At 66.1% G+C, this 55,263-nt stretch carries 61 protein-coding genes and 1 pseudogene (2 of these 62 running past the window's edge); 35 read left to right on the top strand and 27 right to left on the bottom strand.

Annotation, left to right across the window (positions count from 1 at the left end):
- Positions 1–779: the 3' portion of a DUF808 domain-containing protein gene (locus tag C8271_RS10660; RefSeq protein ID WP_106507267.1), read on the top strand. It extends 244 nt beyond the left edge of the window; 779 of the gene's 1,023 nt are visible here — the last part of the coding sequence; its start codon lies beyond the left edge, outside the window; the stop codon is at positions 777–779.
- 43 nt (positions 780–822) lie between these two features.
- Here the strand turns inward: C8271_RS10660 and C8271_RS10665 are convergent, their stop codons facing one another.
- Both C8271_RS10665 and C8271_RS10670 read right to left on the bottom strand, forming a co-directional pair.
- Positions 823–1,473: an NAD(P)H-binding protein gene (locus C8271_RS10665; protein ID WP_106507268.1), complete on the bottom strand. Its 651-nt coding sequence runs from the start codon at positions 1,471–1,473 to the stop codon at positions 823–825.
- A gap of 150 nt (positions 1,474–1,623) precedes the next feature.
- Positions 1,624–4,815: a GH92 family glycosyl hydrolase gene (locus C8271_RS10670; RefSeq protein ID WP_106507269.1), complete on the bottom strand. Its 3,192-nt coding sequence runs from the start codon at positions 4,813–4,815 to the stop codon at positions 1,624–1,626.
- A 134-nt stretch (positions 4,816–4,949) separates the two neighbouring features.
- On the opposite strand from C8271_RS10670, the gene C8271_RS10675 reads away from it, so the two are divergent.
- From C8271_RS10675 to C8271_RS10690, 5 genes are all read left to right on the top strand, one after another.
- Entirely contained in the window at positions 4,950–5,450 is a 501-nt protein-coding gene (locus C8271_RS10675; protein WP_138774557.1) for a hypothetical protein, read from the top strand.
- Between the two features lie 221 nt (positions 5,451–5,671).
- Positions 5,672–5,818 carry a hypothetical protein gene (locus C8271_RS13875; protein WP_170957865.1) on the top strand — a complete coding sequence of 49 codons (147 nt, stop codon included), beginning with the start codon at positions 5,672–5,674 and terminating at the stop codon, positions 5,816–5,818.
- A complete protein-coding gene (locus tag C8271_RS10680; RefSeq protein WP_106507271.1) occupies positions 5,815–7,155 on the top strand; it encodes a YeiH family protein in 1,341 nt (446 codons plus the stop codon). Before C8271_RS13875 ends, C8271_RS10680 begins: the two co-directional genes overlap by 4 nt.
- Before the next feature lie 154 nt (positions 7,156–7,309).
- On the top strand, positions 7,310–8,194 hold the full coding sequence (locus C8271_RS10685) for a dihydrodipicolinate synthase family protein (protein WP_106507272.1): 885 nt from the start codon (positions 7,310–7,312) through the stop codon (positions 8,192–8,194).
- Between the two features lie 185 nt (positions 8,195–8,379).
- Positions 8,380–8,706 carry a putative quinol monooxygenase gene (locus tag C8271_RS10690; RefSeq protein ID WP_106507273.1) on the top strand — a complete coding sequence of 109 codons (327 nt, stop codon included), beginning with the start codon at positions 8,380–8,382 and terminating at the stop codon, positions 8,704–8,706.
- Positions 8,707–8,763: 57 nt separating this feature from the next.
- Here C8271_RS10690 and C8271_RS10695 read toward each other — a convergent pair whose 3' ends face one another.
- A complete protein-coding gene (locus tag C8271_RS10695) occupies positions 8,764–9,729 on the bottom strand; it encodes a helix-turn-helix domain-containing protein (protein ID WP_106507274.1) in 966 nt (321 codons plus the stop codon).
- Here C8271_RS10695 and C8271_RS10700 point away from each other — a divergent pair.
- Positions 9,718–10,281, top strand: a complete 564-nt coding sequence (locus C8271_RS10700; protein ID WP_170957866.1) for a TIGR03086 family metal-binding protein — start codon at positions 9,718–9,720, stop codon at positions 10,279–10,281. The genes C8271_RS10695 and C8271_RS10700 overlap by 12 nt on opposite strands.
- A 34-nt stretch (positions 10,282–10,315) precedes the next feature.
- Here the strand turns inward: C8271_RS10700 and C8271_RS10705 are convergent, their stop codons facing one another.
- Positions 10,316–10,786 carry a P-loop nucleotide/nucleoside kinase family protein gene (locus C8271_RS10705; protein ID WP_106507275.1) on the bottom strand — a complete coding sequence of 157 codons (471 nt, stop codon included), beginning with the start codon at positions 10,784–10,786 and terminating at the stop codon, positions 10,316–10,318.
- An 85-nt stretch (positions 10,787–10,871) separates the two neighbouring features.
- On the opposite strand from C8271_RS10705, the gene C8271_RS10710 reads away from it, so the two are divergent.
- Both C8271_RS10710 and C8271_RS10715 read left to right on the top strand, forming a co-directional pair.
- Positions 10,872–11,630, top strand: coding sequence for a helix-turn-helix transcriptional regulator (locus C8271_RS10710; protein WP_106507276.1), 759 nt, complete (start codon positions 10,872–10,874; stop codon positions 11,628–11,630).
- A 151-nt stretch (positions 11,631–11,781) separates the two neighbouring features.
- A complete protein-coding gene (locus C8271_RS10715) occupies positions 11,782–12,597 on the top strand; it encodes a VOC family protein (RefSeq protein WP_106507277.1) in 816 nt (271 codons plus the stop codon).
- A 78-nt stretch (positions 12,598–12,675) separates the two neighbouring features.
- Here C8271_RS10715 and fmdA read toward each other — a convergent pair whose 3' ends face one another.
- The gene (gene fmdA, locus C8271_RS10720) at positions 12,676–13,938 is read right to left on the bottom strand and encodes a formamidase (protein WP_106507278.1); all 1,263 of its coding nucleotides are present in this window, start codon (positions 13,936–13,938) and stop codon (positions 12,676–12,678) included.
- A gap of 40 nt (positions 13,939–13,978) precedes the next feature.
- The gene (locus C8271_RS10725; protein ID WP_212591341.1) at positions 13,979–14,269 is read right to left on the bottom strand and encodes an FmdB family zinc ribbon protein; all 291 of its coding nucleotides are present in this window, start codon (positions 14,267–14,269) and stop codon (positions 13,979–13,981) included.
- Between the two features lie 199 nt (positions 14,270–14,468).
- On the opposite strand from C8271_RS10725, the gene C8271_RS10730 reads away from it, so the two are divergent.
- The 7 genes from C8271_RS10730 (at position 14,469) to C8271_RS10755 (ending at position 20,488) form a co-directional block, all read left to right on the top strand.
- Complete coding sequence (locus C8271_RS10730) at positions 14,469–14,762, top strand: hypothetical protein (RefSeq protein WP_138774559.1); 294 nt, start codon at positions 14,469–14,471, stop codon at positions 14,760–14,762.
- A gap of 176 nt (positions 14,763–14,938) precedes the next feature.
- The gene (locus C8271_RS10735; RefSeq protein ID WP_106507281.1) at positions 14,939–16,417 is read left to right on the top strand and encodes a mannitol dehydrogenase family protein; all 1,479 of its coding nucleotides are present in this window, start codon (positions 14,939–14,941) and stop codon (positions 16,415–16,417) included.
- Positions 16,418–16,497: 80 nt separating this feature from the next.
- A complete protein-coding gene (locus tag C8271_RS10740; RefSeq protein ID WP_106507282.1) occupies positions 16,498–17,586 on the top strand; it encodes an L-idonate 5-dehydrogenase in 1,089 nt (362 codons plus the stop codon).
- Positions 17,587–17,758: 172 nt separating this feature from the next.
- Complete coding sequence (locus C8271_RS10745) at positions 17,759–19,147, top strand: GntP family permease (protein WP_106507283.1); 1,389 nt, start codon at positions 17,759–17,761, stop codon at positions 19,145–19,147.
- 78 nt (positions 19,148–19,225) lie between these two features.
- Complete coding sequence (locus tag C8271_RS13715) at positions 19,226–19,465, top strand: hypothetical protein (RefSeq protein ID WP_138774560.1); 240 nt, start codon at positions 19,226–19,228, stop codon at positions 19,463–19,465.
- Between the two features lie 3 nt (positions 19,466–19,468).
- Positions 19,469–19,879, top strand: a complete 411-nt coding sequence (locus C8271_RS10750; protein WP_106507284.1) for a TOBE domain-containing protein — start codon at positions 19,469–19,471, stop codon at positions 19,877–19,879.
- 30 nt (positions 19,880–19,909) lie between these two features.
- Entirely contained in the window at positions 19,910–20,488 is a 579-nt protein-coding gene (locus tag C8271_RS10755) for a 1-acyl-sn-glycerol-3-phosphate acyltransferase (protein WP_106507285.1), read from the top strand.
- Between the two features lie 8 nt (positions 20,489–20,496).
- On the opposite strand, the gene C8271_RS10760 is transcribed toward C8271_RS10755, so the two are convergent.
- Positions 20,497–21,057, bottom strand: a complete 561-nt coding sequence (locus tag C8271_RS10760) for a P-loop NTPase family protein (RefSeq protein WP_106507286.1) — start codon at positions 21,055–21,057, stop codon at positions 20,497–20,499.
- Between the two features lie 3 nt (positions 21,058–21,060).
- Positions 21,061–21,573 carry a phosphoribosyltransferase gene (locus C8271_RS10765; protein WP_106507287.1) on the bottom strand — a complete coding sequence of 171 codons (513 nt, stop codon included), beginning with the start codon at positions 21,571–21,573 and terminating at the stop codon, positions 21,061–21,063.
- A gap of 238 nt (positions 21,574–21,811) precedes the next feature.
- On the opposite strand from C8271_RS10765, the gene C8271_RS10770 reads away from it, so the two are divergent.
- On the top strand, positions 21,812–22,603 hold the full coding sequence (locus C8271_RS10770) for a hypothetical protein (protein ID WP_245921103.1): 792 nt from the start codon (positions 21,812–21,814) through the stop codon (positions 22,601–22,603).
- A gap of 137 nt (positions 22,604–22,740) precedes the next feature.
- Here C8271_RS10770 and C8271_RS10775 read toward each other — a convergent pair whose 3' ends face one another.
- A complete protein-coding gene (locus tag C8271_RS10775) occupies positions 22,741–23,337 on the bottom strand; it encodes a mismatch-specific DNA-glycosylase (protein WP_106507288.1) in 597 nt (198 codons plus the stop codon).
- Between the two features lie 121 nt (positions 23,338–23,458).
- Here C8271_RS10775 and kdpF point away from each other — a divergent pair, with 121 nt between their 5' ends.
- From kdpF to C8271_RS10810, 7 genes are read left to right on the top strand one after another with little or no spacing between them, the layout of a single operon-like run.
- Positions 23,459–23,545 (top strand): K(+)-transporting ATPase subunit F, encoded by an 87-nt coding sequence (gene kdpF / locus C8271_RS14515; RefSeq protein ID WP_106507289.1) that lies wholly within the window; start codon positions 23,459–23,461, stop codon positions 23,543–23,545.
- 7 nt (positions 23,546–23,552) lie between these two features.
- Positions 23,553–25,196 (top strand): potassium-transporting ATPase subunit KdpA, encoded by a 1,644-nt coding sequence (gene kdpA, locus C8271_RS10785; RefSeq protein WP_106507290.1) that lies wholly within the window; start codon positions 23,553–23,555, stop codon positions 25,194–25,196.
- A complete protein-coding gene (kdpB, locus tag C8271_RS10790; RefSeq protein ID WP_106507291.1) occupies positions 25,193–27,241 on the top strand; it encodes a potassium-transporting ATPase subunit KdpB in 2,049 nt (682 codons plus the stop codon). Before kdpA ends, kdpB begins: the two co-directional genes overlap by 4 nt.
- 2 nt (positions 27,242–27,243) lie before the next feature.
- On the top strand, positions 27,244–27,813 hold the full coding sequence (kdpC, locus tag C8271_RS10795; RefSeq protein ID WP_106507292.1) for a potassium-transporting ATPase subunit KdpC: 570 nt from the start codon (positions 27,244–27,246) through the stop codon (positions 27,811–27,813).
- A 27-nt stretch (positions 27,814–27,840) separates the two neighbouring features.
- Positions 27,841–30,366 carry an ATP-binding protein gene (locus C8271_RS10800; RefSeq protein WP_106507293.1) on the top strand — a complete coding sequence of 842 codons (2,526 nt, stop codon included), beginning with the start codon at positions 27,841–27,843 and terminating at the stop codon, positions 30,364–30,366.
- Entirely contained in the window at positions 30,363–31,100 is a 738-nt protein-coding gene (locus C8271_RS10805; RefSeq protein WP_106507294.1) for a response regulator, read from the top strand. Before C8271_RS10800 ends, C8271_RS10805 begins: the two co-directional genes overlap by 4 nt.
- Positions 31,101–31,151: 51 nt before the next feature.
- Positions 31,152–31,799, top strand: a complete 648-nt coding sequence (locus C8271_RS10810) for a hypothetical protein (protein WP_106507295.1) — start codon at positions 31,152–31,154, stop codon at positions 31,797–31,799.
- A 315-nt stretch (positions 31,800–32,114) separates the two neighbouring features.
- On the opposite strand, the gene C8271_RS10815 is transcribed toward C8271_RS10810, so the two are convergent.
- The 3 genes from C8271_RS10815 to C8271_RS14195 all read right to left on the bottom strand — a co-directional run bounded on the left by C8271_RS10815 (position 32,115) and on the right by C8271_RS14195 (position 33,781).
- Positions 32,115–32,417, bottom strand: coding sequence for a HigA family addiction module antitoxin (locus C8271_RS10815; RefSeq protein WP_106507296.1), 303 nt, complete (start codon positions 32,415–32,417; stop codon positions 32,115–32,117).
- Entirely contained in the window at positions 32,404–32,685 is a 282-nt protein-coding gene (locus C8271_RS10820) for a type II toxin-antitoxin system RelE/ParE family toxin (protein WP_055089482.1), read from the bottom strand. Before C8271_RS10820 ends, C8271_RS10815 begins: the two co-directional genes overlap by 14 nt.
- Positions 32,686–32,806: 121 nt before the next feature.
- Complete coding sequence (locus C8271_RS14195) at positions 32,807–33,781, bottom strand: GNAT family N-acetyltransferase (protein WP_245921104.1); 975 nt, start codon at positions 33,779–33,781, stop codon at positions 32,807–32,809.
- Between the two features lie 512 nt (positions 33,782–34,293).
- Here C8271_RS14195 and C8271_RS10830 point away from each other — a divergent pair.
- Positions 34,294–34,836 carry a DUF488 domain-containing protein gene (locus C8271_RS10830; RefSeq protein WP_106507297.1) on the top strand — a complete coding sequence of 181 codons (543 nt, stop codon included), beginning with the start codon at positions 34,294–34,296 and terminating at the stop codon, positions 34,834–34,836.
- A 438-nt stretch (positions 34,837–35,274) separates the two neighbouring features.
- Positions 35,275–35,403 (top strand): monooxygenase, encoded by a 129-nt coding sequence (locus tag C8271_RS14200; protein ID WP_245921105.1) that lies wholly within the window; start codon positions 35,275–35,277, stop codon positions 35,401–35,403.
- A 93-nt stretch (positions 35,404–35,496) separates the two neighbouring features.
- On the opposite strand, the gene C8271_RS10840 is transcribed toward C8271_RS14200, so the two are convergent.
- Positions 35,497–37,020 (bottom strand): SulP family inorganic anion transporter, encoded by a 1,524-nt coding sequence (locus C8271_RS10840; protein ID WP_106507298.1) that lies wholly within the window; start codon positions 37,018–37,020, stop codon positions 35,497–35,499.
- A 197-nt stretch (positions 37,021–37,217) separates the two neighbouring features.
- Here C8271_RS10840 and C8271_RS10845 point away from each other — a divergent pair, with 197 nt between their 5' ends.
- The 5 genes from C8271_RS10845 to C8271_RS10875 all read left to right on the top strand — a co-directional run bounded on the left by C8271_RS10845 (position 37,218) and on the right by C8271_RS10875 (position 42,433).
- Positions 37,218–37,601, top strand: a complete 384-nt coding sequence (locus C8271_RS10845) for a MerR family transcriptional regulator (protein ID WP_016664134.1) — start codon at positions 37,218–37,220, stop codon at positions 37,599–37,601.
- Between the two features lie 242 nt (positions 37,602–37,843).
- Positions 37,844–38,350 carry a flavin-dependent oxidoreductase gene (locus tag C8271_RS10850; protein WP_245921106.1) on the top strand — a complete coding sequence of 169 codons (507 nt, stop codon included), beginning with the start codon at positions 37,844–37,846 and terminating at the stop codon, positions 38,348–38,350.
- A 27-nt stretch (positions 38,351–38,377) separates the two neighbouring features.
- Entirely contained in the window at positions 38,378–38,737 is a 360-nt protein-coding gene (gene cmtR / locus C8271_RS10855; protein WP_106507299.1) for a Cd(II)/Pb(II)-sensing metalloregulatory transcriptional regulator CmtR, read from the top strand.
- Positions 38,734–40,626: a heavy metal translocating P-type ATPase gene (locus C8271_RS10860; protein WP_106507300.1), complete on the top strand. Its 1,893-nt coding sequence runs from the start codon at positions 38,734–38,736 to the stop codon at positions 40,624–40,626. Before cmtR ends, C8271_RS10860 begins: the two co-directional genes overlap by 4 nt.
- A 1,411-nt stretch (positions 40,627–42,037) precedes the next feature.
- Positions 42,038–42,433 carry a VOC family protein gene (locus C8271_RS10875; protein ID WP_106507303.1) on the top strand — a complete coding sequence of 132 codons (396 nt, stop codon included), beginning with the start codon at positions 42,038–42,040 and terminating at the stop codon, positions 42,431–42,433.
- A gap of 103 nt (positions 42,434–42,536) precedes the next feature.
- Here C8271_RS10875 and C8271_RS10880 read toward each other — a convergent pair whose 3' ends face one another.
- From C8271_RS10880 to ychF, 10 genes and pseudogenes are all read right to left on the bottom strand, one after another.
- Positions 42,537–43,100 carry a GNAT family N-acetyltransferase gene (locus tag C8271_RS10880; protein ID WP_342751947.1) on the bottom strand — a complete coding sequence of 188 codons (564 nt, stop codon included), beginning with the start codon at positions 43,098–43,100 and terminating at the stop codon, positions 42,537–42,539.
- A complete protein-coding gene (locus C8271_RS10885; RefSeq protein WP_106507305.1) occupies positions 43,082–43,507 on the bottom strand; it encodes a type II toxin-antitoxin system VapC family toxin in 426 nt (141 codons plus the stop codon). Before C8271_RS10885 ends, C8271_RS10880 begins: the two co-directional genes overlap by 19 nt.
- Positions 43,504–43,737 carry a FitA-like ribbon-helix-helix domain-containing protein gene (locus C8271_RS10890; RefSeq protein ID WP_106507306.1) on the bottom strand — a complete coding sequence of 78 codons (234 nt, stop codon included), beginning with the start codon at positions 43,735–43,737 and terminating at the stop codon, positions 43,504–43,506. The genes C8271_RS10885 and C8271_RS10890 overlap by 4 nt, the downstream gene beginning before the upstream one ends.
- Positions 43,706–44,107, bottom strand: a complete 402-nt coding sequence (locus C8271_RS13720; protein ID WP_138774561.1) for a hypothetical protein — start codon at positions 44,105–44,107, stop codon at positions 43,706–43,708. Before C8271_RS13720 ends, C8271_RS10890 begins: the two co-directional genes overlap by 32 nt.
- A gap of 373 nt (positions 44,108–44,480) precedes the next feature.
- Positions 44,481–44,744 carry an alpha/beta fold hydrolase gene (locus C8271_RS14205; protein ID WP_245921107.1) on the bottom strand — a complete coding sequence of 88 codons (264 nt, stop codon included), beginning with the start codon at positions 44,742–44,744 and terminating at the stop codon, positions 44,481–44,483.
- 14 nt (positions 44,745–44,758) lie between these two features.
- Complete coding sequence (locus tag C8271_RS14210; protein ID WP_245921108.1) at positions 44,759–45,115, bottom strand: alpha/beta fold hydrolase; 357 nt, start codon at positions 45,113–45,115, stop codon at positions 44,759–44,761.
- A gap of 150 nt (positions 45,116–45,265) precedes the next feature.
- Positions 45,266–45,565, bottom strand: a pseudogene (locus C8271_RS10905) (HigA family addiction module antitoxin).
- Positions 45,566–45,613: 48 nt separating this feature from the next.
- The gene (locus C8271_RS10910; RefSeq protein WP_106507308.1) at positions 45,614–45,952 is read right to left on the bottom strand and encodes a HepT-like ribonuclease domain-containing protein; all 339 of its coding nucleotides are present in this window, start codon (positions 45,950–45,952) and stop codon (positions 45,614–45,616) included.
- Positions 45,936–46,244, bottom strand: a complete 309-nt coding sequence (locus tag C8271_RS10915; RefSeq protein ID WP_106507309.1) for a nucleotidyltransferase family protein — start codon at positions 46,242–46,244, stop codon at positions 45,936–45,938. Before C8271_RS10915 ends, C8271_RS10910 begins: the two co-directional genes overlap by 17 nt.
- A 58-nt stretch (positions 46,245–46,302) precedes the next feature.
- Complete coding sequence (ychF, locus tag C8271_RS10920; RefSeq protein WP_106507310.1) at positions 46,303–47,388, bottom strand: redox-regulated ATPase YchF; 1,086 nt, start codon at positions 47,386–47,388, stop codon at positions 46,303–46,305.
- 105 nt (positions 47,389–47,493) lie between these two features.
- On the opposite strand from ychF, the gene C8271_RS10925 reads away from it, so the two are divergent.
- A complete protein-coding gene (locus tag C8271_RS10925) occupies positions 47,494–48,681 on the top strand; it encodes a DNA recombination protein RmuC (RefSeq protein ID WP_106507311.1) in 1,188 nt (395 codons plus the stop codon).
- A 48-nt stretch (positions 48,682–48,729) separates the two neighbouring features.
- Here C8271_RS10925 and C8271_RS10930 read toward each other — a convergent pair whose 3' ends face one another.
- A complete protein-coding gene (locus C8271_RS10930; RefSeq protein WP_245921109.1) occupies positions 48,730–50,730 on the bottom strand; it encodes a VWA domain-containing protein in 2,001 nt (666 codons plus the stop codon).
- A gap of 272 nt (positions 50,731–51,002) precedes the next feature.
- Complete coding sequence (locus C8271_RS10935) at positions 51,003–52,013, bottom strand: 4-hydroxy-3-methylbut-2-enyl diphosphate reductase (protein ID WP_106507312.1); 1,011 nt, start codon at positions 52,011–52,013, stop codon at positions 51,003–51,005.
- Positions 52,014–52,235: 222 nt separating this feature from the next.
- Here C8271_RS10935 and xseA point away from each other — a divergent pair, with 222 nt between their 5' ends.
- Together xseA and C8271_RS10945 are read left to right on the top strand one after the other, a co-directional pair.
- Positions 52,236–53,606: an exodeoxyribonuclease VII large subunit gene (gene xseA / locus C8271_RS10940; RefSeq protein WP_106507313.1), complete on the top strand. Its 1,371-nt coding sequence runs from the start codon at positions 52,236–52,238 to the stop codon at positions 53,604–53,606.
- Positions 53,603–53,884 carry an exodeoxyribonuclease VII small subunit gene (locus C8271_RS10945; RefSeq protein ID WP_106507314.1) on the top strand — a complete coding sequence of 94 codons (282 nt, stop codon included), beginning with the start codon at positions 53,603–53,605 and terminating at the stop codon, positions 53,882–53,884. The genes xseA and C8271_RS10945 overlap by 4 nt, the downstream gene beginning before the upstream one ends.
- A gap of 7 nt (positions 53,885–53,891) precedes the next feature.
- Here C8271_RS10945 and C8271_RS10950 read toward each other — a convergent pair whose 3' ends face one another.
- On the bottom strand, positions 53,892–54,314 hold the full coding sequence (locus C8271_RS10950) for a hypothetical protein (protein WP_138774562.1): 423 nt from the start codon (positions 54,312–54,314) through the stop codon (positions 53,892–53,894).
- 147 nt (positions 54,315–54,461) lie between these two features.
- A complete protein-coding gene (locus C8271_RS13980; RefSeq protein ID WP_245921110.1) occupies positions 54,462–55,046 on the bottom strand; it encodes a DUF4245 family protein in 585 nt (194 codons plus the stop codon).
- 57 nt (positions 55,047–55,103) lie between these two features.
- On the opposite strand from C8271_RS13980, the gene C8271_RS13985 reads away from it, so the two are divergent.
- Positions 55,104–55,263, top strand: the 5' portion of a protein-coding gene (locus C8271_RS13985) for a carbohydrate kinase family protein (RefSeq protein ID WP_106507316.1). Its footprint extends 752 nt past the window's final position; 160 of the gene's 912 nt are visible here — the first part of the coding sequence; the start codon lies at positions 55,104–55,106; its stop codon lies off the right edge, out of view.

The following is a 55,263-nucleotide window of genomic DNA, read 5'->3' on the forward strand; positions in this document are numbered from 1 at the left end:
TCGCGCTGCTGCTCTCGCAGTTCGCTCCGTTCCTGCTACCGCCGATCCTCATGCTCGGTGGCCTGTATCTGTGTTTCGAGGGCGCCGAGAAGGTGTGGGAGCTGGTGCACGGTGGTGAGAAGGCCACCCCTGCCGCGGCGAAGGGCGCCGATGCCGAGGGCACGGTGGTCAAGGGCGCTGTGCGCACCGACCTGATCCTGTCGGCGGAGATCATGGTGATCTCCCTCAATGAGGTGGCCGACCAGCCGATTCTGACCCGCGCACTGATCCTTGTGATCGTCGCGATCGCTATCACGTTGCTCGTGTACGGCGTGGTGGGGGTGCTGGTGAAGATGGACGACATCGGCCTCGCCATGTCAAAGGACGAGTCCGAGGCGAAGCAGCGCTTCGGAAAGGCCCTCGTGGGCGCCATGCCCACCGTCATGACGATCATCAGCTACGTGGGCATGGTCGCGATGATCTGGGTGGGCGGCCACATCATCCTGGTGGGCACCCATGACCTGGGGCTCGCTCAGCCATACGGCGCCGTGCACACGATGGAAGCCGCCGCAGCGGGCATTAACGGGATCGGTGGCGTGCTCGCGTGGCTCGTGAACACGTTCTTCTCGTTCCTGCTGGGACTTGCCGTCGGCGCTGTGGTCCTCATGGTCGTGCACATGCTGCCGTTCGGGAAGCATGGCGACCCCGACGCGGAGCAGGCGCCCGCCAGCGATGGGACGGATCCGTCGACCGCCGGCCAGAAGCCGCAGGCCGTGCGGTACGAGGACGCTTCAGCCTGAGCCGCGCGACGGCCGAGCGGTGAACCGGGGGGCCGGGCGGGGCTCAGTCGGCGAGCGCGGCGAAGACCTCTGTGATGTCCTCATCGCCGTCGTTCGCACGTACCTCAACACGGCTGAGGTGCTCCTGCTCCACCGCGGCCGCGATCATCCGCGCCACGTTGCCGCGAGAGATCTGACCGGCCTGATCCGCACGCGTGTCGATCCTCCCGGTGGGGTCCTCCAGGGTCAGGGCACTGGGCATGAGAATCACCCAGTCCAGCAGGCTCTCCCGCAGGTGGGCGTCGGCAGCAGCCTTCGCCTCCGCGTAGGCGTAGAAGCCGTCGGCGGGATCGATGCCGTGACCGGGGCCGGCTCCGAAGTAGCTGACCATGATGTAGCGGCGCACGCCACAGCGCTGCGCGGCATCCATGGACGCGACGGCGGCGCGATGATCCACCGTGGCGGTGCGCTCGGGGTTCCCTCCCCCGGCGCCGGCGGACCACACCACCAGGTCGCTGCCCTGAAGAAGAGCATCCCAGCTATCCGCATCAAGTGTCTCGATGTCTTGTAGCACGGGCTCGGCGCCCGCCGCCTGCACGTCCTTGGCGTGCTCCGGGTTGCGGATCACGGCACGGACGTCATGCCCGGCGGCGACCAGAAGCGGGTGAGTCAGCAGGGCGACCTTGCCGTGGCCGCCGATCAGGGTGATGTTCATGGGTCCTCCATGACGCCGGCCTGGGCCGGGCGGTTGTGGGCGGGCATGGCGCCGACGCAGCCGGACTGAGCCGAGCGCTCGCGGTCGAAGTCGAGCGGCCGCGGTCAGAGCCGGGCAGGTGCGGGCAGAGTCAGTCGGTATCGAGCATGCTCACCCCAGCAGTTCCACTTGGGCAAGGCGCAGCGGCCCCTGAGCGGTGACGATCACCAGACGATGGTGGGCGTACGCACGCTCGGCATGGACAGCAAACGGACGGGTCTGGCGCCGCCACAGGAAGGTCTGCGCGACACGTTCATCGAGCACCTGCCAGCCGGCCTGCCCCGACGGGTCGTCGGTACCCTCAAGCCTCCAGGCGATCGGGTCGCCGCCTTCGGTTTCAGCGGAGGTGAGGGTGTAGAACCGTACCGGCTGCGGCTGCGTGAGCGCGGGCAGGTCGATCACCGCAGCGGCCTGTTCGAGCTGGGCCTCAGTGCGTGCATCGTCATCCAGCAGCGGGTCGGAGGCATCGCGCGGCAGCAGGTCCTGCAGCGGACGCGGATGCTCTCCGGTGGCGGTGAGCGAAGGCGGCACCGTGCCCCAACCGCTCGGCTCGGCGGCGAGCGTGAACTCCACCCGACCGTGCAGGTCGGCGTGCTCCACCCAGGCACCCTCGCGGGCCTCACCGTTCACGGTGAGCGCCGTGACGTACGGGTGATCGGGCGCCTGGTCGCGGGCGATCACCTCGAAAGGCTGGCCGCCGAGCGGCCGCACCTGCGCGGCGGCGAACAGTGGCGCCACCACGTGGTAGCGGGGCGTGCCCAGCTGCAGCGGGTACAGGCCGAGCGCGGTGAGCAGCCACCAGGCGCTCATCTCGCCGTTGTCCTCATCGCCCGGGTAGCCCTGGCCGATCTGCTCGCCGACGAACAGGCGGCGATGTACCTCGCGCACGATCTCCATGGCCCGGTGCGGGGCGCCGGCGTGGTGGAACAGGAACGGGATGTGGTGCGAGGGCTGGTTCGACATGCCGAACTGGCCCATGCGCACGGCTCGCGCTTCGTCCATTTCGTGGATCACGTGACCGTAGGTGCCCTTGCGGTCGGCCCGCTCCGGGGTGGCGAAGAACTCTTCGAGCTTGGCGAGCAGGCTTTCGCGTCCGCCGTAGAGAGCGGCAAGCCCCTCGCCGTCGTGCGGCACGTGGAAGGCGAAGTTCCAGCCGTCGGTCTCGGTGAAGTCACCACCCCAGGAGAGCGGATCGAACTGTTCGGGGCTTTTCGCGAAGGCACCGTCGTTGCGGCGCCCCTGGAAGAAACCGATCGCGGGGTCGAACAGCAGCGCGTAGTTCAGGCTGCGGGCACGCAGGTAGGCGGCTTCCTCGCGCAACTGCGTGCGTTCGTCGTCGCTGAGCTGCACGGTGTCATCGGCGGCGATCAGCTCCGCCTGGGCGGCGAGGCCCTGGTCGTTGATGTGCGCCTCGAGCGCCCAGGAGACTGATTCGTCGGTATCGGTGTCGACGTAGCCGGTGAAAACGGCGCGCTCATTGCCCTTGCGACCGACTTCGCGGCGTGGCGGTGCGACCGTCGCATTGCGCAGACCCGAGCGGTATGCCGCCACAGGATCCGGCAGGGCGATGCCCTTGACCTGTAGGTCCGCGAAGGAGATGTCGGAGGAGGTGCCGGTCATGCAGTCGGCGTAGCCCGGGGAGGACCAGCGCGGGATCCAGCCGCCCTCACGGAAGTGCTGCACGAAGCCGTCGGCCAGACGGGCAGCGAGCTGCGGATACAGCAGCGCGTAAGCGGGCCATGCGGTGCGGTAGGTGTCCCAGAAGCCGTTGTTCACGAACAGCTCACCCGGCACGATCTGCGCGTCGGTGCGGGTGGCCGTCACCTCGCCGCGGCGCGGCAGCACGGGGCTGGCGTGCATGTATCGGGGCTGCTCCGCAGTGCCGGTGTTCTCGTGATGGGAGTTCGGGTACAGGTTCAGCCGGTACAGATTGCCGTAGAGCGTGCGGCGCTGGGGCGGCGTCGCATCCGGCACGGTGATGACGCTCAGCCGCTCGCTCCAGGCACGGTGGGCGGCATCGCGAACCTGCTCGAGGGTGCGGTCCTGCAGCTCCTGGTGGAAGGTGCGGCGAGCCTGGTCAATGCCCAGGAAGCTCGTGGCCAGGTGCACGGTGGCGCGGCGTGTGCCTTCCGGGAAGGTGAGCACCGCTCCGCCGGGCGTGGCTCCGCGAGCGGAGCCCACGGCGACAGGCGCCGGCTCGACGCGGCCGAGCACGAACATGCGCGAGGAGCCTTCGAGCCGCGCGTCGCTGCCCATGGAGGAGTCGACCCAGCCGCGCAGCTCACCGTCGAGCACGGCGCCGGCGGCGTCGATCCGGGAGTTCTCATCGACGCCTTCGATCAGCAGATGCTCCCCGCCAGAGTCCGCAGCGAAGTCCACCTGCAGCACGAGACCGTGGTCGGTGGGGGCCACCTCGACAGCGGTGCCGTCGAGGAAGACGCACCGGTACTGGTCGGGGCGGGCGGTCTCCTGGTCGTGGTCGAAGGCACGTGAACGCTCCTGCGGGTCCGCGCTGGGCTGCGCGCCGGTCAGCGGCATGAGCATCAGCTGGTTGCGGTCACCCATCCACGGGCTCGGCTGGTGGGAGATGCCGATGCCCTGCAGGCGAGGCCGATTCTGTTCGCCATTCGTGCGGTGGTACTCATACAGCCAGCGGCGGGTGCGTGCATTCGTGGCCGGGGTGATGAAGCAGAAGCCGTTGGGCCAGGCGGTGGCTGGGATGTTGTTGCCACGGGAGAAGTCTCCCGAGGAGTGCGTGCCGCGGCGCGTGTCCACCCAGGCCACGGGATCATCGACCGGCGGGTCGGCAGGCAGGGGGCCGACGTAGGGGCCGTCAATCCACCCGGTCAGCTCGCTGGGCACCTCCGGCGGCTCCGCCACGACGAGCACGTCGGTGATCGTGCGACCGACGGCGGCGTCGAGAGCGACCTGCACGTCGTTCCACTGATCGGGGAACAGCGCCTTGCCCTCGAGCTGGCCACGCGCGGTGGCCGTCATGCCGTACTGGTCTGTGGGCCGCAGCTCGCTGAGGCGGCTGCCGTCGTCGAAGACGAGGTCGAGGGCGACGGCCATGGCACCCCAGGTCTGCTCGGCGTCAAGCACAGGATGGATGTACCAGCGCAGAACGTCACCGCTGGCGACCACCGTCCTGCGCACCTCCGGCACATCGGGCAGAGCGGGCAGGGTCTCCTCCGCAATCTGACCGGCGCGGCAGGTGTACTGCACGGCCTCAACGGCGCGGAAACCCGCGCCATTGCTGCTTGTGGGGGTATCGATAGGACCGTTCTGGGAGCGGAGCATCATCGGACCAATCTATCGGGCCAGGGCCGCTATGGGGAGGCAAACCCCTGGTGGATGCCCGGATGCGTGACCGGACTGTTGCAGGGATAATCGGTCACGGCGCACGCCGCCGCACATCACTGCAGAAGGGGGACCCGATGGCGTTCGCGAATCCGGCTGTGACCCCGGGGGAGGCTCGACAGGGCACGCCGAAGCGGCCCACATGGCACTGGCTGGTGATCGGTGGTCTGCTCGCGGCCGCTGCATTCCTGGTGCTCGTGGTGGGCGCTGTTGTGCTGATCATGATCCTGGCGCGCGGTAACCCGCAGGACACTCTCGATAATTTCTACGAGTCGATGCGCACCGGGGACTGCGAACTGTTCATGGAGTCCACCAGCGAGACGTTTCGAGACTCGACCGGCCTGACCAGCTGCGAGGTCTTCGAGGAGAACCTGGCGGGCATAGACATCGACTATGACGTCAACGAACGCGTGAACCGCAGCGGGTACGCAGTCTTCGGCGTCACGGAGCACTACCAGCACCCTGAGCTCGGCCCCGTGGACGTCGATATGGAGTTCTACATCGCGCGGCGGGACGGTGGCTGGCAGATGGATGGTGTGTTGGAAGCCAGTGAGGACTCGATCACCTCGGGTGACTGATCGACGGTCGCGGTACCGCGCGGCGTGGCCACACGTCGGTTTCCCGCGGCGACGGCTCCACGGGGCCTACGGTCAGCCGCCATCCGGCATCGGCCAGATGTCCTGCTGGTGAACTCCTGTGCCGCGAGGGCTTCTGGTGCGCGAACGGATCCTCGGCTGATTTAGCGTGAATGGATCGGCTCCACGGCGTCGAACCGCCCCACGAGTGAAGGCAGTGATCCATGAGCGTGCAGCAGAAGTCTCGTCCGGAATCACCGGACGACCACAAGCGGTTCTCTCTGTCCGAAGACTGGGCGGCCACTGTGGTGGGGCTCATCCTGCTGGCACTGTGCCTGACAGGTCTGATCACCCCGGGAATGATCCCGTGAGCGCGCGCCCGGAGAGCCGCGCACCCGATACCGCGGACGAGCAGCAGTCCGCGAGCGAGCAGCCGCGCGGCGATGGATCGTCGGCCGCTGCCGGCCCGTCGGTCGGGGCCGCCTCGGGACCTGATGCTCCCCCGGCGGCCGACGCTGCGAGCACCTCAATTGGGTGGACCATCGCGGGCCTGGTGATCGTGGTCGCTCTGGCGGGCCTGGTGCAGTTTCTGACGGGCTGGGTTCCGCAGGTGAGTGCCGGGACGGGGCTCGGCGATATCGCCGACGCCATCGAGTACCCCGTCTACGCGATCGCGCTCGGTTTCCTGGGCAATGCTGTGCTGTCCCTGAGCGGTGTGCGCAAGCGGATGACAGCGGCTTTCCGCACCGAGTTCTTCATCAAGATCGGCCTCGTGCTGCTGGGCGCCTCGATCAACCTGGCGGTGATCGTCCGGGCTGCCGGCCCTGCTGTGCTGCAAGCGATCCTGCTGATCACCGCCGTGTTCGCGTTCACCTGGTGGTTCGCTGGACGGCTGGGGCTGGACGACAGACTGCGGGCGCTGCTGGCCTCTTCCCTGTCGATCTGCGGCGTGTCCGCTGCGGTGGCGGCCGCCGGCGCGGTGCAGGCGAAGAAGGAGCAGCTGGCCTTCACCGCGACGCTCGTGGTGGTCTTTGCCGTGCCGTCCATCTTCCTGCTGCCGTGGCTGGCGGACCTGATGGGGCTGCCCGATGCGGTCACCGGCGCGTGGATCGGCGGCAATATCGACACCACGGCCGCTGTGACCGCGGCGGGTGCTGTCGCAGGTGAGCAGCCGCTGCAGATCGCCTCGATCGTGAAGGTCACGCAGAACGCCCTGCTCGGCGTGGTGGCGGTGCTGCTCACGCTCTACTTCGCCTACCGGCATGCCGCGCAGGCAGACGGCACAGTCGACCGGGCAGCTGGTGACTCTCTCGACGGTTCGGTGACGGGGTCTGCGGCCGATTCTGCAGCGCCGACGGCTAAGGCGGCGACCGTCTCGAAACCATCGGTGTTCGACCCGGCGTCTTTGAAGATGCTGTGGGATCGCTTCCCGAAGTTCGTGCTGGGCTTCCTGGTCGCCTCTGTCGCGGTAACGGTGCTGGCGCAGTGGATACCGCAGGCTCGGCTCGAGCCGGCGTTGGATGCAGCGAAGTCTCTGCAGGGGTGGGCGTTGACCCTGGCGTTCGTCTCGATCGGCCTGGAGTTCAATGTGGCCTCCGCGAAGGATGCGGGCTGGAAGCCAGTTCTGGTGTTCGTTGTGGCCACCCTGGTCAACCTCGTGGTCGGGCTCGGCCTCGCCCTGTTGCTGTTCTCGAGCTTCCAGTTCTGATCACCTGCGGGTGACCACGCCCCGCTTGAATCCCCAGGGCGACCGCGTCCCAAGCGGAACATCCCTCCCCACATCTCAGCCAAACCTCCGATGTATCCTCGTACTTCCGGGTGTTGCTGCTGCAATACCCGCATTCGAGGCGAGGAGTGCTCCTATGTTCCGTGGTGTGTATTGCCCGAGCATCACCCTGTTCACTGAGGACGGGCGCATCGATCACGCATCGACGAGTGCCCATCTCGACCGCATAGTGAGTGCCGGCGTGCAGGGAGTGCTGGTGCTGGGCAGCATCGGCGAGTTCTTCACCCTCACTCCGCAGGAGAAAACGGAGATCACCCGTACTGCCGTGCAGGCCGTCGGCGGACATGCCCAGGTGCTCGTGGGCACCGCCGATACGGATCTGCGACAGGTGAAGGCCCTGAACCAGATGGCCGCCCAGGAGGGTGCGGATGCTGTCGTGGTGGTCTCTCCGTACTACTTCGGTCCGAGCCATGCCCAGGCACGACGGTTCTTCGGTGCTGTTGCCGAGGATTCGCCGCTGCCCGTCATGCTCTACAACTTCCCCGCGCGCACCGGCAGCGACCTCTCCCCCGAGCTTGTCCGGGATCTCGCCGCCACACATCCCGGCATCGTCGGCATCAAGGACACGGTGGACTGCCTCAGCCATACCCGGAAGGTGATCAGCGCGGTGCATCCGGTGCGGCCGGAGTTCTCGGTGCTCTCCGGGTTCGACGAGTATTACGTGGGCAACCGTGTGGCGGGCGGCCAGGGGGTGCTGTCGGGCCTGACGAATGTGGTGCCTGAGGTTTTCGTGGCGATGGATCGCGCCTGGGAGAGCGGCGACCATGCCACAGCACTCGAACAGGCCACGCGGATCTCTCGCCTCATGGCGCTGTACGACGTGGGCGATCTGTTCATCGGGGCCGTGAAGCAGGCCGCGCAGCTGCGCGGCACACCCGGCTCCGCCACGATGCGTGCGAGCGATATCCGGCTCGAGCCGGAGCACGTCGCGAGAATCGAGGAGCTGCTGGCCACCCTGTGACCGAGGCTCGTGCCGCGTCGTGGATCAACCCCACGGCCCCGGTGGCGCGCTGCCATCATGCACCGTGAGACGAGGCGCTGCGCTGGCACGTTTCGCGTTCCGAGAACAGCGGGTGCGCGGCAGCGTTCACACCAGACATGCTGAGGTTCGCGCGCCCGCGCATAGACCACCCTGAGGAGGCACCCATGATTCTGATCAATGTGAAGTTCCCGGTGAAGCCTGAGTTCGCGGATCGGTGGCCGGAAATCTCGCGTCCGTTCACCGACGCCTCCCGCGCCGAGGACGGCAACCTGTGGTTCGAGTGGTCGCGTTCCGTCGAGGACCCAAACACCTACGTCCTGATCGAAGCATTCACCGACGAGGGCGCAGAGCCGCACGTGAACTCCGAGCATTTCACGCGGATGCAGGAGGAGTTCCCGCAGTATCTCGCCGCTACCCCGCAGATCGTCTCCCGCCAGGTCGAGGGCGACGAGGGTTGGGGGCCGATGGGCGAGGTCGCTGTCGAAGGCTGAGCCGCGCACGTCAGGAACGCCGACGGGGTCGACCACCGTCGGGCGGTCGGTCCCGTCTCACGTCGGCGGCGGTCTCACCGAGCCGTTCGACGCCGCCGGGCGCGGGGCTGTCTGACGGGCCGCATACTCCCGCGGGGAGACGCCGAGCGCGTCCTTCACCGCGCGAGACAGATGCGCCTGGTCGGCATAGCCGAGGTCCGCAGCCACCTGCGCCCAGCGCACGCCGCATCCGGTGCGGGCCCGCTCGATCGCGGCGAGCAGGCGGAACCGGCGCAGGATCCACGATGGACCGGCGCCCACGGCACCGGGGACGAGCCGCTGCAGTGTGCGGGAGCTGACTCCGACAGCTCGAGCCCACTGCTCGACGGTGCGGATCCGCGGATCCTCCTCGGCACGGCGCGCCCACGACGCCACTTCGCGCGCGTCGCGCACGGCACGCGCTGGGCGGCAAGCGAGTGCGTCCGCGGCAGCGGTCATCAGCTCGTGGATCGCCTGCTCGATGGGGATGGCGTGGATGTCCTCCGCGTTCAGTCCGATGCCGAACTGCTCGGGCGGGAGCTCGCGGCCCGCAGGCTGCAGGTCGCGCACGTCGTCGACCCAGGCGGCGAACCCGCCGATGGTGGAGCGAAGGGCGACGTTGCGGCCACTGGCGGACAGCACCCGACGTGTGAGCGTGCGGGTCATACCGGTGACATAAGCGCGCACCGGGAACGGACCGGGCCCAGGATCAGCTCCCTCCGGTGGTGCGGTCCCCACCGAGACGTTGACGGCCGGGAAGGGCAGCACGTCCTGCGCGAGCTGTGCTCCGCCGGGCAGTGCCCACTCGACATGCCAGCCATGGGCGATGAGCCCGTCGAGGGACTCGACCGGCGGGTGCTTGGCGAAGGAGACGGCGCGAAGCATCGCGGTGGGGTCGATGAGGGCGCGGGTGTCCGGAAGCAGCGCCGTCGTGGGCGGAACCTGTCGCGAATCTTCAAGAGAATCGACGTCACAGCCCCGAGACTGGAGGTCATGAGCATTCATGATGATCTACACCCCGTCCTGTCCGAGCTCGCTGATGTTCTGGATCGTATCGATCCCGCCGACGATGCACGCCCGACCCCGTGCGATGCGTTCGACGTCGCTGCGCTTCGGGCTCATGTGCTGCAGTGGCTGACGTCGTTCGCCACTGGACTGGCGCACCCCACCGGTCAGTGCCCCGTCACGGGGGTCGACGTGGAGGGCCGCGGCGGCGATCAGGTCCGCCTGCTCGCCGAGCGGATCGAGGGGACTCGCGCTCATCTGCCCGAGCAGCTCGTCATCGGCGGCGAGGGACTGCCGGTGGACCTCGCGCTGGGGATGATCCTAGGCGAGTACCTGGTGCACGGCTGGGATCTGTCCGCCGCCACGGAACAGGCATGGACACCCGATGAGGCTGCGTGCGCGCGCACGGCGGACCTCTACCGCCGGATGCTCACCGACGAGGCTTCGCGCGGCTCGAGCTTCGGTCCAGCTCTGGACGTCCGCCCGGAGGCGTCCGAGCTCGAGAAGCTGCTCGGCGTCACGGGGCGGGATCCGAGCTGGACCCGCTGCTGATCAGCGCCTTCCCCAGCCTGTTGTGCGGTCGAGGTCAGGGCCTGAGTGTCTCGACGCCGCCCTCGTCGGCGCCCGGCCGCTCGAAGGAGGCGAGCCACCGGTCGAGCTGCGCCGGGTCGACGTGCACGCGGTGCGGGCCAGGTCCCGCGGCGTTACGTTCAGCGAGCCGACGGTGCAGCTCCGCGGCGGGAACATCGAAGAACAGCACACGCACCTCGGCGCCGGCGTCACGGGCGAGAGCGCGGTACTCGTCGCGGCGGGAGCGTGAGGGCAGGGCGTAGTCGAGCACGACGTTGCGCCCGGCCGCGACAGCTTCCCGCAGGCGGCGTTTATGCGCGATCTTCAGGTCACGCTGCAGCGTGGCGGGCAGCGGCTGCTCACGGTGGCCAACGTCCCAGGCATCCTGGTCAAGGGAGAGCCACAGCCAGCCCTGCTCGGCGAGGCGCGCGGCGAAGGTGGACTTCCCCGAACAGGTCAGCCCGCACAGCAGCAGGACCTGAGCCATCGCTGCTCCTTCCCGTCGGCTCCATGCCGACCTGGCACGCGGCGTCGGGGTTCCCGGGCCGCGGCCCGATGTGTAGAGTCCAAGCGTGGCACAGCCGACGTCTGCTGGGGCGGACGCCCGTTGGGCGTCCGCACTGGAGCTTGCGCGCAGCGCGCCTCAGGAGCTGTCCGTCGCGGACCTCGCCGACGAGGTCGGATACAGCCCCTTCCACTTCACGCGCCTGTTCACGCAGCGGACGGGTATCGGGCCGGGCCAGTACCTGATCGCCCAGCGCATCGACGCTGCCAAGCGCCTGCTGCTCACCGAGGATCTGCCGGTCATCGATGTGGCCACGGCGGTCGGCTTCGAGTCGGTCTCGAGCTTCTCGCGGCGCTTCAAGCAGACCGTCGGCGTCACACCCGGTGCGCTCCGGCAGCTCGCCGACAGGGTCGCCGACCATCCGCCCCAGCCGTTCGCACTGCTGCCACCGAGTCCGGACGTCGTGCGCGTGCACCTCGACGTCCCCGAGGAGGCCTGCCGACGCGGCGATCCCTCGCTGTGGGTCGGCTGGTATCCGGTGCCGGCCCCGATCGGTCTGCCCCGCGGTGGGATCCTGGCCCGGTCGATACCGTCGGTGGACCTGCCGCTCAGCCCCGGCGCCCCGTTCCTGCTGGCCTTCGCGGTCCGTGCCGAGGCGGATGTGCTCGACCAGCTCACACCGACCGCTCCCCTGGTCGCCGCCCATCCGGCCCCCTTGACCGCCTCTGCAGAGGTGACGCTAACGCTGCGTGTGGCCGACTCGACCGGGGTACCGATGCTGTCGGCACTACCGAGCCTGTGCCGCTCCGTCGGCGAGCCGGGCTGATCCCTTCGCGCACCCCTCGTTGGCCTGCTCCTCCCTGAGGACAGCAGGATCGGACATCCCTCCAGTCACACCCCAGCCGTAGCGTTCTCATCACCACGGGCATCCGCCCACCGATCATGCCGGGCGCCCGCCCGGTGCCTGAGGAGGACCCATGTCTCGCCCCGTCGGAAGCAGCTGCTGGATCGACTGCAACACCAACAACCCTGACAAGACCATCCCTTTCTACGAGGGCCTGTTCGGCTGGACCTTCACCGACACCGGTGAGGACTTCGCGAGCTACCGGATCATCCGCAACCAGGGCGCCGTCGTCGGCGGCTTCATGGACGTGTCCGGCTTGACCTGCCCGGAGGGCGATCCCCTGCCGGCCATGTGGGACGTGTACCTCGCGGTCGAGGATGCCGATGCTCGCGCGAAGCTCGCCGTCGAGAACGGCGGCCAGCTCCTCATGGGCCCAGACGATGCCGGCACTGCAGGACGCTTCGCGATCGTCCTGGACGCCGCCGGATCGAACGTCTCAATGTGGCAGGCCGGCGAGACCGAGGGCTACGAGTTCACCGGTCAGCCCGGATCCCCCGTCTGGTTCGAGTTGATGACGCACCACTACGACAAGGCCGCTGAGTTCTACACGGCAGTGTTCGAGGCGAACCTCGTGCCGATGGGAGACGACCTGCAGGAGGACTGCGAGGCCGTCCGCTACTCCACCAACGGGGCCAGCGATCAGGCCACCTGGGGTCTGGGCGATGCGACCGGCATGATGCCGCAGGAGGCCACCGGCTGGAGGGTCTACTTCAGTGTCGCCTCCAGTGAGGAGGCAATCGCGAAGGTCCCCGCGCTCGGTGGCACGGTGCTCGACGGCCCCCAGCCCTCACCCTTCGGCACCATCGCCACGGTGGCCGACCCCGACGGCGCGACCTTCCAGATCTGCGCCATGAGCGAGTCCGTGCACGAACCTGCCCTGGGTTCCTGAGCCACGGCCGACGGCACGAGGCCCGGGCCTGCTGCGCGGCAGGTCCGGGCCTCGTGGTACGGCGAGGTGCGTTGCCGATCAGGCCGACGGATCCGCGGCACGCGGAGCGCCGATACCGGGGTCGATCTTCTGCGGCCCGGATGCCGATGGCCGGATATCGATGTCGAAGATCGCTGTCGGCAGATACACCGTGGCGCAGGAGTTCGGGATGTCCACGACGCCGGAGAAGCGGCCCTCGATCGGTGCGGCACCCAGCAGCAGGAACGCCTGCTCCGGGCTGTAGCCGAACTTCGTGAGGTAGTCGATGGCGTGCAGGCAGGCCCGCTGGTACGCCAGCTGGGAGTCGAGGTAGCGCTGCTCGCCGTCCAGGGTTACCGAGGTGCCGGAGAAGGACAGCCACTCCGAGTACTGCGGCGCGACGTTGCCCGGCATGAAGATGGCGTTCTCGGTGACACCGTAGGTGTCCATGCCGCCCTTGATGATGTCGAGCCGCAGGTCGATGTAGCCGCCCATCTCAATGCCACCACAGAAGGTGATCTCTCCATCGCCCTGCGAGAAGTGCAGATCGCCCACGGAGAAGTTCGCGCCCGGCACGAACACCGGGTAGAAGACGCGGGTGCCCTTGGTGAGGTTCTTGATGTCCTGGTTACCGCCGTTCTCGCGCGGCGGCGCGGTGCGAGCACCCTCGGCCGCCACCCGGTCGTAGTCCTCACCGGTGAGCGAGCCGAGCACAGCGTCCTTCGGCTCGGGCGGAAGAGCCAGCGGAGGCAGACGGTCCGGATCAGTGGCGATCAGCGCCGCCTCGCGGGTGTTCCAGGTGTTCAGCAGCTCTTGCGACGGGGCGGTGCCCATCAGGCCCGGGTGCACGATGCCGGTGAAGGAGACCCCGGGGATGTGGCGCGAGGTCGCAGTCTGGCCGGTGAAGTCCCACACGGCCTTGTAGGCGTCCGGGAACTGGTCCACCAGGAAGGAGCCACCGTTGCTCTTGGCGAAGATGCCGGTGTATCCCCAGCCCTGGCCAGCAAGCGGACCGGAATCCTCCTGGGGGATCGGGCCGACGTCGAGGATGTCCACGACGAGCAGGTCACCGGGCTGGGCGCCTTCCACAGCGAACGGGCCGGAGAGCGCGTGCACCTTGCTCACCGGGGCGTTGAGGATGTCCTCTGCGCTGTCGTCGTTCTTGATGGCGCCGTCGAACCATTCGCGGCAGTCCGCACGGAAGGACTCGCCGGGCTTGACGGTCTCCACGGGCGGCACATCGGGGTGCCACCGGTTGTGGCCGGTCTTCTCTTGATCGGTGAAGGGCTTGCCGGAGTCCAGCGGGAACAGGTTGCGTGGCATGTCTGATCCTTTCGGGGGCGTACTGGTTCTCCCCCGCGCCTCATTCGGGGCGCGGAAGCTTCTGGTGCAGCGGGTTGCGACTGACCTTCCGTGGGGACGCTGCGGAACGGGCCGGGGGCAGCGAGGAGACAACCTCGGGTTCGTGCGCGCTGCGCTCGGTGGATTCGATGAGCCGTTTCGCGGGAGACGAGCCGTGCAGGACGGCGCCGGTGATGCGCCGGGGCGATGCTGCGTCGCATCGGGGGCAGGTGATGTGCTCGGGCACGTCACTCATCGGAAAGCTGCGCTCCACCGGGCCGCACTGGGCGCACCGGAACTCGTACAGCGGCACGGAACCTCCTTGCGTCCGGGCTCGGGGCGCAGCCCGTGACACGGCACACACTACGCCCACGGAGGTGTGCTGTCCCACGAACTGTGGATAGTCCATGGCTGACGGTGCGGCGGCGGGCTACACGGAGCGCTTCCCCTGTGCGGAACCCGTTGCCGGTTGCTGAGCCTCACCGGTGCTGTGCTTGCTACCATCCGCCCTCATGGAGCGCATCATCATGAGCTGGGACTACACCGAGTGGCCTGTGTTCAGCAGCCCGGCTGGCACCGACCCCTACCCTGATGTCCGCTCACGCATCAGCCCAGACTTGGCCTCAGACCTCGGGCGGTGGGCAACGGACATGTGTGTCGCATACGCCGATGAAACGGGGCTCACGCAACCGCCGACGTCAACAGCGGATGCGCTGGACGAAAGATTCGCCGACCTGGTGGATCGGCTACGCGGCGAGGGCGTCCGCGTCGAACGGGGCGAGTGCTGGTGGCGCGAGCATAATTGAGCTGGCATCTTGCGGCGTGTAATCGCGTGGCCGACCCATCCCCGTCGTGCACGGATCCCTCCCCCACGCCAGACCGCATTCTCACCGGCGGACACAGCTGCGGGGCCGTCGCACTTAGACAGGCGAGCCCTTCACGGGCCCGCCGCACTGCCCTCAGGAGGAGCACCGTGACTCGCATGACCCGCCAAACCGTGGATGCCAGCACCCGGGTAGGTGCCGGTGCGCGTGGCCGCACCGGGATCGTGCACCTTGGTCTCGGCAACTTCCACCGGGCCCATCTCGCGGTCTACACAGCGCTGGCTGGTGGCGGGGACTGGGGCATCGTCGGCGTCGCGAACCGCTCCCGCACCGTCGTCGACGCGATGACGGCGCAGGACCACCTCTACAGCGTGGTCACGCTGGACCCTGCCGTACAGGACGTTGGCGTGATCGACGTGCACCGTCGTCTGCTGGTGGCCGCCGAGCAGCCCGGTGATGTTCTCGACGTTCTCGCCGACCCCGGCCACCGCATCATCTCGCTGACCATCACCGAAGCCGGGTACCACCTGGATGCCACCACCGGGGAGCTCGATCTCTCCTCCCCCGGCATCGCCGACGATCTCGCGGCGCGTCCCGCGCAGGGAACCCTGCCGTCGACCATGCTGGGGCTGCTCGCCTACGGCCTGCTGCGTCGCCACGCGACCGGGGGTGCTCCGGTGACGGTGCTGTCGTGCGACAACCTGGTTGCGAACGGGGACACGGTGCGGCGTGCCGTGCTCGGTTTCTGCCGCGCCGCTGGGGCCGACGCAGGTGCGGATGACGCGTTCTTCGACTGGGTCGAACGCTCGGTGACGTTCCCGAACTCCATGGTGGACCGGATCGTGCCTGCCCCCACCGAGACCACCCGACAGACCGCCCAGCAGGTGCTCGGCCTGGAGGATCAGGCCGCCGTGCCTGCGGAGCGCTTCACCATGTGGGTGCTCGAGGACCGTTTCGCTGCGGGCCGTCCTACCTGGGAAACAGCCGGCGCCGTGTTCTCCTATGAGGTGGGGGCCTACGAAATGGTGAAGCTGCGCCTGCTGAACGCCGCGCATTCCCTGATTGCCTACCTGGGCGGGCTCGATGGACGCCCCACGATCCCCGCCGCGCGCGGTGAGGAGTTCATCGAGCGCTGCACCCGAGTTCTTCTCGAGCAGGAGAATCTGCCCAGCATCGATCTGCCGCGCGGCTTCAACCCCAAGAACTACCTGGAGCAGCTGTTCGACCGCTGGAACAACACTGTGCTCGGTGACCTCACCTCACGCGTCGGCTCCGACGGCTCCACCAAGCTGCCGCAGCGCATTCCCGCACCCTCGCTGCGGATGCTCGAGACGGGGCAGATCCCACGGATGAATGCCCTCACCGTGGCCGGCTGGATCGCCTGCACCGTGCCCCCGGTTGGCAGTGACCCGGGCGAGGTCGCCGCCGCGATGCAGGAGCCGCGCCGCGAGAGCCTGCAGCAGGCTGTCGCCGACGCCACGAGCGTGCGCGAGCACGTCCAGGCAGTACTCCGCACCGGGGTGCTGCCCGATGAGCTCGTCGCGCACACAGCGTTCGTCGACGAGGTGGTCACAGACCTCGAGCTGATCATCACCGAGGGTGTGCGGGCCGCCGCAGCGCGGGCGCTCGGTGAATAACCCATCGGGCACCGCTGCCCATCCGATTCCCGCATCGACCCCGAGTCGGCGCATCCGCTGACCCCATGAAGGAGAAAACCATGAAGGCCCTGCTGATCCACGGCGCCGAACAGATGAGCGTCGAGGAGGTGCCTCTGCCCGAGCCCACCGGCACCCAGGTGCGTGTGCGCATGCTCTACGGCGGCATCTGCGGATCTGATCTGCACTACTACTTCCAGGGCCGCAACGGCGAGTACGAGGTGCGTGAACCGTTCATCCCCGGGCACGAGATAAGCGGCGTGGTGGATCTGGATCCCTCCGGCCGCCTCGCACCCGGCACTCCCGTGACGATCGCTCCGGCCACGTACGGCACGAGCGAACCCGGGATCGAGGGTCGTCGCCACCTCTGGCCCGGCGGCAGCTACCTCGGCTCCGCCTCCACGATGCCGCACACCCAGGGCGGTATGAGCGAGTACCGCGTGGTGGAGGACTTCATGATCCGGGTGCTTCCCGAAAACCTGGATCTGCGCACCGCGGCGCTTGCTGAACCGCTCGCCGTCGGCCTGCACGCGATCACCGTGTCGGCAGTCGATGTGACCGGAGCCCGCGCGCTCGTCAGCGGCGCCGGGCCGATTGGGCTGTGCGTGGCTGCCGCCCTGGTGGCCCGCGGCGCCGCCGACGTCACTGTCACCGACGTCATGCCCGAACCGCTTGAGCGGGCGCGTGCGGTGGGCGCGCACCACACGGTGAACGTCGCCCACGAGGGCATTCCAGCGATGGCGTACGACGTCGTGTTCGAATGCTCCGGTGCTGCTCCCGCCGTCTCCCCGGCGCTTTCTGCAGTGCGCCGCGCCGGCACCGTGGTGCAGGTGGGCATGCTCCCAAACGAGATGGTGGGTGTGAACCTCGCGCCGTTCGTCTCCAAGGAAGTGACCTATGTGGGCACCTTCCGTTTCAACAACGAGATCGACGACGCCGTTGCTCTGCTCGCCGCCCATCCGGCGATCGCGTCGATCATCACGCATGTCATCCCGGCCAACGATGCGGTGGCAGCTTTCGAGACCGCACGAGATTCGCGCATCTCCGGCAAGGTGCTCGTGGATCTGTGGAGCTCGGAGGGCGGCACAGCCTCGGAAGGCGGCACAGCCTCACAGGGCAGCTCAATCTCGAAGAGCGACGTCACGCGCTGAGTCGCACACCACACCGGAACGGGCTGGGTGGTCCCGCCTCGAGCACCCGTGCGCGGCGTAGGGTGCCGGTTGTTCCTGGCGCTGTCGCCGATCACTGAGGATCGACGCGACATCGCAGGCCCGATGAGGCGTTTCGCCCCACCCCCGTTGTTCCACAGACAGGAGCTCCGCAATGGAGATCGAAGGCTGGACACAGACGCTCGGCGCAGGCTCCCTGTTGGGCATCGCCGCCGCAGCGATCGCTGTGATCCTTCTGCTCGTCATCAAATTCCGCCTGCACGCCTTCCTCACGCTGATCCTGGTCAGCCTCGGCACCGCGTTCGCTACCGGTATTCCCGCGAACGAGATCGTCAATGTGCTGGTGGGCTCCTTCGGCAGCACGCTCGGCTCCGTGGCCCTGCTGGTGGGGCTCGGCGCCATGCTTGGCAAACTCATCGAGCATTCCGGCGGCGCCACGGTTCTGGCCGACACGATGATCGACATCTTCGGTGAGAAGCGCGCGCCGCTCGCCCTGGGGGTCGCCTCCCTGCTGATGGGCTTCCCCATGTTCTTCGATGCTGGCCTGGTCGTGATGCTGCCGATCGTGTTCGCAGTCGCGGCACGACTGGGTGGGCCGGTGCTGCTGTATGCCTTCCCCACAGCTGTGGCGTTCTCGGTGATGCATGTGTTCGTGCCGCCGCACCCCGGCCCCGTCGCTGCTGCTGAGGCCTATGGCGCGAACCTGGGGCTGGTGCTGGCTATCGGCATGGTGATCGCTGTGCCGACGTTCTACGTGAGCGGCATCCTGTGGGGGAAGTACTGCGCGAAGAAGTTCGGGTTCACCGTGAACGCCGGTTCCCTGTTCGGTGCCGAAACGGATGAGGATGTGAAGAACCCGCCGTCAGTGCTCACGGTGGTCCTTGTGCTGTTGCTGCCGATGGTGCTGATCTTCATGAACACGGGCCTGGACTTCCTGCGCGCTGCGGGCACCGTGTCTGAGGAAGCGACCTTGTACCAGGTGGCCCGCGCCTTCGGCTCCTCCCCTGTCGCCCTGCTGATCTCCGTGCTCGTGGCTCTCGTCGTGCTGGGCTTCCGCCGTGGCGAGACCGGTAATGCACTGGAGAAGATCGTCGATTCCTCGCTCGGCCCGATCTGCTCGGTCGTTCTGATCACCGGCGCCGGTGGCATGTTCGGCGGTGTGCTGCGCACGTCTGGGATCGGCGATGCCCTGGCGAACACTCTCGACGGCCTGGGCGTGCCGCTGATCCTGGCGGCGTACCTCATCGCCGTGATCCTGCGTGTGGCACAGGGCTCGGCCACGGTGGCGCTCGTGACCACCGCGGGTCTGCTGGCCCCTGCCATTGCGGCACAGGGGCTCTCGGCCGGTCAGATCGCTGCGCTCACGGTGGCGACCGCGGCCGGTTCCGTGTTCGCTTCACATGTGAATGACTCCGGTTTCTGGCTGGTGGGTCGTCTGTTCAACATGGACGTGGCCACCACCTTGCGCACCTGGACGGTGCAGCAGGCTCTGGAGTCGCTGATGGGCTTCGTGCTCGCTGCCGGATTCTTCTTGGTGCTCTGACCGGTGCACGTTCGGCTCCGCGGGGGTTGCTCGGCGCGTCAGCGCCGGTGCGGCCCCCGCTGTTCGTAGCATCGACGCATGTGCCCCACGCAACGCCGTCCTCGGCTGGTCCTCACCCGCCGCGGCCGTCTGGTGCGCACGATTCTCGTGGCAATACTTCTCCTGATCGTGCTGGCGCTGGCCCTGACCCTGGTGCTGCCGCGGCTGGGCGGCGACGCCGCGGGCAGTGCCGCGACAAGCAGTGCGACCTCCCTCGCGGGCAGCGGAGATCCTGTCGCGTCGCTGCCGCTCCTTTCTCGCAGGGGGGTAGCGTCCTGAGGCATGTCCGCCTATCGCATCAGCACCGCCGCCCGACTGCTCGCCGTTTCGGATGACACCGTCCGCCGCTGGGTGCAGCAGGGGCGGCTGACGGTTCAGGAGTCTGCGACCGGCCCGCAGCTCATCGACGGCGCCTCACTTGCGGCTCTCTGTCAGGAGATTGCTGCAGAGCAGTCTATCGACGGCATGGATACCGGAGCCGGTCGTCGTTCAGCACGCAACCATCTCACCGGGCTCGTCACCGCGATCCGCTCCGATCCGGTGATGTCGCAGGTGGATGTGCAGTGCGGCCCGTTCCGCGTGGTCTCGTTGATCTCCACGGAGGCGGTGGCGGAGCTCGGGCTCGAGGTCGGTTCCCTCGCCACCGCGGTGGTGAAGGCGACGAACGTGTCGATCGAGCGCGCCGAACGCTGAGGTGGCGTTCGCTCCATTACCGTAGGACGCATGATCCGCGGACTCATCGGCCGAGCCTTCTGGGTGGTGAGCCCGTGGCGCCTTGTCACCACGCAAGCCCCGCCAAGGCCGACGGTTCTGATCGGCGCTCCCCACACCTCGAACTGGGATTTCGTCATCATGCTGGCGATGGCGTGGCGGCTCGGTGTGAGGGTGCGCTGGCTGGGCAAGCACACGTTGTTCCGCGGCTGGGCGGCACCGTTCTTCCGTGCCGTCGGCGGTATTCCCGTGGATCGCACGAATCCGGCCGACGTTGTCGATCAGGTGGTCGAGCGCATTCACAGCGGCGCCGTGTTCGGTCTCGTGATCACGCCCGACGGCACGCGCACCAACACCACCGGATACTGGAAGTCCGGTTTCTACCGGATCGCCCGGAAGACCGGTATGCCGGTGACGCTCGGCTACGTCGATCGCACGACGATGACCTGCGGGCTCGGCCCCACGTTCGAGCTGACCGGGCGTGTCGCGGAGGATATGGATCGCATCCGCGCGTTCTACGCCGACAAAGCCGGGGTGAAGCCCGAGAACCGGATCGAGCCACGACTGCGGGACGAGACCGGCACGATCTGAACGTGTGCTCACCGACTTGCTGCGAGCTCATCCAGAAGACGATCAAGGTCAGCCGGCCGTGCGAGACGCAGCACCGCGGGCCCATCGGCAGCGGCCTGCCAGGTGCGCAGTCGTGCCCGTTTGCGGTGGAAGCTTCGGTGGTGCCACAAGAGGATCGACTCGGGGCCGAGCGCTCGCGCGAGCGTCTCGGTATTCCCGTTGCACACGCGATGGCGGCGCAGTATCCGCGCGGCCGTGCGTCGCAGCAGGCGTCCCAGCGTGAGAGGGCGGCTGTAGTCGAGCGCGACGATCACCTGGGCGCGCGCGAGGATCACATCGGACCACGACCTATAGGCAGAGTCCACCACCCAATACTCGGTCTCGGCGAGCGCGGCGGCGAGTTGATGCTGTTCATCGGCGGGACGCTGAGTCCACTCCGGCAGCCAGCCGATCTCGTCATCCACCAGATGCACCGGCAGGCCCAGCACCTCGCCGAGCCGCGCGGCAGCAGTGGATTTACCGCTGCCCGTGACACCGTGGCAGAGCACACGCTGGGCACTGCGCAGGTCCGCTGTAGACGCGGTGGGCATGGTTCAGTGTTCGTTGGCAGTGACGGGTGGCAGCGCCGACCAGGGGAAGACGATCCATTCGTCGGTGCGGCGCCACACGAAGTCGGGGTCCACCACGGAGGCCGACTTCGCGTAGATCACGGCGCTGCGCGCTTCGGCCCCCATGCCACGCAGCAGGTCGAGCACGAGTGCAAGGGTGCGGCCGGAGTCGGCGACGTCGTCGACCACCAGCAGGCGTTTGCCACGGATCGCGTCAACATCGAGCATCGGGGCGAGCAGCACCGGGTCGGGCAGGGTCTCGTGAACGTCGGTGTAGAACTCGACGTTGATCGCATCAGCGAGCTTGACGCCGAGCGCGTAGGACAGCGCACCGGCAGGCAGCAGTCCGCCGCGGGCCACAGCGATCACGATCTCAGGGGTGTAGCCGGAGTCGACGATCTGCTGGGCAAGCTCACGGGAGCTCTGCCCGAACGTGTCCCAGGTGAGCACCTCCTTGGAGGCGAGATCCGACGAGTCGGCATGGAAGGCCTGCGCCATGAGAGCTCCTTGCGCTGGGATGGTACGGGGCGGCACCGTGGCCGCGGGCCTTGATCGTACCGATCCTGTGTGCAGGGCGGGACACGCGGGCGATGCGCGCTGCAGAGGCGATGACGGTTCTCCAGCCGGTCGCGGCGATCCAGGGCTACCCTGAGCTCAGCAGATGATCATTCTCGGGCATTGCCCGGCTGACGGCGGTGTCACCGAGCAGTCGCGATGCGCGCGGAGAGGGGCAGCCATGGCAGCACGACGCCACCGCCCTGCGCGCTCCCGGCATCCGCATCGGCCGCTGGAGGGTGAGCTGATCGCGCCAGCGCCAGCGGTGCGGATGCCGCGTCGGCGCGGTCGATGGCTCACCCGGGATGTGCCGTTCTTCTTCGGGTGGTCGTCTGCTCTGTCCACGTTTCTCGTGTTCGGCATGGGGTCGCTCGTGGGTGGCAGCGGGCTGCTCGTCCCGGCGGCGGGGGCGCTCGGTGTGGGCGCATTCGTCACTGGCGGCCTCGCGTTTTTGCTGCGCAACCGCCGGCCCGCCGCGCCGCCGTATCGGGCGCTGGTGGACGGTATGCCGGAGTCCACACGCTCGGTGCTCGAGTCCGCAGCAGGGTCCGTGCTGCAGCAGCGCCGACGGATCGCCGCTGCCCAACACTCCACGCCCCACCCCGCCGTGCGCCCCGTGCTCGACCACGCCGATGTTCTGCTCGCCCGTGTGGACGCCCTGGTGCGTTCTCCCGCTGTGCAGTCGCGTCGGCCCTACGAACCCGACGTGCTTCTGCTCGAGGGCATGGCCGAGCGTTACCTGCCCGAGCTGCTCGGCGCCCTGGAGGAGAACCAGCGGTATCTCGCCTCGACGTTCACCCCGCAGTCGCAGCAGCAGGCGTTGGCGAACCTGGGTGTCATCGAACAGCAGCTTGCTCAGCTGGACGCCGGGGTGAATCGGATCGAGTCGGATCTCGTGCAGGGGTCCACCCGCTCTCTGGATGTGCAGACGGATTTCCTGCAGCAGCGACTGCACGGCGACTCAGTGCACTGAGCTCATGGGCTCTCGGCCGAAACACGCCTTCGTGGTCGGGCGACCCCGCACTGCACGGCGCCCCGACGGTGTCATGCCGACGGACGTCCTCACCGCACGCGACGCGGAGCGTCACTGACCACGAGCGCGCGATCGCCTCAGATGATCCCCGCCGCATGACCCACCTGACGCCACCAGTCGGCGAGCACCGGCAACGGGGCGTGGGCATTCAGCCCGCTGGGTTGCGGCAACACCCACACCTCGGCTTCTGCGATCTCCCGGTCCTGTTTACCGAGCACGGCGTTCTTGTCCTCGAAGGCGGTGCGGTAGGCGGTGATACCGAGGATCGCGATGACTCTCGGTGAGAGGCGCTGGGCGAGCTGCTCCAGTTGCACGCGCCCGGCACGCAGTTCCTCCGCGCTCAGCTCGGCGGCACGGGCACTCGCCCGGCCGACGATGTTCGTCAGGCTGAAGCCCTGCGCGGTGAACGTGGCGAGGTCGTCATCGCCAAGGCCCCGGCTCGCGTCGACCCGGTGCGGCATCAGTCCGGCCTCGGCAAGCGAGGGCCAGAACCGATTGGCGGGATGCGCGAACGGGGCATTGACGGCAGCGGTCCACAGCCCCGGGTTGATGCCGACGATCAGGAGCTTCGTGTGTTCGGCGATGACGTCGTCGATTGTGGCGTTCTCGAAGCCGGCGAGCTCGTCCCGGGTGGGTCGCCTGCCACCGAGCGGGGATCGTCGTGCAACGGTCATGGGTCGAGCGTAGCGATGGACGCTCACACCTCAGCACTGCGGCGTCAAGGACGCGTTAAGACGCCTTAAGAACGGATCCAGAACGGGCCTACGGGCCGCGGCGAGGAATGAACTGGGGCGCATGATCCAAGACATCGTCGGAGCGCTCCTGGGATTCGCCATCGTGGCCTATCTACTGTTCGCGCTCACCCGACCCGAGAAGTTCTGAGGCCGCCATGTCGCCTGCACTCGCCACCACGTGCGCCCTGCTGCTGGTCATCGGTTGCCTCGCCGTCGTGCATGTGCCTCTCGGCAGCTATATGCACCGCGTGTTCGCTGACTCGCACCATACCCGCACCGAACGCTTCATCTATCGCCTCGTCGGCGTCGATCCCGACAAGGAGATGCGCTGGACGTCCTACGCGATCGCCGCGGTCGCCTTCGGCATCATCTCCGTCCTGGGCCTCTTTGTGCTGATCCTCGTGCAGGGTCTGCTTCCGTGGTCCTTCGGACGCTCACAGGACTGGCACACCGCGCTGAACACCGCGGTTTCCTTCACCACGAACACGAACTGGCAGAGCTACGGAGGGGAATCCGGCGCCGGGTACGTCGTCAGCATGGCTGGCCTCACGGTGCAGAACTTCGTCTCCGCCGCCACCGGCATCGCCGTTGCCATCGCTCTCTTTCGTGGTATCGCCCGGTCTTCGGCTGACACCATCGGGAATTTCTGGGTTGATCTCGTGCGTGCGAGTCTGCGGCTCTTGCTCCCGATCTCCGTCGGCGGCGCTGTCCTGCTGATGCTCGGCGGCGTGCTGCAGAACCTTGCAGAGCCGATGACGGTGACGACGGTAAGCGGGGAGCAGCAGACCATCCTCGGCGGTCCTGTCGCCTCGCAGGAAGTGATCAAGCTGCTCGGCACCAACGGCGGGGGTTTCTTCAACGCCAACTCCGCGCACCCCTTCGAGAACCCCAATGCCTGGACGAACCTGCTGGAAATCCTGCTGGTGCTCTGCATCCCCTTCTCGCTGCCGTATACCTACGGCCGTTTCGTTGAGGACCGCCGCCAGGGCCTGGCGCTGACCGCCGTGATGGGAATTCTGTGGGCTGGCTCGGCTGCACTGCTGACCGGGGCAGAATTCAGCTGGGCCAACGGCGTCTTCGCGATGGAAGGCAAGGAGACCCGCTTCGGCACAGTCTGGACCGCACTGTTCGCCACGACAACAACGGGCACATCCACGGGCGCCGTCAACGCTATGCATGATTCCTTCAGCCCCTTGGGCGGCGGTCTGGTGATGTTCAACATGATGCTCGGCGAGGTCAGCCCCGGAGGCGTCGGCACCGGCATGTACAACATGCTGACCCTGGCGGTTCTGACGGTCTTCATCGCTGGCCTCATGGTGGGTCGCACACCGGAGCTGATGGGCAAACTGGTCGGCCGACGTGAGATCACGCTCGCCGCCCTCTCGACGATCACCATGCCCGCCTTGGTGCTCGGTTTCACCGGCGCGGCCGTGCTTTTGCCGGGAGTTCGAAGCGCCATGGCCAACACCGGTGCTCATGGACTGTCCGAGGTGCTGTACGCCTACACCTCCGGCTCGAACAACAACGGCTCCGCCTTCGCGGGCCTTGCCGCAGATCAGCCGTACCTCAACCTCACCGTGGCGGCCGCCATGTTCCTGGGCCGGTTCATCCCGATCGTGTTCATGACTGCCCTGGCTGGCTCTCTCGCCGCCCAGCAGCGCCGCCCGAGAACCGAGGGCACCATGCCAACGCACAACGTCACGTTCTGTGTGCTGCTGACCGTCATCATCCTCATCGTCGCGGGCTTGACGTTCCTGCCCTCGCTCGCGCTCGGCCCCATCGCGGAGGCACTCGCATGACCACGAATCACCCACCGAAACGCTCATTGAGCACGCTTGCTATCGCGAGCCTGCCCGACGCTTTCCGCAAGCTCGATCCTCGGCATCTGGTGCGACAGCCTGTGGTGTTCGTCGTGTGGATCGGCGCTGTCCTGACCACCATCTTGACTGTTCTTGAGCCAACGCTGTTCTCTATCAGCGTGACCCTCTGGCTGTGGGCCACGATTCTGTTCGCGAATCTGGCCGAAGCCATCGCCGAGGGCCGCGGTAAGGCGCAGGCCGCAACGCTGCGCCAGACCCGCACGGACTCGGTGGCGCGTCTTGTACAGGCCGACGGCTCAGAGAAGCAGATCCCCTCGGCAGAGCTGACGATCGGTGACCGTGTGGTCGTCGAGGCCGGCCAGCAGATCCCGGGCGACGGCGACGTCATCGAGGGCGTCGCTACCGTCGACGAGTCAGCTATCACGGGCGAGTCCGCACCCGTCATTCGGGAAGCCGGTGGCGACCGGTGCGCTGTCACCGGCGGCACGACCGTGCTGTCGGACAGGATCATCGTCCAGATCACTGCCAAGCCGGGCGAGACCTTCATCGACCGCATGATCAGCCTGGTCGAGGGTGCCGAGCGTCAGAAAACCCCGAACGAAGTCGCGCTCGGAATCCTTCTCACGACGCTCACCATCCTTTTTGTGCTCGCGGTCATGGCGATCCAGCCAATGGCCATCTACTCCGGGCACCGGCTCTCGCTGATCGCACTCGTCGCTCTCCTGGTGTGCCTCATTCCAACGACCATTGGGGCGCTGCTGAACGCCATCGGCATCGCAGGTATGGATCGACTGGTGCAGCACAACGTCCTTGCCATGTCCGGCCGAGCTGTCGAAGCAGCGGGCGATGTCTCGACCCTGCTGCTGGACAAGACCGGCACCATCACTTTCGGCAATCGGCGCGCGACCGATGCTCTCGCCGTGGACGGGGTCGACCGCACCGAACTCATGCACTCTGCCTGGCTCGCATCACTGGCTGACGAGACACCAGAGGGCCGCTCCATCATCGACCTGGTGGAAAAGGCCGGGTTGGCCGGCACCGAGAACGCACAGACGCTGGTTCATCGGGGTGCACAGTTCGTTCCGTTCACCGCGCAGACCCGCATGTCCGGCGTGGATCTGCCTGATGGCACCCAGGTCCGCAAGGGTGCAGCCTCAGCGGTGGCTGCCTGGGTCCGGGAGGCCGACGGGCACGTCGACGCCTCACTTGACGCGCAGGTCGAGTCGATCTCTCAGGCCGGCGGCACGCCGCTGACCGTCGCTCTGCGTCTGCCTGGGCAGTCTCCACAGGTGATGGGTGTGATCCAGCTCACCGATGTTGTCAAGCCTGGCATTGCCGAGCGGTTCGCGCAGATGCGCCGCATGGGTATCCGCACCGTGATGATCACGGGCGACAACCCGCTCACGGCAGCCGCCATCGCGAAAGAAGCCGGTGTTGACGACTATCTCGCTGAGGCCACGCCTGAAGACAAAATGCGTCTCATCGAGAAGGAACAGTCCGGCGGCCGCCTGGTCGCGATGATGGGCGACGGCACCAACGATGCTCCAGCACTCGCCAAAGCCGACGTCGGCGTTGCGATGAACACTGGCACGTCAGCGGCCAAAGAGGCCGGAAATATGGTCGACCTCGACTCGGACCCCTCGAAATTGCTGGATATCGTCGCCATTGGCAAGCAGCTGCTGATCACACGGGGCGCCCTGACGACGTTCTCCATCGCCAACGATCTCGCCAAGTACTTCGCCATCATCCCGGCCATGTTCATCGCGATCTTCCCTGGCCTGGGTGCTCTCAACGTGATGGGGCTGCACTCGCCCGAATCAGCCATGCTGAGCGCGGTCATCTTCAACGCGATCATCATCGTGCTGCTCATCCCGCTCTCGCTGAAGGGTGTGCGCTATCGCCCGCTCTCGGCTTCCGCGTTGCTCAACCGCAACCTGCTCATCTACGGCGTCGGCGGCATCATCGCGCCGTTCATCGGTATCAAACTCATCGACCTCTTCGTTCAGCTCCTTCCAGGAATGTGATCATGAGTATTCTTCGTCAGTCGGTCACAGCCGTCCGTGCACTGTTTGTCCTCACCGTCATCCTCGGAATCGCTTACCCATTCGCCATGCTTGGTGTCGGACAGGCTGTACCGACTCAAGCGAACGGTTCCCTGATTCGCATCGACGGAAACGTTGTGGGTTCAGCGCTGCTTGCCCAGCCAGCAACAGGGCCTGAATGGTTCCAGGCCCGTCCCTCGAGCGGCGACTGGGCTGGGGACGCCTCCGGAGGCAGCAACCTCTCCCCCACATCTCACGACCTCCTCGCCGCTCGACACGAGCGCGAGCATGCTCTGCTCGCCCAGAACCCCGACGCACCTGGGCCGGTGCCGGCGGAAGCCCTCCTCGCTTCCGGCAGCGGCCTGGACCCGCATATCACCCCTGCTTACGCTGCGTGGCAGGCACCACGGGTCGCGGCAGCCCGGGGATTGTCTCTCACCCACGTGCAGCATCTGATCGACACGCACACCGATCGGGCGTTCCTCGGGTTCCTGGGCACCGACACCGTGAATGTCACAGAGCTGAACGTCGCCCTGCGTGAAATGTCGCGTTGAGTCGTCAGGCACGGTGACAATCTGCTCATGACTCGAGGACGACTGCGCATCTATCTGGGTGCCGCACCCGGCGTCGGCAAGACCGTTGCCATGCTTGCCGAGGGGAAACGGCGCGCGGATCGCGGCGCCGACGTCGTGGTTGCTCTCGTGGAGACCCACGGCCGTGAGTTCACCCAGGCTCAGACAGAGGGCATGGAGGTCATCCCCCGGCGCCATGTGACGTACCAGGGGGCGACGTTGAGCGAGATGGATCTCGACGCCGTTCTGGCCCGACACCCTCGCGTGGCACTCGTCGACGAGCTCGCCCACACCAACGCCCCCGGCTCGCGTCATGAAAAACGCTGGCAGGACATCGACGAGCTGCTCGACGCCGGCATCGACGTGATCTCCACGGTGAACATCCAGCATGTTGAGTCGCTCAATGACGTCGTCACGTCGATCACTGGCATCGTGCAACGGGAAACCGTTCCCGACCGCGTGGTGCGCACAGCGCAACAGATCGACCTCGTCGATATGTCACCAGAGGCACTGCGGCGGCGCATGGCACACGGGAACATCTACTCCCTTGACAAGGTCGAGGCGGCCCTGGGGAACTACTTCCGGGTGGGCAACCTTTCTGCGTTGCGGGAGCTCGCGCTCCTGTGGCTCGCGGATCGCGTGGACGAGGGGCTTCTCGGCTACCGCGCTGATCACGGCATCGACCACAGCTGGCCGGCGCGGGAGCGTGTTGTCGTAGCGCTCTCGGGTGGGCCCGAAGGCGAGGTGCTGCTGCGTCGTGGCGCACGCATCGCCTCACGCGGCGCTGGCGGCGAAATGCTCGCGGTGTACGTGACCCGTTCCGATGGCCTTTCCGGCGCGAGCATGCCTGACGTCGCACGTCTGCATCGGCTCACCGAGGAGCTCGGCGGCAGTTTTCACAGCGTCACGGGCGCTGATGCCGCCGCGGCGATTCTCGATTTCTCGAAGGCCTCGAATGCAAGCCAAATCGTGATCGGCACGAGCCGTCGGCCGCGGTGGCAGAGGTATCTCTCGCGTGGGATCAGCGACCGCATCATCGACGCCTCTGATGAGGTCGACGTTCATGTGGTCACACTTGCCCGCGCCGCATCGGGCTTTCGAGCGTTGCGCCGACGCTCGCTCTCGCCAAGGCGCCAGGCTGAGGGGTATGGGCTTGCGCTCGTCCTCCCAGCCCTCGTCACCGTGCTCTTGCTTGGCCTTCAGGAACACACGTTGGCGCTGACCATCCCGCTGTACATGCTGGTCAGCGTGGTCGTTGCCCTTGTTGGTGGGATGTGGCCCGCCGTCCTGGCGGCGGTCGTCGGCTCGCTAGCTGGCGACTGGTTTTTCGCACCGCCCTTCGGCACATTCACGATCCAGCACCCAACGAACGCGGCAGCCCTCGTCGTCACCGTGATCGTGGCTGTGCTGGTCGCCTCGCTCGTCAACGTCAGTGCCCGACGCGCAGCAGCAGCCATCAACGCACAGAACGAAGCAACCGCCATGGCGGGCCTTACCAACGTGTTGCTTGGCTCCACCGATCAGCTCGCACTTCTGTTGGACCGATCCGTCGAAATGTTCCACCGCACGGGGGCCGCTGTGGTGGAGAAGGACGACGCGGGCCACCCCAGCGAGATCATCCATGCAACCGATGGTTTCGACCCGTCGGCCCTCGAGGCAGGCGCCCATGAACCCATCGATTCCCACCATGATCTGGTTCTCCAGCCAGCCGATCTACCTGCTTCACAGCAGCGCCTGGTCAGCGCCTTCGCCGTATATGCGGGAGCGATTCTTCAACGACGCGAGCTCATGGCGTCAGCGGCCGCAGCAGCCGAGCTCGCTCGCGACAACAGCGCCCGCACTGCGCTGCTCTCTGCTGTCTCGCATGACCTGCGCACCCCGCTGGCCGGAATCAAGGCCGCCATCGAGAGCTTGCGAAGCACGACCGTCACCTTCGAGCCTGAAGACGAGGCGGAGCTGATGGAGTCGATCGAATGCAGCGCAGACCGCCTCGATGATCTCATCGGCAACTTGCTCGATATGTCCCGCTTGCAGGCCGGGGCGCTGGTCGCCACGCCGGCCACGTGCGACCTAGGCGAGCTTCTGCCCGAGTACCGTGCCATGCTGAGCGCTCCGCAACGATGCACCCTCGAAGTCGGCCCGACTGCCCGCAACGTGGTTGTTGACGCTGGTCTTTTGGAGCGGGTGGTCATGAACGTCGCCGAGAACGCCCTGCGCCACCAGCCCACTGGTCATATCGAGATCACGAGCCGACGCACAGATGATGTGGTCCAGATCTGCGTCGTCGACCATGGGCCGGGCATCCCGGCCGCGGACCGCGACCTCATCTTCGAACCGTTCCAGCGCCGCGGGGACGCCCCCGGCAGCGACGGGGTGGGGCTCGGGCTCGCCGTGGCGCGCGGTCTGACTGAGGCGATGAGTGGCGTTCTGCACGTCAGTGACACCCGTGGTGGGGGCCTTACCATGGTGATCTCGCTGCCCACTCGGCCCGGTCAGCGGGTCACGCCCGAGGATGCGCAGGAGGATGACGCATGACGCGCGTGCTGGCCGTTGACGACGATGCCACGATCCTGCGCACTCTTCGGATCAACTTGAAAGCGCGTGGTTACGAGCCGATCGCCGTCACCTGTGGGCGCGATGCTCTCAGCGAGCTGGTTGATTCTGAACCAGATCTGGTGATTCTCGATCTGGGGCTGCCGGACCTTGACGGCACCGACGTTTTGCGCCAGATCCGCCGTACCTCGACCGTGCCGGTGATCGTGCTCTCGGCCCGCCACGACTCCGACGACAAAGTCGAAGCCCTGGACGAGGGCGCCGACGACTACGTCACCAAGCCGTTCGGGATGGAGGAGCTCATGGCACGTGTCCGCTCCGGGCTGCGGCGCGGCGGGCAGACACTCGCCACTGTCCCCCCGTTCGAGACAGACCATGTGGTGCTCGATTTCAGCGAATCGCACGCCACGCGTGACGGCGTGGCTGTTCACCTCACCCCCACCGAGTGGCGGATGGTGGCCGAGTTGGCTCGTGCTGAGGGCCGGCTGGTCCGGCACGATGCCCTGCTCAAGGCCATTTGGGGCCCCTCCTACGGGCGTGAGCTCAACTACCTGCGCGTCTATGCCAACCAGATCCGTCGCAAGCTGGAGCTGGATCCCGCCCATCCAGAATTGCTGATCACCGAACCCGGGGTGGGATATCGACTCGTCCGGCCCTCGTCACGGGCCCTGCTGCCGGATGCACACGCGCTTGACGGCTCCGGCGAGACTCCCTAGCCTCCCGTCAGGAGACGGCCGCTCGGTGACCGTCGTGTCGACGGAGTTGCGATGACGATGCACCCGCCTCAGGGCCTGCCACCGCAGGACATCGTGGTGTTTCCGGTCCGTGGCCGCTCTTTGCTCCAGTTGCTGGTGGCGCTCATTGTGGGCGCGGTGTTCTTCGGCATCGCCGTGGCGATCGTGTACGCGGTCGTCACCACCGGTGAGTGGATGTTCCTTATCGCGCTGCCGGTCATGGCGCTGGCCTTGATCGGCCTGTTCATCGACCAGTCAAAGAATCACCGCCGCGCTCGCACAGTTCGCCATAGCGAACCAGTGCTCGTGGTGAACAGTTATGGCATTGGAGACAGTCATCTGCACATTCCGTGGAGCGTAGTGCGCAGCGTCCATACGCGGGCCGCTCCGAGCAGGAGGTCGCCCGCTAACGACGGGTTGGGTGGAATTCTCGCGGAAAAGTTGGTCGCCTTCTCTGGCGTGCTCGACGGCGAGTTCCTGCTGGTCATCGACACGACGCATCCCCCACCGCCGCACCTCGCACAGCGCGGCGCATCGACGGTACGCGGCAACCACGTCGTGTACGACCTGGGCACAGCGATCCCGTCAGCCAGGTGGAAACCGTTGGAGCGAGCGATCACGCAGTACGCGGCCTGGCGGGGCGTGCCGGTCGGCGGCAGCGGTGTGCCGCCGCGGTCCTGAAGCCGGCGTGCAGCGTCGTTGATGTCCCGATCAGCAGAGAAGACGATCGCCGCCTCACCTGCATAACGCGGGGCCTCACAAACGCGGCACGGTGAACCGGAGCTCGACCGAGTTCTGGCAACGGCGACCATCACGGGGAACTGAGCGATGCTGTCTCAGAAACGCGACGCAGCGCGTCCTGCCTGACGAACGCGATGCCGCTTGGCCGGGCTACCAGGATGGCTTTGGCCAGGCTCGACTTCCCGCTACCGAAGCTACCGTGGATGATGACCAGCCAAGAGCCCTCCGAGCCGACGACCGTCGAGCTCGCGGAACTCATGCCGACAGAAGAGGCCTGATCGCTGCGATCTGCTCCCCTGCACGATCCTCTGCACGGTCGAGCTCATAGTGGCTCTGCAGGTTGATCCAGAACTCCGCCGACGTGCCGAAGTACTTCGCGAGCCGCAGCGCGGTGTCGGCAGTGATGCCCCGCTTGCCGTGCACGATCTCATTGATCCGCCGCGGCGGAACCCCGATCGAGACGGCGAGCTTGTTCTGCGTGATGCCGAAGCCCCGGATGAAGTCCTCCATGAGGACCTCCCCCGGGTGGATCGGCTTGATCCTGTCAGTGGTAGTCAACGATCTGCACCTCCTCGGGTCCGGCGTCGCTCCACACAAAGCAGATACGCCACTGGTCGTTGATCCTGATGCTGTACTGCCCGGCCCGATCACCCTTGAGGGCCTCGAGCCGGTTGCCGGGCGGGACCCGGAGGTCCTCGAGAGACTCCGCAGACCCCACCTGACGCAGCTTGCGCAGTGCGACGCGATGGATCCTCGGATCGATGGACCGCACGCGCTCACGACGCCACAGCCGTTCGGTCGCCTTGTCGCCGAACGATCTGATCATGGAGCCAATCTATAACGGGGGCCGTCATTAACGCTAGACGTTATACCTGAACTCAATCGAGTTACGGCACCGAAGAGCATGACGGATCACCACAGCCCAGGTCGTGAGGCCCAACGATCCTTCACAACGGCATGACCATGAACAAGCAGGGGTTGTCATCACCCCACAGATCAGTCTCCTCCAACGGCAGGAAACCGCACTTCTCGTAGAAGCGGCGGGTGCGGGCGTATCCAGCGTCGGAATGCGACGGCCCCAAGGTCTTCACTTGGAGCAGCCGGACACCATCGGCGCGGGAAGCGGACGCCACGGCCCTGAGCATGGCCGATCCAACGCCCCGACCATGCCGGGCTCGGTCAACGACCATGAGGTGAATGTCGGCGGATACCGGGAAGTCGCGGTCGACCAAGGTCACGCCGACGACCTTTCCGTGTTCGTCGCGCACAGACCACGTCTCCATGTGCCGGGCAGCGTCGATGTACTCCTGATTCGCTTCTTCCAGGCCGAACCACTCCGGGACTGTCGCCAAAAGCCGCGCGACGTCATCCGGAAGCTGCGTGTCTCTGCGGCACTCCCAGAGTGATGGACGAGGACGCAATGCGCACATCTTCACGCTGTCCCAGCGTCGGCCGTTCCATGACCGTGCCTCGGGAATCCGGCCACACTCGACGAAACCGCATCGTCTCGCTGAGGCGATCATCCTCTCGTTGCCTGACCACGTCTGAAGGGTGACGACGTGAGCGTCAGTCTCGTCGAAGATCAGGTCGAGCCACTGGGTGAGCGCCGCCCGGCCGATACCTCTCCCCCACCAACGTGGGTTGAAGACCACGATGCCAAGCTCCCACCAGCCGCCGCCTGCGGGCTCCTCCTCGAAGCGCGAAACAAAACCAACAGGCTCTCCAGCGACCTCGATGATCCGACGATCATGACTGCCTAATCCTGCACGTTGCCGCTGATCAAACTCCTCACGGCTGGGGTTCACAGGGGCCTCGAAGTAGGGCCCATCCCACAGCTTCCACTCGGCATCCGGCGTCGCGTGCTGCCAGGCCCACAAAAAGTCGAGATCATCGGCACTCACCGGCCGGAGAGTCACATTCACTGCGCCAGCCTACCTCGGCCGAGACTGGAGACATCAGGCGCTTTCGTCTCTCGCCCAGATGGCGAAAGCGCCGCCGCTCGACGGCTCGGCAGACCGGAACTACACGTTGAACCTAAATTCGACGACGTATCGTTGCAAAAACACCTTCTCATTCGTGAATAGCAGCTAAAAACCACCACACCCCGCTATGTGCGGCAAAGATAGAGTGCACACCAGGTAGCCTCAGCCCCGCTCCTCGTGCAGCGGCATCCTTAAACAAGACATACATGGGATTCGCCCCACATACGATTAACTCAGGCTTCCGATGTCGCCCAAGCGATCCGTTGAAACTTAACCGAACGGTCCGTGCGGAATACTCGGCCATAAATGGGATTTATACGGCGGAAAGGTGGGCGCGAATGCATCAAACGTCCTGTCTGCTACCTCCGCGTTCTACCGGTCCGACCACCTGCCGATGCACGATACCTGGACGCCAATGTTGGTGTAACCGCTTGACGCGTAGCATTGGCGACATGCGCATTTTCACCGTGGGCCACTCCAACCTCGAGTTCGAGGACTTCGCTGAAATGATCAAGGCTGCCGGTGTGGCATCCATCGTGGATGTGCGCAAGCTGCCCGGGTCCAGGAAGTACCCGTGGTTCAACGGCGACCCCCTTGCCGAACACCTTCCTACATGTGGCATCACTTACAGCAGAAGTGAGGGCCTCACCGGGCGGCGCAACGTGTCCCACTCGGTGCCTTTTGAGGTTAACGGCAACTGGCGTAACCGCAGTTTCCACAATTACGCCGACCATGCGCTGGGCGGGGAGTTCTCGGACGCGCTCTCGCAGCTACGGGTGAACGCCGCCGAAACCCCCACCGCGATCATGTGCTCCGAGGCGGTGTGGTGGCGCTGCCACCGGCGTATCATCGCCGACCACCTCATCGCCCGCGGTGACGAGGTTGGCCACATTATGGGCCTGGGGGCAGCCGGGGCGACGGTGAACGAGGCAACGCTCAACGACGGCGCAGTCATCGGCAACGATCTCCTCGTGCGCTACCCCGAGCGGAACTAGCGCGTACCCCAGAGGCCAGGGGTGCGGAAACTCGGACTATGCCTCAGGCGCGACCTACGCCTTGTATTCATGGAGCGCCCGCCCCTTATGAGCAGCAGCATCGGAGGCACACCAGCGGATAGCACGCTCAAACGAGCTTTAGGTTAGGAAATCTGAACCCCTCAATCTAAGAAGACCACCGGGAACCCCGGTAGTGCCCCAAAGCATCGAATCGAAAACTTGCTACCGACTTGCCACGGACCTAGACGTTGAACTTGAAGTCCACGATATCTCGTTACAAAGTCACTCTCTCGTTAACACCACCAAAAGGAGCGTTATCCAATGAAGCGTTCCGATTCTTAAGCTTCGGGCATTACGCCTTCGGTGGCCAGCGCGGGTCATCCGCGGAAAAGATCGCCAAGACTCATCTGGATCGCCCAGGCTGCGAACGAAATCGGCGTGAACGACGCGTCCTTTCGAGTCCACCACTTCGTGCCGCAGGCCTCCGCCCCGATGCCGCTGCTCGGTGCTGTCGCGGCCACCACCAAACACATCGAGGTGGCCACCGGTGTCATCGACATGCGCTAGCGCATCTCATGGTTGTGACGTTGGATAGCGGCTGCCGCCCGCGGCTGCGCCGCGGTTGCCCCCGACGTGACCGACTGGCCCACCTGAGCCCTGTCAGTGACCGTTGCCGAGTCCTCCCGTGAGTCGGGCGTGGAACGCAGTCGTGAACTCGTTCATCCCGACGAGCTCGACCGCCTTGCCGTGCTGTTCGTATTTGGTCTCGATTGCGTCGAGCGCCACGACGGTGGAGGCATCCCAGATGTGGGATCTCGTGAGGTCGATGATGACTCGGTCAGGGTCGTCGGCGTACTCGAACATGGTGGTGAGGTCGTTGCTGGAGGCGAACAGGAGCTGACCCTCGACTGTGTAATGCGCGATCCGAGCGCCATCCTGTTCAGTGATCTCACGCCTGACGTCGATGAGGTGGGCGACGCGGCGCACGAACATCACAGAGGCGACGAACACGCCGACGACGACACCGACGGCGAGGTTGTGGGTGGCGACGACGACGGCGACGGTGATGACCATGACGGTCGTCTCACTTTTAGGCATCCGGCGCAGGGTGGAGGGCTTGATGGAGTGCCAGTCGAAGGTACCTACGGAGACCATGATCATCACCGCGACCAGCGCCGCCATGGGGATGATCGCAACGATGTCGCCGAGGACGACGATGAGGGCCAAGAGGAACACACCTGCGAGGAACGTCGAGATGCGGGTGCGGGCCCCGGACGCCTTCACGTTGATCATGGTCTGCCCGATCATCGCGCAACCACCCATGCCGCCAAACAGGCCGGAGAGCAGGTTCGCGACGCCCTGCCCCCAGCTCTCCCGGGTCTTGTTCGAGTGGGTGTCGGTCACATCGTCCACGAGCTTCGCCGTCATGAGCGATTCCATCAGGCCTACCAGCGCCATCGCGAGGGCAAACGGCGCGATGATCGTGAAAGCCCCCCATGTCAGCGGCACATTCGGTATGAACAGCTCGGGAAGGCTGCGCGGCAGCTCACCCTTGTCGCCGACTGCGGGTACGTTGATCGAGAAGACGACCGCGGCGGCGGTCACCAGAGCGATCGAGACCAGTGGGGCCGGTATGACCTTAGTGATCTTCGGTATGAAGACCATGATCAGCAGCCCGACCGCGACGAGGGGGTAGACCATCCAGGGCACGCCGATGAGTTCGGGCACCTGTGCCATGAAGATGAGGATCGCCAGCGCGTTGACAAAGCCGACCATGACGCTGCGCGGGATGAATCGCATGAGTCTGGCGACTCCGAAGACGGCGAGGAGGATCTGGAAGACCCCAGCCAGAAGCACCGTCGCGATGAAGTAGTCCAAGCCGTAGTCGCGGGCGACGGGGGCGATAACGAGAGCGATAGCGCCCGTCGCCGCGGTGATCATGGCGGGTCTGCCACCGAGGAACGCGATGGACACTGCCATCACGAATGAGGAGAACAAGCCCGCACGTGGATCGACGCCCGCGATGATCGAGAACGAGATCGCCTCGGGAATGAGCGCCAGCGCCACGACCAGGCCTGCGAGAACTTCGCGAGTGAGGATGCGCGGGGTCTTCAGTGCGGTGAGCACCGACGGTTCGGGCCGGTACCGACCCTTGTCTTCTTTGGTCGCAGTGGGCAAGGCCATGCGGTACCTCCATCTGTTCAGGGCGGCGCTCTCAGGCCAGGAGCGGAGAATGTCTGGTGGTGCGCGACAACGTGCGGCTTCGCCTGGCGATAGATCGCCACGGCGGAGGCATGTCCAGTCTCATGTGGACACGAGAGTCAACACTAACGTAACGTGAGAGTTGTGTCGAACTGAGACGATGAGATGAGGAGGCCCCCGTGCCCGAAGCGGGAATGATGCACATCGGAGAGCTGGCTGAGCGGACAGCTCTGTCGCAGCGCACCATCCGCCACTACGACGAGATCGGACTCTTGACACCCTCCGGACGCTCCGAGGGCGGGTTCCGGCTCTACACTGAGGGCGATCTCGGCAGACTCCTGCTGATCCGGCGCATGAAGCCACTGGGATACTCGCTCGATCAGATGGGCGACCTACTCCGGGCGCTCGACGGCGCAGATGGCGTCGGTGCTGCCGCCGAGAGCGCCCGGCGGGCGCTGAACGATTTCCGCACCGACGCGGAGGAACGCCGCGCGAAGCTTGCCAAGCAGCTTGACGCCGCTGACGAGTTCATCGGCCTGCTCGCCGCGCACTCCTCGGACTGAGTCGAAACAGACACACGATGCGCTATCTGTGCCAGCGAGGCCACTTCGAAGCGTTCATGGCTGCAGTGGACGGCAACGGATTCGCCACCGCCGCACCGCTGGACCGGCAGTAGCCCAACATATTCCAGCCCGGCTCCGCCCTGCCGGTCGTCCCCATGGTGCCCGAGCTGCGTTAGCACATTTCCTACGGCTCCGGCACCCACGCTTCTGTCGAGCAAACCGCCGAGGACGGACTCAACCTGATGTCGTCCACTCTGGTCTCCGAGACCAACGCCGAGCCCCTGAGCGAAATCCAGGCAGACCAGATCAGTCGCTACCGCGCCGCATGGAAGACGGCGGGCCATGCTTGGACGCCGCGCGCGTCGGTTTCGCGCTCCGTCTTCCCCATCGCTGACGGCGCGGACATGCAGATGTTCGGCATGCAGGCCACCGGCTCCGATCAGCTGGGCATGCTTCCCGACGTCGGCGCCTCCACCTTCGGTCGCACCTTCGCCGCTGAGCCCGACAAGCTCATTGAGCAGCTCAAAGCCGATCCCGCCGTCATGTCCGCCGACGCCCTGCTCATCATCATCCCCACCGGGATGGGCGTGGACGTCAACGTGAAGATTCTGGAGAACCTCGCCGCCCACGTCGCTCCCGCGTTGAGTGGCAACCGAACCACAAAGGATCAGTCATCTGCTATCCCATCGAGTAACTCCTGCAGGTCGCAAGCTCTTCGCTTCAATGTCAGTTCAGTGCGTTTGCGATAGTTCAGTGGACACTGTATAGTTCAGCACATGCTGACTATTGCTTCACGCCTCGACGTCATGAACCGGCTCGGCCGGGCCATGGCGGATCCGACGCGCTTCCTAATCCTGATGGCCTTGCTAGACAGCCCGAGCTACCCGGTCGTGCTTTCGCGCGACCTGGACCTGACCCGCTCGAACGTCTCGAATCAACTGAGCTGCTTGCGCGATTGTGGCATCGTCGTCGCCGAGCCGGAGGGCCGCAAGACTCGCTACGAAATCGCCGATCCGCACCTCGCGGCAGCGCTCGACGCGCTAGTGAACGCGACGTTGGCTATCGACGAAAACGCCCCGCGCATCGCCCCCGAGTGCTCGGTGCCCGGCTGCGGCGAGAAAGGAGCGGACGCATGAGCTCGGCGTGTGGATGCGAACACGAACCAGCCGCGGAGATCGAAGATCTCGATCGGCCTTGGTGGAAGGACCCCGAGTTGCTACTGCCGATCTTCTCCGGCGTAGCCCTCATTACAGGACTGGCGCTGGATTGGTCCGACTTGGAGGCGCCCGCGACGGTGCTGTTTTGGGTCAGCCTGCTGTTGGGCGCGTACACGTTCGCGCCTGGAGCGATCCGGAACCTTGTCACGAAGCGAAAGCTCGGCATTGGTTTGCTGATGACGATCAGCGCGGTCGGCGCGGTGATCCTTGGTTTCGTCGGAGAGGCCGCGGCGCTGGCGTTCCTGTACTCGATCGCCGAGGCGCTTGAAGACAAGGCGATGGACCGGGCCCAAGGCGGACTGCGGGCACTGTTGAAGCTGGTACCGCAAACCGCGACCGTGCTGCGCGACGGTACGACGGCCGAGGTCGCTGCGAAGGACCTTGAGGTTGGCGAGCTCATGGTCGTACGCCCCGGGGAGCGGATCGCCACGGACGGCATCATTCGGTCTGGGCGCTCCAGCCTTGACACCTCAGCGATCACCGGAGAATCCATTCCGGAGGAGGTTGCGCCCGGCGACGAGGTGCCCGCGGGAGCAATCAACTCCGCCGGCGTTCTGGAGGTCGAGACGACTGCAGCTGGAACGGACAACTCACTGACCACACTCGTGGACCTGGTCGAGCAGGCGCAGGCGGAAAAGGGCGACCGCGCCCGGATCGCCGACCGGATTGCCCGCCCCCTAGTGCCCGGGGTGATGATCCTGGCGGTGCTGGTCGGCGTGATCGGCTCGCTGCTCGGCGACCCCGAGACGTGGATCACCCGTGCATTGGTGGTCCTGGTCGCAGCGTCGCCGTGCGCGCTGGCAATCTCCGTGCCTCTGACGGTCGTGGCCGCGATCGGGGCAGCCAGCCAGTTCGGAGTGATCATCAAGTCTGGCGCAGCGTTCGAGAGACTCGGCGGCATCCGCCACCTGGCAGTGGACAAAACCGGAACCCTTACCCGCAACCAGCCTGAGGTTACCGGAGTGATCCCGGCAGACGGATTCGATCGGACGCAGGTGCTTTCCTTCGCGGCGGCAGTTGAGCAGCAATCGACGCACCCCCTCGCCGCGGCGATCGTGGCAGCGGAGCCCGAAGCGCCCACCGCCTTGGATATCAGCGAGGAAGCCGGTCATGGCATCGGCGGCACCGTCAAAGGCCGACGGGTACTTGTGGGCAGCCCCCGATGGATCGACGCCGGGCCACTGAAGGCGGACGTTGAGCGCATGGAGTCCGAAGGCCAGACCTGCGTCCTAGTCACCGTCGATGACGCTCTCGCCGGGGCGATCGGGGTGCGCGACGAGTTGCGGCCCGAGGTGCCCGATGCCGTGCAGTCCCTGCACGCCAACGACGTGGAAGTGAGCATGCTCACCGGCGATAACACTCGCACCGCCCGGGCGCTGGCTGAAATCGCCGGAATCGACGACGTGCGCGCCGAGCTGCGACCGGAGGACAAGGCAAGCATCGTCGCCGAACTCTCCTCCAAGACGCCGACGGCGATGATCGGCGACGGCATCAACGACGCGCCGGCACTGGCGGGCGCAACGGTGGGCATCGCGATGGGAGCGACCGGCTCTGACGCCGCGATCGAGTCCGCCGACGTCGCCTTCACCGGCCACGACCTCCGGCTAATCCCGAAGGCACTGCAGCACGCCCGCCGAGGCAGCAGGATCATCAACCAAAACATCGTGCTGTCTCTGGCCATCATCATCGTGTTGATGCCACTGGCGATCAGCGGTGTTCTGGGCCTGGCCGCCGTCGTGTTGGTTCACGAAGTTGCCGAAGTCATCGTGATTTTGAACGGCCTGCGGGCTTCGCGAGCGAAACGCTAAGGCTGTGACCGGCAAGTCTCATAAGGGTTAAACCACACGCCAAGCGAACGTACCTTGGGCCAGGCACGTCATTCGAATTCTCGGTCCGTCTCCGTGGAATCGGGATCGTCCTTGGCGGCCTGGCCCTTCTCGCTGCGTGCGGGCACGGGGGCCGTGAGCGAGCCCCCCGGCACGTGCCCCATCCGGTCAAGGGCCTCCGAGCGCTCCGCGTCTCGAACGCAGATCGTGGAAGGATCGAACTGCTGAGAGACCAAGCGTCATTGCAAAACTCTTTCCGGCCCGCAATTTGATTAGTTCAGCGGCCTTATACCGCGGACACTCATTCGAAGTGCTGCCGAGCTTCATCGACACGGCCACCGACTACCTGGGCAAAGTGTTTGACAAAGGACCCCACACCCTTCAGCGTTGCCGAGCCCTCGCCGGTCCAGTTGCCGTAACCGACCACATGCAGATTCTTCACCGCGGTTTCGCAGCCGCGCATGAGGCGGCGGGATGGACGAGGGCCGAACGACAACCAGTGCACCCGATCAGGTGGTCGTGGTCGAGCTCGCTCTAGCTATCGAGGATGGGAGTAGGTGAGCTAACCGGGGTTGAGGAGCTCACGTAGATGAGGGAGCGCGATAACGCCTCCGAGGTTTGAGCCGGAATCGCCGCCGAGAATCCGGCGGCAGCTGCGAAAAGAGAGATCGCGGCCACCGACATCACCAGGCATCCAGCGCGACCGCTCGAGTGTGAACCATGTGACCTCCGACGGCGGTCGAATCGAGGTCGAACATCCCTCCCACATGGAATACGCAACGAACGTGCACTGGACGCCTAACCGCGAGGCCATACCGTCGTTCGTAGCTTTCCAGATAGTCGGTGGCATTGCGTGCCGGCGGGTACTCAGGGTATTGAGGTAGAGGCCAACCGGGCAGATTGGAGAACTCCGCGGCGGAGAAGTGCCTCTGTGAAGGCCACGCGTGCAACCACGCACCGCCGGGTTCGCCTTGGTTGTCTCAGGCCGAGAAGTCCACTTTGAAGCGCCGCAGGTAGTATGCCGTAGCTAGGCCGGACGGGCCACCATCGACGGCGATCGCCGTGTGATGCTCAGCCCATCGATCACCCCTCCGTAGTCTCCCGAATGCACAGGGAGGGGAGCTTGGCAGCGTTAGTAAATAACCCCCATCGCGCTCTCGATTCCACAATCCTTCAGCGCCCTTGTCGGCGAACGAATGGATCGCGCTTCAACCTACCCCCAATAACGCGAAGCGTCATTGATGCCCCGCGTTACACGTTAAACCGGAACTCGACCGAGTGACGAAACCGTTGAGCGAGATAGATCAAGCGTGCACAGGCAGTAGAGGGATGCAGCAGGACGGCCGCTAGCTAAGGACCGAGAGCCTCCGACAACCTGGCCTAAACTCCACATATGACCAACCCCGTGCACCACATAGAGTTATGGACCACCGACCTGCACGCGTCCGCAGCTTCTTTCGATTGGCTCCTCCCCCTACTCGGGTGGCAGGCCCAGCACGATCCAAATTGGCCACGAGGAAGGACGTGGACTCACCCAAGCGGGGCATACGTGGTGCTGGAAGAGTCGCCTGCTATCACGGGCCCACACGACCGCATGCGAGCTGGACTGAATCACCTCGCCCTCCGCGCGAAAGATCGAACACTTCTCGATGAACTTCAACGGCAGTGCTCACGCCACGGGTGGACTGAGTTGTTTGCCGACAAGTACCCACACGCTGGCGGGCCTGAGCACACCGCTCTCTTCCTCGAAAACAGCGAGGGCTTCGAGGTTGAGATCGTTATTGAGTGAGTAGCGCACCGCATCTGCGGCTGCTCGTCATGCGGGACCGAATTTACACATTGAACCCAATTTCGACCGTGTTCCGGAACAGAGAGCCGACTTCAGCCAGCGGCTACCAAGCCCGCCCCCGCAGGTCGATGTCTCCGTCAGGCCACATCTCGAGCGGGGCGACCGACAGGACCGGGATAGGCGGGCCAGGCTCTTGCACGACAGGTTCGCCTTCGCACCCGACCGACCTCTCGCACGCACGGATCCTCGTCCACCCGCATGACTCGTAGAACGGGACGACCTGCTCTCGACACCCCAAGTATCCGAACGCGACGCGGCTACGATCGCGCATCGACTGCGCTGCCCAGCTCATGAGTTCGCTCCCGAAACGCATCCCTCGTGCGTCAGCGGAGACCAAGACTCCGCCGACTCCCGCGATCGCGAGGGTCTCCGTGCCAACAGTGATCTCTCGGCGTCCCCATCCCACGTGGCCGACCACGCGACCTTCGATCCGCGCCATGATGTGCACATCGTGTGGCGCGTAGCCATAGGGCAGGTGCGGATCCCACTCTCCGAACTCCTGATACTCGTTGTCGAAGAGCTGCCGAAGCCCGCACAGATCAGCCTCAGTGAGATCCTGGTGGGCGAGGACCTCGATCGAATGATGCTTCACGCGTCCACACTCCACGGGTCTACGATCTTGACGCCGGAGTACTGGAAATCATTCGCATTGCGCGTCGCGCACACTGCCTCGTGTGCTAGGCAGATCTCGGCGATCTGGGCGTCGGCGGTACTGACCGGCGCGCCTGCTACCTCACGCGACGCCAGCACCTCCGCGTATCGCTCCGCCGCGTCAGCATCGAATGCGAGCACCGACCGGCTCCACCGATACGGCGCTACCGCTTCCTCGATCCTCTGTGCCAGCTGGTCTTTGCGTCGGCTGTCTGGGAGCCTTCGAACGCCGGCAAGCAGCTCCGCAAGGGTGATGGAGGTGATCGCGACGTCACCCGTCAGAGACACGAGCCACTCGACGACGCGAGGCTCCGGAGAGGGCCGAAAGATCTCCGAGATGACGTTCGTGTCGAGGACGATCATTCGAAGTCCGCCGCCCTTGCGGCATCGTCGCGCCTTGGAACCGGCAGCTCATCGACCCCACTGACATCCTGCGCCACGGACAGCAGAGCCATGCCGATATGCGGCCTGCGTGCAGCTTTGGTCAGAATGTCGCGAACCTCGGCTTCCATGGACCGGCCATGCTCCTTCGCCTGTGCAGCGAGCTGCTGCTTCACGGCGTCATCGAGACCGCGCACGATGATGGATGACATCGGTGATCACCTCCTGTGCTATCAGCAATGATAGCGCTGATCGCGCGGCCACACCTGTGATCACAGACGAGGACGCCCGCCCTCCATGAAGGAAGCCGGGGCGTCCTCTGCGCCGGAGCTGCATCTCGATCACTGCCAGCGCATGATCCCGATTCGCCACGACCCTCTCCAGCTGACGGTTCGCCAGCACCCGGCGCGGGGCAGAACCCAGGACCAGGACATCGATATCGTTCGGGAACAGGCCCGCCTCGCCGGCTCGCCGGGCCGCCCAGCAGCCATAGATCAGCACGCGCTCGACCCCTTCCATGCCGTCGAACTGTTCGCGGAGGAGGGGAACGGCACCATAGGTGGCGTCGATGATCTCGCGCATGGGCCTGAACAGCGGGTGCTCGTCATCGGCTCGCACACGTCGATTGCGCCCCTCATGACGGTCACGAAGGATTCCGCTTGCCACGAGGCGCCCCACCTCACGATGAACCACGGGGCCGCTGACGCCGGTGCGTCGACCGAGCTCAGCTAGCGCGAACTCCCGGTCGGGATGCCCCAGGGACTTCGCAAGGATCGCCCTGATCCGTATCGGAGCGTACGAATGAGGTCAGCTGCGAGCCGGGAACCTTCACAGAACGAGAAGACATCTTCCGCTTATGGGAATCGTCAATAGTGCAAGCCACACGTTGAAGCGGAACTCCATGACGTTCCGGCACGGCGCACCATCAGCGCCCACTGGCGTGCGTCCCGTTGATTCACTCGCGGGCCAGCCAGCGACTGAGCACGTCGATCCACATATCGAAGGCGTCGAGGTGCGCGTCATGGCTACCGCCATCGAGATCAATCCTGTCTGTCTGGGACCTCCGCCGGATCAATGCTTTCCGATCGTCGTTGCCGAACATCCCATGCTTCGCGAACACCGCGAGTGTCGGGACCGTCAGAGCCTCCCACTCGTCCCAGCGGGGCTCATGCACCGTCTCGATCACGCGCTGCATGACGGCGGCGTCGAAGCGCGGCACGAGGCCATGATCCGTCAGTTCGAAGTCTGCCACCCAGGCATCGACGATCGCGTCCCCGCCGAGGAACTCTCTCGCCGCGGCTTGTTCTCGAACGGCACTGGCCACGACGCGAAATACCTGCCGAGCTGTGCGGCCTCGCCCGGATCATCGCTCCCCTTCACGTGCCCTTCCAGCATCACGAGCCCTTTGACCAGGTCTGGTCGCGCCACCGCGACGAGGAACGCGGTATGGGCTCCCATCGACTGCCCGAACAGCACCGCGCGCTGCCCAGGGACGAGCTCCTCGAGCACTGCGACGATGTCTCCGACGAAGGCATCGCGCGACAGGTCATTGGGAAGCCGTGTGCTCGCACCGTGCCCCCGCTGGTCCACGAGTAGCACCCGATACCCGGTAACGCTTGCGCCGTTGGCAGCAGCTCGCGTGAGCTCCCCGCGAGACCGTGCAGCAGTACGACGACGGGGCCATCGCCACCGAGGTCAGTGACCGCGATCGAGACACCGTCGGGGCGCTGCACTGCACGATTAATCATGCTGCAGTGCCTTGATCTCGTTCACCTGATCGGCCACGCGTTCCTGTGCCAGCTCAAGCTGCTAGCGACTCTGCAGATTGAGCCAGAACTGCGGTTCTACTCCAAAGAACCGCCCCGGACGCAACGCCGTGTCGGCCGTGATACCCCGCTTGCCATGCACGATCTCGTTGATCCGCCGCGGAGGAACACCGATAGACACGGCGAGCTTGTGCTGCGTAATGCCGAATCCCTCAATGAAATCTTCCATCAGAACCTCGCCAGGGTGAATCGGCACGTAGAGCTTCTCAGTCATGATGCACCTCAGTGGTAGTCCTCGATCACCGCGTTCTCAATGCCGACGTCACTCCTCGAGCAGCATCGCCAACCGAGTAGCGAGCGGAGACAGCCGCATATCCACCACGGCCCACACGATCGCGTGATCCACAATGCCGTACTCATGAGCGATGATGTTGCGCATCCCGATGATCTGCTCAAGGTCTGGCACTTCGGCTGCGGTCTGGGCATCGGTGCGACGCAGACGGTTCAAGGCTTCACCGAGAATCTCCAGCTGTCGCTCCACTGCCGATTGCACGAGCAGGTTGACCTGAAATTCGGTAGCGTCGATTCCGTCGACGAAGGACAGGGCAGCCAAGCATGCCTGGCGGGCATCCCACAAGTGAGCCTTAGACGTTGGCAACATAGACAGTTTCTGCCTGGCTGAGGGCCGACTCACGGAAGTATGGATTGCGGATTGCTCGCTTCACGACGAGATCGACATCGCGCTTGACGATGGCGCGAAGATCATCGCGCAACGCACAGAAGTCCTCGAACGGATCCGGCCGATCGGGGAGGAAAACGACAAGGAAGTCGATGTCACTGTCGGCGCCAAATCCTCCGGTGAGGACGGAGCCAAACAGCGCTAGCTCTGCCACGCCATGGCGCTCAGCGGCGCTACGGATCGCGTCGAGGTCTACGCCAGCAGTGACAGTCATGGGGCCAGTATCCCATCACTGCCTTCCCGCGAAGTGGCAGTCGATCTCAGACGGCGGGTCACACGTTGAAGCGGAACTCCACCACATCCCCATCGCGCATCACGTAGTCCTTGCCCTCCATGCGCACCCAGCCATGAGCCTTGGCCTCGGCCATGGAGCCAGCCTCCATGAGCTGGTCGAAGGAGACGATCTCGGCTTTGATGAAGCCGCGTTGGAAGTCGGTGTGGATCACGCCGGCGGCCTCAGGTGCAGTGGCGCCCTTGGGGATCGTCCAGGCGCGGGATTCCTTCGGGCCGGCGGTGAGGTAGGTCTGCAGGCCCAGGGTGTCGAAGCCGACGCGGGCGAGCTTGTCCAGGCCGGCCTCATCCTGGCCGGTGGATTCGAGCATTTCGGCGGCTTCGTCGGCATCCAATTCGATCAGTTCGGCTTCGAACTTCGCATCGAGGAAGATCGCCTCAGCCGGGGCGACCAGCTCGCGCAGCTGCTTCTGCATGGCCTCATCCGCCAGGCCCTCCTCGTCGGTGTTGAACACGTAGATGAAGGGCTTGGCGGTCATCAGCTGCAGCTCACGCAGCTCAGCCACGTCAATACCGGCCTTCTCGGCCCCCTGGTACAGGGTGACACCGGTCTCGAGCAGCTCCTTGGCCTTCAGCACGTTCTCCAGCACGCTCGGCTCGATGGTCTTGCGCTTGGTCTCCTTCTCCAGGCGCTGCATCGAGTTCTCGATGGTCTGCAGGTCCGCGAGGATCAGCTCGGTGGAGATGGTCTCCATGTCACCCTCGGGGGTGGTGGAGCCCTCCACACGGGTCACGTCCGGATCCGAGAAGGCACGAGTGACCTGGCAGATCGCGTCGGCCTCACGGATGTTGGCGAGGAATTTGTTGCCCAGGCCTTCGCCTTCGCTGGCACCCTTGACGATGCCGGCGATGTCCACGAAAGACACGGTGGCGGGCACGAGTTTCTCGCTGCCGAACACGCTCGCGAGCTGAGCAAGCCGCGGATCCGGCAGGGGCACCACGCCGACGTTCGGGTCGATCGTCGCGAACGGATAGTTCGCGGCGAGCACCTCGGCGCGGGTGAGGGCATTGAACAGGGTGGACTTGCCAACGTTGGGCAGTCCGACGATTCCGATAGTGAGAGCCACGGTCCCCGAGTCTACGTGCCCTGCGAGGCGTACGGCTCGTCGCAACGGCCAGCCAGGTCAGCGCGCCTCAGTTCGTTTGTCACACCCCTCTGCTGTGCTGGAGGCATGTCAGCCACCACCGCACTTCTCATCGGTCTCGTGATCGGGCTGCTGCTGGGCGCCGCACTCATGCATCTGGCTCGGCGCAGCACCGCTGGCGCGCAGGACTCCTCCGCGCAGGTTCTCGCACTGGCCGATGAACGTTTCGAGCGTGATGCCGCCCGACGGGACGCCGCAGAGCAGACACAGCTCGCTGCCCTGCAGCAGACTCTCGCCCCGATCTCTTCATCACTCGGCCAGCTCGAACGGTCTTTGGCCCGCACAGAGCGGGCGCGTGCCGAAGCCGAGGGCTCACTGCAGGAGCATCTGCAGCAGCTGGGCAGGCGCACCGAGCAGCTCTCCTCCGGCACTAGTGCCCTGACTGCCGCCCTGCGTGCCCCCACCGCGCGCGGCCGCTGGGGTGAGGTGCAGCTGCGGCGCATCGTGGAGGCTGCCGGGATGCTCGAGCACGTGGATTTCACCGAGCAGCTGCGCTCACAACGGGCCGACGGGGAGGGCGCCCAGTTACCGGATCTCGTGGTGCACCTGGCCGGTGATCGGCAGGTGGCGGTCGATGCGAAAGCACCGATGGACGCCTACCTCGACGCCATCGACGAGCCGGACCCGCAGCGTGCAGCCCGGCGCCGCGCCGCACACGCGAAAGCGCTGCGCGGGCACGTGGATCGTCTCGCCCGGAAGTCCTACTGGGCGGCACTCGGGGACACCCCCGAGTTCGTGGTGCTGTTCGTTCCCTCCGACGGTGTGCTCGCCGCCGCTCTCGAATCCGATCCGGACCTGCTCGAGCACGCCTTCGGGGCCGATGTGGTGGTGGCCTCCCCGGCAACGCTCGTCGCACTGCTGCGCACGGTCGCGCATACTTGGCGCACCGACGCCCTGAATCGCGACGCCCGCACCGTGTTGGAGACCGGCCGTGAGCTGCATCAGCGTCTCGGCACGATGACCTCCCATCTGGGCAAGCTCGGGCGGTCCCTGGACGCGTCGGTCGCGGCGTTCAATGACACCGTCGGGTCGCTGCAGTCACGTGTGCTCGTCACCGCCCGGCGTTTCGAGGACATGTCTCTGGTGGCCAAGCCCGTCACGGAACCGGATCAGCTCACCCGCCGCGCCCGGCACCTCAGCGACGAGGAGATCGCAGACCTCGCCCAGGCCGACCACGACACCGGGCAGCCGCGCAACGGGAAGCAGGCCAGCTGAGCACGGGAGCTGTACCTGTCCCACGTCAGCGAACTCTCCTCCGCAACCTCAACGACCCGCCGTCAGGCGCCGCAGCAGCACCATCCCTCCAATCGCGGCGCCCGCGATCACGGCACCGGCCAGCAGACCTCCGGCCACCACCCACACGATCGGCGGAACACGCGGCCCCGACCCGTCGGTCTCCAGCGGAGCCGCCGTCGCCCCGCCATCAGATGGTTCACCACCACCATCCGAAGCGGGTGTTGCACCAGGATCGGTCGCCGTGCGGTCCTTCAACGCGCCCTGACCGGAGAACTCCGGGCCCTGCGTCACCTCCCCCACCACGTCGGTGTCCAGGGTGTAGGGCACCTCGAACAGGCGCGTCGCGTCATAGGTCGACGGCACAAGAGCAAGCTGCAGGTAGTAATCACCCGCCAGGAACGACGTCTTCGCAGCAGTGCCGCCCGTGGCGCGATTCTGGAACTGCACCCGCGTCGCCTGGTTCAGCTGCACCTGCATCCCAGGTGTGGCCTTCGCAGAGAAGCCCCCGGATGACGCGTCCGCGTTCGGCGGCACGACGCTGTACACGCTCTCGCGCAGCGGGGAGATCAGCTTCGCCTCCAGCGTCAGCTCCACCCCCGGCGGCGGCTCGAACTCGCCCAGCTGCACGGCGGTACGCAGCTGCTGCCCGTACTGCACCGGCACACGGAAGAACTGCACTTCACCAGGGATGATCGTGCCCTGCAGCGCCTCCCCACCGGCGTCAACGGCGGAAGCAAAAGAGAACGCCGGCTGGATCCGTTCGCCACTGCCGGGCTGCGGCAGCGCCTCCAGCACCCGCGGCTGCTTCTCGGAAGCCGGAGGACGATCCAGATGCACCTCCTGTTCGATGAATACCTGCACCTCCACCGGCACCGCCATCCCCTTCGACGGGTTACCAGTGCGTTCAACCTGCAGGATCACTCGCCCGTCGGCGTTCTTCCCGAAGCAGGCGAGGTTGTCTGTTTCCGCCATCCTGGGCGTGGCCACAGCCGCGGTCACCGGCCCGTCACCCAGGTTCGCCTCCACACGGGAGGTCGAGTCACCCACACGGCAATCGGAGCCGTCCGGGGCGAGAGTGCGCACCGCCAGCTGCGCCACGCGGTTCGTGGCAGCCGCGCCAGGCGGCAGCACCATCGTCGCGGCAATGTGCGCGACCTCGCCGGGGGCCAGCTGCAGCGAGTAGTAGCGGGAGGACCCCTGCCCATCCCCCACCGCGTCGCTGCCGGTCTCGAGCATGTCCAGATAGCTGCCGGGCTCGATCGCCACAGCATCCTCGACGCTCTCCCCGCCGTGCACGGGCAGACCGGCGGCGTCATATCCCTGCAGAGCGCGGGTCATTTTCACCAGCAGCTCATCGCGCAGCGCCACCGCGTCGGTGGCGTCCGCATAGGTTCCGCCGGTGGTCTCCGCGATGCAGGAGAGTTCGTTGCGGGCGGCATCATCGGCCTTGAAACCGATCGTGTGCACGGCCAGCTCCGGATGAGCCTGGGCGAGGTCCGCCGCGACCTCGCACGGCGGCGGGTCCCCGCACTCGTCGATGCCGTCGGAGACCAGCACGATCGAGCGCAGCTCGGAGTCTGGCAGCTCCTCTTCCGCTGTGCGCAGCGCCAATCCGATCGGTGTGAACCCGGCAGGCTGAACCTTCTGGGTTTCGGTCAGCAGCCGGTCGCGGTCCAGGCCTTTCGCCGGTACCAGGGTTTTCACGTCCTGGCAGCCGCGAGACCTGTCCGCAGCAATCTCGGGGGCCGAGTTGCCGTACGTCATCAGACCGACGCTCGCATCGTCGGGCAGCAGCGGCACCAGGATGGACACCGCTTCCTTCGCTACATCCATGCGGGAGCGACCATCGACGTCCTCGGCGCGCATCGAACCGGAACCGTCGAGCACGAGCATCGACGGGGCGGTCCGGCCGGTGTTGGTGGGCTCGGCGAGGGCCTGCGGGGCCGGCAGACCCATCAGACACCAGGCGGCCACAAGCAGCACAAGCATCGTGAGCGCGGTGGGACGGGAACGAAGCAGGTCTGGCACCGTGCCATCATCGCCGGTCACAGCACGTGCTGTCAGGCTCAGGAAGTGAATTCCGGGCAACGATGCACCCGCTCCACCCGGTCACGGCCACAATCGCGGAACAGTCGACGCCAGGGCACCGTCGACGCCAGAACGCTGACGGGCGCTGCCGCCCCACTCCCTTTCGCGACGGCACGAGGCGGCGCCGCATCGTGCGGGGTGACGAGGCGGTGTCGGGGATTTCGGGGGTACAAGGCGGTGCCGCGTCGTACTGCGTGACGCGGCGAGCGGGGTCAGGACTCCTGGGCGCGTCGCGCGGAAGCGCGCTGGCGCGTATCCACCTCACCAGCGGCACGCATCTCGACGCGCAGCTCACGGGGCAGGGAGAACATCAGATCCTCGGTGGCCGTGCGTACAGGCTTCACATCGCCATAGCCGCGGCGTTCAAGCTCCTGCAGCAGCTGCTGCACGAGAACTTCCGGCACTGACGCCCCGGAGGTGACGCCCACGGTGCTGACACCGTCGAACCATTCGTCGCGCAGCTCCTGCACGGAGTCAATACGGTGCGCCTGCGGGGCACCGGCCTCGAGCGCCACCTCCATGAGCCGCACCGAGTTCGAGGAATTCGGGGAGCCGACGACGAGCACCAGATCCGACTCAGGGGCAATCTTCTTGACCGCCACCTGCCGGTTCTGGGTGGCGTAGCAGATGTCGTCACTGGGCGGAGACTGCAGCTTCGGGAAACGCTTGCGCAGCAGATCCACGGTCTCCATGGTCTCGTCAACGCTGAGGGTGGTCTGGGAGAGCCACACGACCTTCTCCGGGTCACGGACCTGCACGGAGTCGACGTCTTCCGGGCCGTTGACGATCTGCACATGCTCGGGGGCTTCACCAGCGGTGCCCTCGACCTCTTCGTGGCCTTCGTGGCCCACCAGCAGGATGTCGTAGTCCTCGCGAGCGAAGCGCACGGCTTCCTTGTGGACCTTGGTGACCAGCGGGCAGGTGGCGTCGATGGTGCGCAGGTTGCGTTGTTTCGCCATCTCGCGCACTGCTGGGGAGATGCCGTGCGCGGAGAAGATCACGAGCGATCCTTCAGGGACTTCATCGACCTCGTCGACGAACACGGCGCCCTTCTCCCGCAGACGGTCCACCACGTATTTGTTGTGGACGATCTCGTGGCGCACGTACACGGTCTCGTCGTAGTGCTCGAGGGCCCGCTCGACGGCGACGACAGCGCGGTCGACGCCTGCGCAGTACCCGCGAGGCTCGGCCAATAGAACTGTTCCGGTGCTCACAGGCCCCATCGTAGAGACGGGCGGCTGGATACTCACGTCCCTGCCACCTGGCTCACTCTCAGAGCCGACGTGCTCGTATCGCACGCTGCCCGGCACTGTTGCGCACGGCCCACGCTGCCTGCGGTTGTGGTCCTCCATCGGGTGGACGGGCGCTGTCCCTCCCCAGTCCTCGCTATGCACGACAGCTCGATCCGGACTCGTCTGTCACAGTGCCGTGGGAGAGTACAGAGCATGACGGGATTCGACAGCAGCAGCGGCCCCGGGCCCACCGAGCAGAGCGGCGGTGTCGCTCCGGTGCCTGCGGGTGAGCAGCCGCGTGCGCTGGCGGCCACCGCCGCACAGACCACCGCAGAGAACCCGTGGCCGCTGCGGCAACTATCGGTCAAGGTCCAGGAGTATGTAGCCCGCATGTCCCCTCTGTGGGTGGAGGGCGAAATCGTGGAACTCAAACGCCGCCCCCGGTCCGGGCTGGCGTTCATGATGCTGCGAGACCTCGAGGTGGACATGTCGTTCTCGGTGCCGATCCGGGAGCATGTGCTGCGGCGCCTCACGTTCGACCCGGTGCCCGGTTCGCGTGTGGTCGTGCACGCGAAACCAACGTTCTGGCCCAAACGCGGCAGCCTGCAGCTGGAGGCCTCGGACATGCGACCGGTGGGGCTCGGTGAACTGCTTGCGCGGCTGGAGACCCTCAAACGGGAGCTTGCCGCGGAGGGCCTGTTCGATGCCTCCCGCAAGCAGCCGTTGCCGTTCCTTCCGGCCACGGTCGGGCTGATCTGCGGCCGAGAGTCCGCGGCGGAGCGGGACGTCGTGGTCAACGCGCGTCGCCGTTGGCCTGCCGTGCAATTCGCTATCCGGGAAGTGGCTGTGCAGGGAGACCGCGCCGTGCGGGAAGTCTCCGCGGCGCTGCGCGAGCTGGATGCCGACGACGACGTTGCCGTGATCATCATTGCCCGCGGCGGCGGCTCGCTCGAGGATCTGCTGGCGTTCTCCGACGAGCAGCTGGTACGCCTGGTGGCGGCTGCACGCACCCCGATCGTTTCCGCAATCGGTCACGAAGTGGACACTCCGCTCATCGACCTGGTGGCGGACGTGCGCGCCTCCACGCCGACGGATGCTGCCAAACGCGTCGTGCCCGATATCCAGGCGGAAGCCGAGCAGCTCACGCTGCTGCGCACCCGCGCCCGCAGCGCCATCCGTGCCCGGATCGACCGTGAACAGACTGGGCTCGACGCCATGCGTTCCCGCCCCGTGCTCGCGCAGCCACAGACGATCCTCACGGCGCCGCAGGAGCTGATCCGCGGGCAGCTGGCGCTTGCCCGCACCCTCGTGGGCGTGCGCCTGGATCGCGCCCAGGACCAGGTGAGTCATCTGCAGCGTCAGGTGCGGGCGCTCAGTCCGCTTGCAACCCTTGAGCGTGGCTACGCCGCAGTGCAGCTGGCGGACGACGGCGCGCTGGTCCGCTCCCCCGCCGATGCACCCGTCGGTGCGGCGCTGTCGATCCGCACGGCGGGCGGCCGATTCGGTGCTACACGCACCGAGCAGGACACCTACACGCCGGGCTCAACAAACCCGACCTCCCCTGATGAAGGAGACCAGCCATGAGTGAGAACACGACGCGCGACGCTGACGCGACCGATCCTGCCGCGAGCGATGACGCGATGCCGGAGGACATCACGGCGCTCTCCTATGAGCAGGCCCGTGATCAGCTGATCGAGGTGGTACGCCAGCTCGAGTCCGGCACCGGGGGCCTCGAAGAGTCGATCACCCTCTGGGAGCGCGGCGAAGCACTCGCGCGGCGCTGCCAGCAGTGGCTTGACGGCGCCCGCACACGACTGGATGCCGCTGTGGCCGCGAACGGCGAGGACAGCGCCGAACGGTGACCCGCGCTCAGGCGCCGATCGCCGCGATGGTCTTCTGCGCCGTGGGCACCATGGCAAACGTGCCGATGACGATGAGCACGCCCAGGATGATGTGCGGCCAGGTCGCCCCCAGCTCACCCAGGGCGATCTGCACGATCATCAGCACGAGCATGCCGCCAACATGCCCCAGCACGCCCATCTTCCCGGCCTGCTTACCGGCCACGAACGCCGCGATCGCAGCGACGAGCACCACGAGCGCCAGCATCATGCCCAGCACCTTGTGGACCGTACCCACGCCGACGCCGGACATCATCAGCACCCCGAGCACCAGCTGCAGCACGAGAACAGCAACGCACACCCAGGCCAGCGGCACGAAAGCGAGAGCCATGCCCGAGGGGCGTCGGCCTGCCAGCGCAGTCGAGGCAGAAGAAGAAGGCTGAGAAGTCGTCATGCCTCCACCGTACCCACGTGTGGACGTGCAGCGGCTGTGAGCTCCACTGCGACAGATGCGCGCCCTGCCGCGCCATGTTCCTTCTGTGGCCCCGCCGGCGCCTGTCCATCCACGCACCAGGATGACCATGCACACGACGTAGCCAGCTCAGCGTTCGGCCGACTCCAATGCCGCAGCCGCCAGCTCCTCCAGCTCGTCATCCTCCGCCAGGCCATGCACAACGATCCCGTGATCGCCACCGTCGCAGGCGAGTCCCCGCTGCCCCTCGCCGTCACCACTGCCTTCCAGCAGCGTGCAGCGCACACCGTGCACAGTGCGCTCACCCACCTCGCGCGCGCCCGGCACGGCGCCGCTGAGCAACACCCCATCCAACTGGTCACCCTGTTCGATCGCCACGAGATTCCCCGCAGGCGAGCTGTAGCGAACCTCCCAGCGAGCCGGAGGCCCCGCATCGAACCGTGCCGAGCGCGCCGACCAATCCCCGCCCGGCTGCGGCACGGCCACAGGGAAGTCCACCAGCTCTTGTGCTCGCTCGGCACTGCCCGCCACATCCACCTGAGCATTCGGCACCGGGGTGCGCTCGAAGTCCTGCTGACTCCCCACACCGAAGAAACCCACCGCCACGACGACCACCACCGCCATGGTGAGCACCAGCGCCCACACGATGTTACGCAGAGACGAGTTCATCAGCCGCTTCTTCGGCGGCCGCGGTGCGGCGGGAGGCTGGGTCATGACCCCTATTGTCCCGGTCCGTTCGCTCCGCTCGGTGAAACCTGCGATGATCGACCGGTGACCGCGACATTCCTCACCGTCGGAGAAGCCCTCACGGACATCGTCGTCCAGCCGGATGGCACGCGCCGCGAGTATCCCGGCGGCTCTCCCCTGAACGTGGCCGTGGCGCTCGGACGCCTGGGCCATCACTCCCATCTGCTCACCCGCATCGGTGACG

This window comes from Brachybacterium timonense (genome assembly GCF_900258505.1).
In the GTDB taxonomy this organism is placed as follows: Bacteria; Actinomycetota; Actinomycetes; order Actinomycetales; family Dermabacteraceae; genus Brachybacterium; species Brachybacterium timonense.

Bases quoted from the DNA above. Each gene is read 5' to 3' on its own strand.
- C8271_RS10665 (WP_106507268.1), bottom strand. From the start codon at position 1,473: ATGAACATCACCCTGATCGGCGGCCACGGCAAGGTCGCCCTGCTGACT.
- C8271_RS10670 (WP_106507269.1), bottom strand. From the start codon at position 4,815: ATGATGCTCCGCTCCCAGAACGGTCCTATCGATACCCCCACAAGCAGC.
- C8271_RS10675 (WP_138774557.1), top strand. From the start codon at position 4,950: ATGGCGTTCGCGAATCCGGCTGTGACCCCGGGGGAGGCTCGACAGGGC.
- C8271_RS13875 (WP_170957865.1), top strand. From the start codon at position 5,672: ATGAGCGTGCAGCAGAAGTCTCGTCCGGAATCACCGGACGACCACAAG.
- C8271_RS10685 (WP_106507272.1), top strand. From the start codon at position 7,310: ATGTTCCGTGGTGTGTATTGCCCGAGCATCACCCTGTTCACTGAGGAC.
- C8271_RS10690 (WP_106507273.1), top strand. From the start codon at position 8,380: ATGATTCTGATCAATGTGAAGTTCCCGGTGAAGCCTGAGTTCGCGGAT.
- C8271_RS10700 (WP_170957866.1), top strand. From the start codon at position 9,718: ATGAGCATTCATGATGATCTACACCCCGTCCTGTCCGAGCTCGCTGAT.
- C8271_RS10695 (WP_106507274.1), bottom strand. From the start codon at position 9,729: ATGAATGCTCATGACCTCCAGTCTCGGGGCTGTGACGTCGATTCTCTT.
- C8271_RS10705 (WP_106507275.1), bottom strand. From the start codon at position 10,786: ATGGCTCAGGTCCTGCTGCTGTGCGGGCTGACCTGTTCGGGGAAGTCC.
- C8271_RS10715 (WP_106507277.1), top strand. From the start codon at position 11,782: ATGTCTCGCCCCGTCGGAAGCAGCTGCTGGATCGACTGCAACACCAAC.
- fmdA (WP_106507278.1), bottom strand. From the start codon at position 13,938: ATGCCACGCAACCTGTTCCCGCTGGACTCCGGCAAGCCCTTCACCGAT.
- C8271_RS10730 (WP_138774559.1), top strand. From the start codon at position 14,469: ATGGAGCGCATCATCATGAGCTGGGACTACACCGAGTGGCCTGTGTTC.
- C8271_RS10735 (WP_106507281.1), top strand. From the start codon at position 14,939: ATGACCCGCCAAACCGTGGATGCCAGCACCCGGGTAGGTGCCGGTGCG.
- C8271_RS10740 (WP_106507282.1), top strand. From the start codon at position 16,498: ATGAAGGCCCTGCTGATCCACGGCGCCGAACAGATGAGCGTCGAGGAG.
- C8271_RS10745 (WP_106507283.1), top strand. From the start codon at position 17,759: ATGGAGATCGAAGGCTGGACACAGACGCTCGGCGCAGGCTCCCTGTTG.
- C8271_RS13715 (WP_138774560.1), top strand. From the start codon at position 19,226: ATGTGCCCCACGCAACGCCGTCCTCGGCTGGTCCTCACCCGCCGCGGC.
- C8271_RS10750 (WP_106507284.1), top strand. From the start codon at position 19,469: ATGTCCGCCTATCGCATCAGCACCGCCGCCCGACTGCTCGCCGTTTCG.
- C8271_RS10755 (WP_106507285.1), top strand. From the start codon at position 19,910: ATGATCCGCGGACTCATCGGCCGAGCCTTCTGGGTGGTGAGCCCGTGG.
- C8271_RS10760 (WP_106507286.1), bottom strand. From the start codon at position 21,057: ATGCCCACCGCGTCTACAGCGGACCTGCGCAGTGCCCAGCGTGTGCTC.
- C8271_RS10765 (WP_106507287.1), bottom strand. From the start codon at position 21,573: ATGGCGCAGGCCTTCCATGCCGACTCGTCGGATCTCGCCTCCAAGGAG.
- C8271_RS10770 (WP_245921103.1), top strand. From the start codon at position 21,812: ATGGCAGCACGACGCCACCGCCCTGCGCGCTCCCGGCATCCGCATCGG.
- C8271_RS10775 (WP_106507288.1), bottom strand. From the start codon at position 23,337: ATGACCGTTGCACGACGATCCCCGCTCGGTGGCAGGCGACCCACCCGG.
- kdpF (WP_106507289.1), top strand. From the start codon at position 23,459: ATGATCCAAGACATCGTCGGAGCGCTCCTGGGATTCGCCATCGTGGCC.
- kdpA (WP_106507290.1), top strand. From the start codon at position 23,553: ATGTCGCCTGCACTCGCCACCACGTGCGCCCTGCTGCTGGTCATCGGT.
- kdpB (WP_106507291.1), top strand. From the start codon at position 25,193: ATGACCACGAATCACCCACCGAAACGCTCATTGAGCACGCTTGCTATC.
- kdpC (WP_106507292.1), top strand. From the start codon at position 27,244: ATGAGTATTCTTCGTCAGTCGGTCACAGCCGTCCGTGCACTGTTTGTC.
- C8271_RS10800 (WP_106507293.1), top strand. From the start codon at position 27,841: ATGACTCGAGGACGACTGCGCATCTATCTGGGTGCCGCACCCGGCGTC.
- C8271_RS10805 (WP_106507294.1), top strand. From the start codon at position 30,363: ATGACGCGCGTGCTGGCCGTTGACGACGATGCCACGATCCTGCGCACT.
- C8271_RS10810 (WP_106507295.1), top strand. From the start codon at position 31,152: ATGACGATGCACCCGCCTCAGGGCCTGCCACCGCAGGACATCGTGGTG.
- C8271_RS10820 (WP_055089482.1), bottom strand. From the start codon at position 32,685: ATGATCAGATCGTTCGGCGACAAGGCGACCGAACGGCTGTGGCGTCGT.
- C8271_RS10830 (WP_106507297.1), top strand. From the start codon at position 34,294: ATGCGCATTTTCACCGTGGGCCACTCCAACCTCGAGTTCGAGGACTTC.
- C8271_RS10840 (WP_106507298.1), bottom strand. From the start codon at position 37,020: ATGGCCTTGCCCACTGCGACCAAAGAAGACAAGGGTCGGTACCGGCCC.
- C8271_RS10850 (WP_245921106.1), top strand. From the start codon at position 37,844: ATGTCGTCCACTCTGGTCTCCGAGACCAACGCCGAGCCCCTGAGCGAA.
- cmtR (WP_106507299.1), top strand. From the start codon at position 38,378: ATGCTGACTATTGCTTCACGCCTCGACGTCATGAACCGGCTCGGCCGG.
- C8271_RS10860 (WP_106507300.1), top strand. From the start codon at position 38,734: ATGAGCTCGGCGTGTGGATGCGAACACGAACCAGCCGCGGAGATCGAA.
- C8271_RS10875 (WP_106507303.1), top strand. From the start codon at position 42,038: ATGACCAACCCCGTGCACCACATAGAGTTATGGACCACCGACCTGCAC.
- C8271_RS10885 (WP_106507305.1), bottom strand. From the start codon at position 43,507: ATGATCGTCCTCGACACGAACGTCATCTCGGAGATCTTTCGGCCCTCT.
- C8271_RS10890 (WP_106507306.1), bottom strand. From the start codon at position 43,737: ATGTCATCCATCATCGTGCGCGGTCTCGATGACGCCGTGAAGCAGCAG.
- C8271_RS13720 (WP_138774561.1), bottom strand. From the start codon at position 44,107: ATGCGCGAGATCATCGACGCCACCTATGGTGCCGTTCCCCTCCTCCGC.
- C8271_RS10910 (WP_106507308.1), bottom strand. From the start codon at position 45,952: ATGTTGCCAACGTCTAAGGCTCACTTGTGGGATGCCCGCCAGGCATGC.
- C8271_RS10915 (WP_106507309.1), bottom strand. From the start codon at position 46,244: ATGACTGTCACTGCTGGCGTAGACCTCGACGCGATCCGTAGCGCCGCT.
- C8271_RS10925 (WP_106507311.1), top strand. From the start codon at position 47,494: ATGTCAGCCACCACCGCACTTCTCATCGGTCTCGTGATCGGGCTGCTG.
- C8271_RS10935 (WP_106507312.1), bottom strand. From the start codon at position 52,013: ATGGGGCCTGTGAGCACCGGAACAGTTCTATTGGCCGAGCCTCGCGGG.
- xseA (WP_106507313.1), top strand. From the start codon at position 52,236: ATGACGGGATTCGACAGCAGCAGCGGCCCCGGGCCCACCGAGCAGAGC.
- C8271_RS10945 (WP_106507314.1), top strand. From the start codon at position 53,603: ATGAGTGAGAACACGACGCGCGACGCTGACGCGACCGATCCTGCCGCG.
- C8271_RS10950 (WP_138774562.1), bottom strand. From the start codon at position 54,314: ATGACGACTTCTCAGCCTTCTTCTTCTGCCTCGACTGCGCTGGCAGGC.
- C8271_RS13980 (WP_245921110.1), bottom strand. From the start codon at position 55,046: ATGACCCAGCCTCCCGCCGCACCGCGGCCGCCGAAGAAGCGGCTGATG.